Origin of the sequence: Nitrospirillum amazonense (assembly GCF_007828035.1) — a bacterium.
Taxonomy (GTDB): Bacteria; Pseudomonadota; Alphaproteobacteria; order Azospirillales; family Azospirillaceae; genus Nitrospirillum; species Nitrospirillum amazonense.
Map to the genome: position 1 here is coordinate 1 of NZ_VITV01000012.1, position 57,071 is coordinate 57,071.

Annotated in this window: 51 protein-coding genes, 2 tRNA genes and 1 riboswitch (1 of these 54 running past the window's edge); of the genes, 18 read left to right on the forward strand and 35 right to left on the reverse strand. The window is 66.5% G+C overall.

All coding sequences use genetic code 11. The annotated features are described in order from the left end of the window. Positions 1–108: 108 nt before the first annotated feature. From FBZ87_RS24525 to wrbA, 6 genes are all read right to left on the reverse strand, one after another. Complete coding sequence (locus tag FBZ87_RS24525) at positions 109–1,008, reverse strand: polyprenyl synthetase family protein (protein WP_145613230.1); 900 nt, start codon at positions 1,006–1,008, stop codon at positions 109–111. Positions 1,009–1,038: 30 nt separating this feature from the next. After that, a complete protein-coding gene (locus FBZ87_RS24530; RefSeq protein ID WP_145613231.1) occupies positions 1,039–1,290 on the reverse strand; it encodes an exodeoxyribonuclease VII small subunit in 252 nt (83 codons plus the stop codon). A 157-nt stretch (positions 1,291–1,447) separates the two neighbouring features. Continuing rightward, positions 1,448–2,377, reverse strand: a complete 930-nt coding sequence (locus FBZ87_RS24535) for a histone deacetylase family protein (RefSeq protein ID WP_145613232.1) — start codon at positions 2,375–2,377, stop codon at positions 1,448–1,450. Positions 2,378–2,486: 109 nt separating this feature from the next. Beyond that, positions 2,487–2,723 (reverse strand): sulfurtransferase TusA family protein, encoded by a 237-nt coding sequence (locus FBZ87_RS24540; RefSeq protein ID WP_145613233.1) that lies wholly within the window; start codon positions 2,721–2,723, stop codon positions 2,487–2,489. Further along, positions 2,720–3,106, reverse strand: coding sequence for a DUF423 domain-containing protein (locus FBZ87_RS24545; protein WP_145613234.1), 387 nt, complete (start codon positions 3,104–3,106; stop codon positions 2,720–2,722). Before FBZ87_RS24545 ends, FBZ87_RS24540 begins: the two co-directional genes overlap by 4 nt. 142 nt (positions 3,107–3,248) lie before the next feature. Further along, positions 3,249–3,851, reverse strand: a complete 603-nt coding sequence (gene wrbA, locus FBZ87_RS24550; RefSeq protein WP_145613235.1) for an NAD(P)H:quinone oxidoreductase — start codon at positions 3,849–3,851, stop codon at positions 3,249–3,251. A gap of 184 nt (positions 3,852–4,035) precedes the next feature. Between wrbA and FBZ87_RS24555 the strand changes: the two genes are divergently transcribed. From FBZ87_RS24555 to FBZ87_RS24605, 11 genes are all read left to right on the forward strand, one after another. Next, positions 4,036–4,998 (forward strand): LysR family transcriptional regulator, encoded by a 963-nt coding sequence (locus FBZ87_RS24555; RefSeq protein WP_145613236.1) that lies wholly within the window; start codon positions 4,036–4,038, stop codon positions 4,996–4,998. A gap of 663 nt (positions 4,999–5,661) precedes the next feature. Continuing rightward, the gene (locus FBZ87_RS24560) at positions 5,662–6,129 is read left to right on the forward strand and encodes an SUF system Fe-S cluster assembly regulator (RefSeq protein WP_145613237.1); all 468 of its coding nucleotides are present in this window, start codon (positions 5,662–5,664) and stop codon (positions 6,127–6,129) included. 20 nt (positions 6,130–6,149) lie between these two features. Continuing rightward, entirely contained in the window at positions 6,150–7,634 is a 1,485-nt protein-coding gene (gene sufB, locus FBZ87_RS24565) for a Fe-S cluster assembly protein SufB (protein WP_145613238.1), read from the forward strand. A gap of 66 nt (positions 7,635–7,700) precedes the next feature. Next, positions 7,701–8,453, forward strand: a complete 753-nt coding sequence (sufC, locus tag FBZ87_RS24570) for a Fe-S cluster assembly ATPase SufC (RefSeq protein ID WP_145613239.1) — start codon at positions 7,701–7,703, stop codon at positions 8,451–8,453. 14 nt (positions 8,454–8,467) lie between these two features. Then, positions 8,468–9,847, forward strand: coding sequence for a Fe-S cluster assembly protein SufD (gene sufD / locus FBZ87_RS24575; protein ID WP_145613240.1), 1,380 nt, complete (start codon positions 8,468–8,470; stop codon positions 9,845–9,847). Positions 9,848–9,851: 4 nt separating this feature from the next. Continuing rightward, positions 9,852–11,117, forward strand: coding sequence for a cysteine desulfurase (locus FBZ87_RS24580; RefSeq protein WP_145613241.1), 1,266 nt, complete (start codon positions 9,852–9,854; stop codon positions 11,115–11,117). Then, positions 11,117–11,587, forward strand: coding sequence for a Fe-S cluster assembly sulfur transfer protein SufU (gene sufU / locus FBZ87_RS24585; RefSeq protein WP_145613242.1), 471 nt, complete (start codon positions 11,117–11,119; stop codon positions 11,585–11,587). The genes FBZ87_RS24580 and sufU overlap by 1 nt, the downstream gene beginning before the upstream one ends. A 5-nt stretch (positions 11,588–11,592) precedes the next feature. Further along, the gene (locus tag FBZ87_RS24590) at positions 11,593–11,982 is read left to right on the forward strand and encodes an SUF system Fe-S cluster assembly protein (RefSeq protein ID WP_040846432.1); all 390 of its coding nucleotides are present in this window, start codon (positions 11,593–11,595) and stop codon (positions 11,980–11,982) included. Between the two features lie 15 nt (positions 11,983–11,997). Further along, positions 11,998–12,345: a HesB/IscA family protein gene (locus FBZ87_RS24595; RefSeq protein ID WP_044562655.1), complete on the forward strand. Its 348-nt coding sequence runs from the start codon at positions 11,998–12,000 to the stop codon at positions 12,343–12,345. A gap of 123 nt (positions 12,346–12,468) precedes the next feature. After that, entirely contained in the window at positions 12,469–12,927 is a 459-nt protein-coding gene (locus tag FBZ87_RS24600; protein ID WP_145613243.1) for a hypothetical protein, read from the forward strand. Next, on the forward strand, positions 12,924–15,605 hold the full coding sequence (locus FBZ87_RS24605) for a tyrosine-protein kinase family protein (protein WP_145613244.1): 2,682 nt from the start codon (positions 12,924–12,926) through the stop codon (positions 15,603–15,605). The genes FBZ87_RS24600 and FBZ87_RS24605 overlap by 4 nt, the downstream gene beginning before the upstream one ends. An 8-nt stretch (positions 15,606–15,613) precedes the next feature. On the opposite strand, the gene FBZ87_RS24610 is transcribed toward FBZ87_RS24605, so the two are convergent. From FBZ87_RS24610 to FBZ87_RS24630, 5 genes are all read right to left on the reverse strand, one after another. Then, on the reverse strand, positions 15,614–16,186 hold the full coding sequence (locus tag FBZ87_RS24610; protein ID WP_145613245.1) for a hypothetical protein: 573 nt from the start codon (positions 16,184–16,186) through the stop codon (positions 15,614–15,616). A 26-nt stretch (positions 16,187–16,212) separates the two neighbouring features. Beyond that, entirely contained in the window at positions 16,213–16,770 is a 558-nt protein-coding gene (locus FBZ87_RS24615; protein WP_145613246.1) for a hypothetical protein, read from the reverse strand. A gap of 169 nt (positions 16,771–16,939) precedes the next feature. Continuing rightward, complete coding sequence (locus FBZ87_RS24620) at positions 16,940–18,007, reverse strand: threonine aldolase family protein (protein WP_145613247.1); 1,068 nt, start codon at positions 18,005–18,007, stop codon at positions 16,940–16,942. Between the two features lie 58 nt (positions 18,008–18,065). Then, positions 18,066–18,176, reverse strand: a riboswitch (SAM-I-IV-variant riboswitch). A gap of 111 nt (positions 18,177–18,287) precedes the next feature. Next, positions 18,288–19,031: a hypothetical protein gene (locus FBZ87_RS24625; protein ID WP_145613248.1), complete on the reverse strand. Its 744-nt coding sequence runs from the start codon at positions 19,029–19,031 to the stop codon at positions 18,288–18,290. Then, on the reverse strand, positions 19,031–19,651 hold the full coding sequence (locus FBZ87_RS24630; protein WP_145613249.1) for a hypothetical protein: 621 nt from the start codon (positions 19,649–19,651) through the stop codon (positions 19,031–19,033). The genes FBZ87_RS24625 and FBZ87_RS24630 overlap by 1 nt, the downstream gene beginning before the upstream one ends. Positions 19,652–19,915: 264 nt before the next feature. On the opposite strand from FBZ87_RS24630, the gene pepN reads away from it, so the two are divergent. Together pepN and FBZ87_RS24640 are read left to right on the forward strand one after the other, a co-directional pair. Further along, positions 19,916–22,618, forward strand: a complete 2,703-nt coding sequence (gene pepN, locus FBZ87_RS24635) for an aminopeptidase N (RefSeq protein ID WP_145613250.1) — start codon at positions 19,916–19,918, stop codon at positions 22,616–22,618. 193 nt (positions 22,619–22,811) lie between these two features. Further along, complete coding sequence (locus tag FBZ87_RS24640; protein ID WP_145613251.1) at positions 22,812–23,264, forward strand: hypothetical protein; 453 nt, start codon at positions 22,812–22,814, stop codon at positions 23,262–23,264. A gap of 52 nt (positions 23,265–23,316) precedes the next feature. Here the strand turns inward: FBZ87_RS24640 and FBZ87_RS24645 are convergent, their stop codons facing one another. The 3 genes from FBZ87_RS24645 to FBZ87_RS24655 all read right to left on the reverse strand — a co-directional run bounded on the left by FBZ87_RS24645 (position 23,317) and on the right by FBZ87_RS24655 (position 26,942). Beyond that, the gene (locus FBZ87_RS24645) at positions 23,317–23,937 is read right to left on the reverse strand and encodes a YajG family lipoprotein (RefSeq protein WP_145613252.1); all 621 of its coding nucleotides are present in this window, start codon (positions 23,935–23,937) and stop codon (positions 23,317–23,319) included. Between the two features lie 275 nt (positions 23,938–24,212). After that, positions 24,213–25,118: a universal stress protein gene (locus tag FBZ87_RS24650; RefSeq protein ID WP_145613253.1), complete on the reverse strand. Its 906-nt coding sequence runs from the start codon at positions 25,116–25,118 to the stop codon at positions 24,213–24,215. Positions 25,119–25,259: 141 nt separating this feature from the next. Next, a complete protein-coding gene (locus FBZ87_RS24655; RefSeq protein ID WP_246134580.1) occupies positions 25,260–26,942 on the reverse strand; it encodes a bifunctional aminoglycoside phosphotransferase/ATP-binding protein in 1,683 nt (560 codons plus the stop codon). Positions 26,943–27,328: 386 nt separating this feature from the next. Between FBZ87_RS24655 and FBZ87_RS24660 the strand changes: the two genes are divergently transcribed. Next, positions 27,329–27,865 carry an acyloxyacyl hydrolase gene (locus tag FBZ87_RS24660; protein WP_186454962.1) on the forward strand — a complete coding sequence of 179 codons (537 nt, stop codon included), beginning with the start codon at positions 27,329–27,331 and terminating at the stop codon, positions 27,863–27,865. A gap of 181 nt (positions 27,866–28,046) precedes the next feature. On the opposite strand, the gene FBZ87_RS24665 is transcribed toward FBZ87_RS24660, so the two are convergent. From FBZ87_RS24665 to miaA, 12 genes are all read right to left on the reverse strand, one after another. After that, positions 28,047–28,122, reverse strand: a tRNA-Lys gene (locus tag FBZ87_RS24665). Positions 28,123–28,385: 263 nt separating this feature from the next. Further along, positions 28,386–28,461 (reverse strand) — tRNA-Lys (locus tag FBZ87_RS24670). Between the two features lie 180 nt (positions 28,462–28,641). Next, positions 28,642–29,796 carry a rod shape-determining protein RodA gene (gene rodA, locus FBZ87_RS24675; protein ID WP_145613255.1) on the reverse strand — a complete coding sequence of 385 codons (1,155 nt, stop codon included), beginning with the start codon at positions 29,794–29,796 and terminating at the stop codon, positions 28,642–28,644. Further along, positions 29,793–31,745: a penicillin-binding protein 2 gene (mrdA, locus tag FBZ87_RS24680; protein ID WP_246134581.1), complete on the reverse strand. Its 1,953-nt coding sequence runs from the start codon at positions 31,743–31,745 to the stop codon at positions 29,793–29,795. The genes rodA and mrdA overlap by 4 nt, the downstream gene beginning before the upstream one ends. 147 nt (positions 31,746–31,892) lie before the next feature. Then, the gene (gene mreD / locus FBZ87_RS24685; protein WP_145613256.1) at positions 31,893–32,402 is read right to left on the reverse strand and encodes a rod shape-determining protein MreD; all 510 of its coding nucleotides are present in this window, start codon (positions 32,400–32,402) and stop codon (positions 31,893–31,895) included. Positions 32,403–32,409: 7 nt separating this feature from the next. Next, entirely contained in the window at positions 32,410–33,282 is an 873-nt protein-coding gene (gene mreC / locus FBZ87_RS24690) for a rod shape-determining protein MreC (protein WP_277907875.1), read from the reverse strand. 121 nt (positions 33,283–33,403) lie between these two features. Beyond that, a complete protein-coding gene (locus tag FBZ87_RS24695; protein WP_040849683.1) occupies positions 33,404–34,432 on the reverse strand; it encodes a rod shape-determining protein in 1,029 nt (342 codons plus the stop codon). A gap of 337 nt (positions 34,433–34,769) precedes the next feature. Then, complete coding sequence (locus FBZ87_RS24700; protein WP_145613258.1) at positions 34,770–36,326, reverse strand: 2-isopropylmalate synthase; 1,557 nt, start codon at positions 36,324–36,326, stop codon at positions 34,770–34,772. Positions 36,327–36,630: 304 nt separating this feature from the next. Then, entirely contained in the window at positions 36,631–37,650 is a 1,020-nt protein-coding gene (gene ilvC / locus FBZ87_RS24705; RefSeq protein ID WP_145613259.1) for a ketol-acid reductoisomerase, read from the reverse strand. Between the two features lie 104 nt (positions 37,651–37,754). Next, on the reverse strand, positions 37,755–38,285 hold the full coding sequence (gene ilvN / locus FBZ87_RS24710; RefSeq protein ID WP_050898675.1) for an acetolactate synthase small subunit: 531 nt from the start codon (positions 38,283–38,285) through the stop codon (positions 37,755–37,757). Positions 38,286–38,340: 55 nt separating this feature from the next. Continuing rightward, entirely contained in the window at positions 38,341–40,116 is a 1,776-nt protein-coding gene (locus tag FBZ87_RS24715; RefSeq protein WP_145613260.1) for an acetolactate synthase 3 large subunit, read from the reverse strand. Positions 40,117–40,245: 129 nt separating this feature from the next. After that, entirely contained in the window at positions 40,246–41,175 is a 930-nt protein-coding gene (miaA, locus tag FBZ87_RS24720; RefSeq protein WP_342780932.1) for a tRNA (adenosine(37)-N6)-dimethylallyltransferase MiaA, read from the reverse strand. Positions 41,176–41,334: 159 nt separating this feature from the next. Here miaA and serB point away from each other — a divergent pair, with 159 nt between their 5' ends. After that, on the forward strand, positions 41,335–42,255 hold the full coding sequence (gene serB / locus FBZ87_RS24725; protein WP_145613262.1) for a phosphoserine phosphatase SerB: 921 nt from the start codon (positions 41,335–41,337) through the stop codon (positions 42,253–42,255). Positions 42,256–42,268: 13 nt separating this feature from the next. On the opposite strand, the gene FBZ87_RS24730 is transcribed toward serB, so the two are convergent. The 4 genes from FBZ87_RS24730 to hflK form a co-directional block, all read right to left on the reverse strand. Then, positions 42,269–43,825, reverse strand: coding sequence for a DegQ family serine endoprotease (locus FBZ87_RS24730; protein WP_145613263.1), 1,557 nt, complete (start codon positions 43,823–43,825; stop codon positions 42,269–42,271). Positions 43,826–43,993: 168 nt separating this feature from the next. Then, positions 43,994–44,179, reverse strand: a complete 186-nt coding sequence (locus tag FBZ87_RS24735) for a DUF2065 domain-containing protein (protein WP_145613264.1) — start codon at positions 44,177–44,179, stop codon at positions 43,994–43,996. A gap of 28 nt (positions 44,180–44,207) precedes the next feature. Beyond that, positions 44,208–45,098, reverse strand: coding sequence for a protease modulator HflC (hflC, locus tag FBZ87_RS24740; RefSeq protein WP_145613265.1), 891 nt, complete (start codon positions 45,096–45,098; stop codon positions 44,208–44,210). A gap of 13 nt (positions 45,099–45,111) precedes the next feature. Further along, a complete protein-coding gene (gene hflK / locus FBZ87_RS24745; protein WP_342780933.1) occupies positions 45,112–46,443 on the reverse strand; it encodes an FtsH protease activity modulator HflK in 1,332 nt (443 codons plus the stop codon). 238 nt (positions 46,444–46,681) lie between these two features. Here hflK and apbC point away from each other — a divergent pair, with 238 nt between their 5' ends. Beyond that, positions 46,682–47,803 (forward strand): iron-sulfur cluster carrier protein ApbC, encoded by a 1,122-nt coding sequence (gene apbC / locus FBZ87_RS24750; protein ID WP_145613352.1) that lies wholly within the window; start codon positions 46,682–46,684, stop codon positions 47,801–47,803. Between the two features lie 175 nt (positions 47,804–47,978). Then, positions 47,979–48,272: a hypothetical protein gene (locus tag FBZ87_RS24755; protein ID WP_145613266.1), complete on the forward strand. Its 294-nt coding sequence runs from the start codon at positions 47,979–47,981 to the stop codon at positions 48,270–48,272. Positions 48,273–48,461: 189 nt separating this feature from the next. On the opposite strand, the gene mutL is transcribed toward FBZ87_RS24755, so the two are convergent. From mutL to pgi, 3 genes are all read right to left on the reverse strand, one after another. Beyond that, positions 48,462–50,411, reverse strand: coding sequence for a DNA mismatch repair endonuclease MutL (mutL, locus tag FBZ87_RS24760; RefSeq protein WP_145613267.1), 1,950 nt, complete (start codon positions 50,409–50,411; stop codon positions 48,462–48,464). 80 nt (positions 50,412–50,491) lie between these two features. Continuing rightward, positions 50,492–51,847 carry a pentapeptide repeat-containing protein gene (locus FBZ87_RS24765; RefSeq protein WP_145613268.1) on the reverse strand — a complete coding sequence of 452 codons (1,356 nt, stop codon included), beginning with the start codon at positions 51,845–51,847 and terminating at the stop codon, positions 50,492–50,494. Positions 51,848–52,002: 155 nt separating this feature from the next. After that, the gene (gene pgi, locus FBZ87_RS24770; RefSeq protein WP_186454963.1) at positions 52,003–53,685 is read right to left on the reverse strand and encodes a glucose-6-phosphate isomerase; all 1,683 of its coding nucleotides are present in this window, start codon (positions 53,683–53,685) and stop codon (positions 52,003–52,005) included. A 299-nt stretch (positions 53,686–53,984) separates the two neighbouring features. On the opposite strand from pgi, the gene FBZ87_RS24775 reads away from it, so the two are divergent. After that, positions 53,985–55,031, forward strand: a complete 1,047-nt coding sequence (locus FBZ87_RS24775; protein ID WP_145613269.1) for a GIN domain-containing protein — start codon at positions 53,985–53,987, stop codon at positions 55,029–55,031. A 16-nt stretch (positions 55,032–55,047) separates the two neighbouring features. On the opposite strand, the gene FBZ87_RS24780 is transcribed toward FBZ87_RS24775, so the two are convergent. Together FBZ87_RS24780 and FBZ87_RS24785 are read right to left on the reverse strand one after the other, a co-directional pair. Beyond that, entirely contained in the window at positions 55,048–55,653 is a 606-nt protein-coding gene (locus FBZ87_RS24780) for a hypothetical protein (protein ID WP_145613270.1), read from the reverse strand. Between the two features lie 80 nt (positions 55,654–55,733). Further along, positions 55,734–57,071, reverse strand: the 3' portion of a protein-coding gene (locus FBZ87_RS24785) for a M16 family metallopeptidase (protein ID WP_145613271.1). Its footprint extends 51 nt past the window's final position; only the last 1,338 of its 1,389 coding nucleotides appear in the window; its start codon lies off the right edge, out of view; it ends in the stop codon at positions 55,734–55,736.

The following is a 57,071-nucleotide window of genomic DNA, read 5'->3' on the forward strand; positions in this document are numbered from 1 at the left end:
CTGCCGCAGCTGCTCAGGGCGCAGCGCGCGCAGGCGCTCAGGCGTCGGACACTGGTCCAACAACGGGGTCTTCGTCGCCATTCATCGGCTCCCAATCAAACTTTTCTTTTAAGACCGCCGATCCACAACGAAGCGCGCCACCGCCTGCAACATCGACGCCCGGCCCTCGAAAATCTCCAGATGCCGCGTGGCCTGGTCAGCCAGCCGGCCGGCCTGATCGCGGGCCCGTTCCAGCCCCAGGATGGACACGAAGGTCGCCTTGCCCGCCGGCTTGTCGCGGCCCACGGACTTGCCGGTCTCGGCCTCCGTCCCTTCCACGTCCAGCAGATCGTCGGCGATCTGGAAGGCCAGGCCCAGATCGTGGGCGTAAGCCTGCAGGGCATGGAACTGCGGCGGCGAGGCCCGGCCCAGGATGGCGCCGGCCGTGGCGGCGAAGGCGATCAGCTCGCCGGTCTTCATCCGCTGCAGCCGGGTGATAGCGCCGATGTCCAGGGTCTGGGTTTCCGCGATCAGGTCCAGCATCTGGCCGCCCACCATGCCCCGCGGGCCGGAGGCCTTGGCTAGGGCCGAGACCAGGGCGCAGCGCACTCGGGGATCCTCATGCGTCTCCGGGTCGGTCATGACCTCGAACGCGGCCGTCAGCAGGGCATCGCCCGCCAGGATGGCCGTGGCCTCGTCGAACTGGCGATGCACAGTGGGCCGGCCGCGCCGCAGGCTGGCGTCGTCCATGGCCGGCAGATCGTCGTGGATCAGGGAATAGCAGTGGACGAATTCCACCGCCGCCGCCACGCGCAGGGCGCAGGCCGGACTGACACCGAACAGGCGGGCGCTTTCCATCACCAGGAAGGGCCGCAGCCGCTTGCCCCCGCCCAGGCAGCCGTAGCGCATGGCCTCATACAGCTTGGCCTCCGCCATGCTGCTGCGGGGCAGCAGGATGTCGATGGCGGTCTCCACCTGTTCGACGGTGTCCGCCATGGCGGCGGTAAGGGTTTTGGGCAGGCTGGGCATCAGGGCATACTCGGGCGTAAGGGTACGGGCTTAATCGATGCGGGCCGGTTCCATGCCCACCGTTCCGTCACCGCCCAGGGTGATGCGGTCGACCTTTTCCTGGGCCTCTCGCAGCTTCCCTTCGCAATGGCGCTTCAGCAGGGTGCCGCGCTCATAAAAACCGATGGCGTCGTCCAGCTTGGCCTTGCCGTCCTCCAACTGGCGCACGATGCGCTCCAGCTCACCCAAGGCGTCCTCGAAACTCATGGCCTTGATATCGGCCGGCAGGGTCAGTTCAGTCATAGGGTGTCCACATCAACGCTTGGAACGGCAAAACGGCAACGGCGCCAGCGGCGCCGTAAATCACAGGCAGGCGACTGTAGGACCGGGCGGCACCCCGCCGCAAGCATCCTGGCCGGGAGGCTGCCCTATCATGGGCGGGGACTTGGCGTCCCGCCCCTCAAATCTCCATAAGCGTGCCCACATGGGCGGCGACGCAGGACGCCAACGCCGTCGGATCATAGCCCCCTTCCAGCGAGGAGACCAAGCGGCCCCGGCAATGACGGTCGGCGATGGCCCCGATTTCGGCCGTCGCCCAGGCGAAATCATCCTCGACCAAGGCGAGGTCGGCCAGCGGGTCGGCCCGGTGGGCGTCGAAACCGGCGGAAATGAAGATAAGTTCCGGAGCGAAAGCGTCCAGGGCCGGCAACAGCCGCGATGTCATTCCGGCGCGAAATTCCGCGCCGGTGGAACCCGCGCGCAACAGTACGTTCACCACCGTGCCGTAATCCCCCCGGTCGCCCAGGGCCCCAGTGCCGGGATAGAGGGGCCATTCATGGGTGGAGCCATAGAACAGGTCTGGGTCATGTTCCGCCAGGGTCTGGCTGCCGTTGCCGTGGTGCACGTCGAAATCGACGATGGCGACGCGGCGCAGGCCGTGGGCAAAGCGCGCATGCTCCGCCCCGATGCCGACATTGTTGAACAGGCAGAAGCCCATGGACTGCCCCGGCTCGGCATGGTGCCCCGGCGGGCGGATGGCGCAAAAGGCGTTGCGCACCTCCCCCGCCATCACGGCGTCCACGGCGGCGCAGACGGCCCCGGCCGCATGCAGCGCCGCCTCGAACGAGCCGGGGGACAGGACGGTGTCGCCGTCCAGCGACACGATGCCGGTGATGGGGGTCGCGGCCTGCAGGCGGGCCACCAGGTCGGGGGTGTGCACCCGTTCCACCTGGTCCAGCGTGGCGCGGGGCGCCTGGCGGCGGTCCAGGTATTGGAAACGCTCGGCATCCAGCGCGCGCAGCACGGCCGACAGGCGACCGGGGTTTTCCGGATGGCCCGGCCCCGTCTCATGTTCCAGGCAGGACCAGTGGGTGAACAACGCCGTCGCCATGGTGACCGTTTCCTCGCATGCCCGCTTATTATTAAGCCGGCATCATCACCGATGCGGCCGGCCGGCCGCCAGTGCCTTACCGGCGGCCGCTGCCGAAGAATGATCCAAATCAGGCCGGACCAGCCCGGCGTATCGTGAAGGTCAGCACCCCGTCCACCTCATCGGCGGACAGCAGGGCGTGGCCGGCCGACTGGCAGAAGGCGGGCACGTCGCGCCGGGCGGCCTGGTCGGTGGCCAGCAGGGTCAGGACATCCCCCGGCGCCATGGCCATCAGGGCCTTGCGCGCTCGCAGGACCGGCAGGGGGCAGACCAGACCCTTGGCGTCCAGGCTGCGATCCCCGCTCATCGCGGCGCCTTCACGGCGGCGGCGGCCAGGAACAGCCAGCCCAGGATGAAACTGAAGCCGCCCAGGGGCGCCACGGCCCCCAGCGCGCTGGGGCCCCACCACCCCAGACCATAGAGCGCGCCGCCGAAAAGGACCGCGCCCAGCAGGAACAGCCAGCCGGCCAGGGTCGCGAAAGATCGGTGGAGCAGATGCCCACCCAGCGTGGTGGCCACGGCGGCTGCGACATGCATCAGTTGATACTGGCTGGCGGTCTGCCACAGGCCCACGGCATGGGCGTCGCGCACGGCCGCCAGGCCGTGGACGGCATAGGCGCCGGCCGCCACCGCCAGCGCGCCGATGATACCCGCGATCGCCACCCGCAGCCGGGCATCCGCAGTGAGCATTCCCCTATCCCCTTCGCATTCAAGACGGTGGGCAGGATATGAGACGGCGGTGCCGGAACCGCAAGCGATCCTTGAAAAAGCGAACGGGCCGCCCCGGTAAGGGACGGCCCGCCGTTGAATTAAACAGTCTGAGCCAGACCGATCAACCGGCCAGCTTGGCGGCGATACCCGCCACGTGGGCGCCCTGGAAGCGGGCGCCGGCGAGCTCGTTCTCGCTGGGCTGGCGCGAGCCGTCGCCGTTGGCGATGGTGGTGGCGCCATAGGGGCTGCCGCCCGTCACCTGGGAATTGTCGGTCTGGCCCTGGAAGCTGTAGGGCAGGCCCACGACCACCATGCCCTGGTGCAGCAGCGTGGTGTGGAAGGACAGGATGGTGCTTTCCTGGCCGCCATGCTGGGTGGCGGAGGATACGAACACGCTGCCGACCTTGCCGATCAGGGCGCCCTTGAACCAGAGGCCGCCCGTCTGATCCAGGAAGTTGCGCATCTGCGAGGCCATCATACCGAAGCGGGTGGGCGTGCCGAAGATGATGGCGTCGTACTGCGGCAGCTCATCCACCGTGGCGATGGGGGCCTCCTGGTCCAGCTTGATGCCGGCCTTCTGCGCGACCTCGACCGGAACCAGTTCCGGCACGCGCTTCACCACCACCTCGGTGCCGGGCACGGACTTGGCGCCCTCGGCCACCGCCTTCGCCATCGTCTCGATATGGCCGTAGCTGCTGTAGTAGAGGACGAGAACCTTGGCCATTGCCATCTCCATCAATCGGTTGAACCGGGCTGTTTGGACCGGGGCGCCTGGTGCGTTTCGGACCGCGCGGCGTTGCGATGGACGAACCATAGCCGTGTTCCGCGTTGCGGATAATCCGGCGGCTAGGCATAAAATTGTTCCGCACCCTGCAACAATCCTGGCACCGGCTTTCAAGGACCGACGCATGGACCGCCTGGATGACATGGCCCTGTTCGCCCGCGTGGCGGAGACCCGCAGCTTCACCGTGGCGGCGGCCAAGCTGGGCCTGTCCCGTTCCGCGGCCAGCCGGCGCATGACGGAGCTGGAGGCACGGCTGGGCGCCCGGCTTCTGAACCGCACCACCCGGCGCATCAGCCTGACGGAAGCGGGGGAGACCTATCTGGTCCGGGTGCAACAGATCCTGGCCGATGTGGACGAGGCCGACCGCTCGGTCGCCAGTCTGCAGGCGGCGCCGCGGGGCGTCTTGAAGGTTGCCGCCCCCATGAGCTTCGGCATGCAGCACCTGGGGCCGGCCATCGCCGACTTCCTGTCCGCCTTCCCGGACATCGAGGTGGAGATGGACCTGAATGACCGCTTCGTCGACCTGGTGGACGAGGGTTACGACGTGGCGGTGCGCATCGGGCAGTTGAAGGACAGCTCGCTGGTAGCCAAACGCATCTGCCCCGCCCGGGTGGTGCACGCCGCCAGCCCGGCCTATCTCACCCGCCGGGGCGTGCCCCGCGCGCCGGAGGATCTGGCCCAACACGACTGCTTGATCTACACCAACCTGCCGCAGGGGGCGCTGTGGCCGTTCCGCGTCACGCCGCTGACCCCCGGGGCGCCGCGGGGCGGCAACCACGACCCCGATGCCGCCACCCGCCTGGTGAAGGTCAACGCCCGCCTGCGTGCCAACAACGGCGACGTGCTGTTGGAAGCCGCCTGCGCCGGCGTGGGCATCGTGGCCCTGCCCACCTTCATCTGCGGCAAGGCCCTGGCGGAGGGCCGGGTGGTGCCCATCCTGCAGGAATGGGCGGTGACGCGCAGCGCCATCAACGCCGTCTTCCCCGCCAACCGCCACCTGTCGTCCAAGGTCCGCGTCTTCGTCGATTTCCTGGCCGACCGCTTCGGCCCCAACCCCTATTGGGATGTGGGGTTGAAGCTGGGTTGAATAAAATTGAGAGCCGACGGAGCGAAGCGAAAAGCCGCGACCCGATTTAAACATAAGGGGGGGCGCCGGACCTTTTCGGGGAGCGTAGCGGACTGAAAAGGGAGGGGAAGCCAAGCGGGCGGATGCCCGCGCCCGGCGCCTGAGGGCGCACAAACAAACCCTCAGAATTAAAAACGGCGGATCAGGTTTGGGCCCCTGAGGGCATCCATCCTGGTCCGCCGTTTTTTCTCAGTCGGATGGGCAAAAGCCTCGAAACCGCATCCAGGGCGGCCGCTTTGCCGCGATAGATCCGACCGTGTTTCCGGACGTCCCACCATGCCGGGGGTTTCGTTCGGTTCAAGCGCGGGCTATGCCGCCCGCCTCCTGAAACGAAGCCTGCGCTTAAGGGCCCACGAGGTCAAACGCCCATCGCTCATGCCGCAGAGCAGCGGCCGCCCGCCCAGGACATACCGGGTTAACAGACGCCCCGCCGCGTCCTTGACCTTACGCCTCCGGGGTACTCCGCCAGCGAACCCGCTATTGCTGCAACCCGCCCATCCGGGCGGTTCATATGCCGCAAAACATCCTCGCTTGACATGGAAAGGGGAGTGGCTACTTAAAGGGTACTGATTTGGTCCGGATTGCCGGACCGGATTTTCACCCAGGCGCAGGACCTCAAACCACGTGATCCGGCTGAGCAAATTGACGGACTACGCAGTCGTGGTGATGACCGCGATGATCCAGGGCGACGGCGGCCCGCATACCGCCATCTCGCTCGCGGAGCGTACCGGCCTGCCGGCCCCCACCGTGTCCAAGATCCTGAAGCTGCTGGCCCGCGACGGCCTGATGGCCTCGCACCGGGGTGCCACCGGCGGATACCGCCTGGCGCGCGCACCGGAGGCCATCAACGTCGCCCAGATCATCGCCGCCATCGACGGCCCCATCGCCCTGACCGACTGTGTCGAGGGGGCGGCCGGGGCCTGCGGGGTGGAGAGCCTGTGCCCCCGCCGGGGCAACTGGGACCGGGTGAACCGCGCCGTTCGCGGCGCGCTGGAAAGCGTCAGCCTGGCCGACATGGCCCGGCCGTCGTTCCCCGACCCTGTCCTGCCCAAGGCGGCGCCGGCACTGTCGGCCACCGCCGACGCTATTTGATTTCGAGGAAGAGCGAAAACATGGCCGCCACCGAACAGACCGTCGAACAGGTCCGCGCCGTCACGGAGCAGAAGTACAAGTACGGCTTCACGACCGAGATCGAGTCCGACCTGGCGCCCAAGGGCCTGAACGAGGACATCGTCCGCTTCATCTCCGCCAAGAAGGGGGAGCCGGAGTGGCTGCTGGAATGGCGCCTGCAAGCCTACCGCCACTGGCTGACGATGGAGGAGCCGACCTGGGCCATGGTCGACTTCCCCAAGATCGACTACCAGGATAGCCATTATTACGCCGCCCCGAAGGCCGCCAAGGACAAGCCCAAGTCCCTGGACGAGGTCGATCCCGAGTTGCTGGCCACTTATGAGAAGCTGGGCATCCCGCTGAAGGAGCAGGCCATCCTGGCGGGAGTCGAGGGTGCGGGCGAGATGCCGGCCGTGGCCGTGGACGCCGTGTTCGACAGCGTGTCGGTCGCCACCACCTTCAAGAAAAAGCTGGAGGAGAAGGGCATCATCTTCTGCTCCATCTCCGAAGCCATCCGCGAGCATCCGGAGCTGGTGCGCAAGTACATGGGCTCGGTCGTGCCCTATTCCGACAACTACTACGCCACGCTGAACTCCGCCGTGTTCACCGACGGGTCCTTCGTCTACATCCCCAAGGGCGTACGCTGCCCCATGGAGCTGTCGACCTACTTCCGCATCAACGCGTCCAACACCGGGCAGTTCGAGCGAACGCTGATCATCGCCGATGAGGGCAGCTACGTCAGCTATCTGGAGGGCTGCACCGCCCCCATGCGCGACGAGAACCAGCTGCACGCCGCCGTGGTGGAGCTGGTGGCCATGGATGACGCCACCATCAAGTATTCCACCGTCCAGAACTGGTACCCCGGCGATGAGAACGGCAAGGGCGGCATCTATAACTTCGTGACCAAGCGCGGCGCCTGCCGCGGCAAGAACTCCAAGATCAGCTGGACGCAGGTGGAGACGGGGTCCGCCATCACCTGGAAGTACCCGAGCTGCATCCTGCAGGGCGACAATTCGGTGGGTGAGTTCTACTCCGTCGCCATCACCAACAACTACCAGCAGGCCGACACCGGCACGAAGATGATCCACATCGGGAAGAACACCCGGTCGACCATCGTGGCCAAGGGCATCTCCGCCGGCAAGGCGCAGAGCACCTACCGCGGCCTGGTTCGGATCCTGCCCAAGGCCGAGGGTGCACGGAACTACACCCAGTGCGACAGCCTGCTGATCGGCGACAAGTGCGGGGCCCACACGGTGCCCTACATCGAGAGTCGCAACCGCACCGCCCGGGTGGAGCACGAGGCCACCACCGCCAAGATTAGCGAAGACCAGCTGTTCTACTGCCGCGCCCGTGGCCTGTCCGAAGAGGACGCCGTGGGCCTGATCGTCAACGGCTTCTGCCGGGAGGTCCTGAAGGAGCTGCCCATGGAGTTCGCGGTCGAGGCGCAGAAGCTGGTCGCCATCAGCCTGGAAGGCAGCGTGGGCTAAGGGCGCCGCAACCGCCCCTGTCCACCCAAGCTGCACACGACATTCGGTTTCAAGGAACGTTTCAAGATGCTGGAAATCAAGAACCTGCACGCCACCGTCGACGGCAAGGAAATCCTGAAAGGGATCAACCTGACCATCAACCCGGGCGAAGTGCACGCCATCATGGGCCCCAACGGCTCCGGCAAGAGCACGCTGTCCTACGTGCTGTCCGGCCGTGACGGCTATGAGGTGACCGAGGGTTCCGTGACCTTCCAGGGCAAGGACCTGCTGGCCATGGAGGCTGAGGAGCGGGCGGCGGAAGGCGTGTTCCTGGCCTTCCAGTACCCGGTGGAAATCCCCGGCGTGTCCAACACCACCTTCCTGAAGACGGCGCTGAACGCCGTGCGCAAGCACAAGGGCCTGCCCGAGCTGGACGCCATGCAGTTCCTGAAGCTGATCCGCGCCAAGGCCAAGGCCTTGAACATGAACGACGACATGATCAAGCGCGCCGTCAACGTCGGCTTCTCGGGCGGTGAGAAGAAGCGCAACGACATCCTGCAGATGGCCATGCTGGAGCCCAGCTTCGCCATCCTGGACGAGACCGACAGCGGCCTGGACATCGACGCCCTGAAGCTGGTGGCCGACGGCGTGAACAGCCTGCGCAGCCCCGAGCGCTCCATGCTGGTCATCACCCATTACCAGCGCCTGCTGAGCTACATCGTGCCGGACCATGTGCACGTGCTGGCCTACGGCCGGATCGTGCGCAGCGGCGGCAAGGAGCTGGCGCTGGAGCTGGAAGCCAAGGGCTACGCCGAATTCGGCTCGCCCGAAGCCGCCTGAGGGGAACGCGCGCCATGGCCGCCATCGCCACCCTGAAAGATCTGTACGAAACCCTGAGCCCCGGCCTGCCCGGCGCCGGTGCCGCCGGCCTGGACCGGCTGCGCGCCGACGGCTATGCCCGCTTCCTGGCCGACGGCATTCCCACGCCCAAGGTCGAGGGCTGGAAGTACACCAACCTGCGCGACCTGGCCGGCGTCAGCCTGGCGCCCGCGCAACCGGCCGCCAACACCGACATCGATCTGCCCAGCGTGGCGCCGGGCGAGACGCATCGCCTGGTGTTCGTGGACGGCCGGTTCAACGCCGCCCTGTCCGCCGTCGGCACCCTGCCCCAGGGTGTGACCCTGGACAGCTTGCGCGGCCTGATCGAGGCCTCCCCGGCGTACGCGGCCGAAGTGCTGGACCGGTTCCCGGCGCCCAAGTCCGACACCGGCTTGCGCGTCGGCCCCAACCCCGGCCGTGGCCAGGCGCTGGGCCTTGTCGGCCTGAACGGCGCCTTCCTGGCCGAGGGTGCGGTGCTGACCGTGGGTGAGGGCGTGAAGCTGGCACAGCCGGTGGAGTTCGTCTTCATCGCCACCGCCACCGACGGCGCCTGGCACCCCCGCCTGCTGATCGACGTGGCGGCGGGCGGCGAGGTGACCGTGGCCGAGCACCATGTGGCACGGGGTGGCGGCGCCACCTTCGCCAACATCGTCAGCGGCGTGCGCGTCGGCGAAGGCGCCATCCTACGCCACGCCAAGTTCCAGGAAGAGGCGGAGACCGCCCTGCACCTTGCCAGCGTCACCGCCACGGTGGCGGCCTCGGCCACGTACGAGACCTTCGTGCTGACCACCGGTGGCCGCCTGGCCCGCACCGACGTCCAGGTCCGCCTGGAAGGCTCGGGCGCCCAGACCCGCGTCTCCGGCACCTATGGCGTGGATGGCAGCCGGCATGCCGACTTCACCAGCCTGATCGACCATGTCGCCGCCAACTGCACCAGCCGCGAGGTGGTGAAGGGCGTCATCGACGGGCGCGGCCGCGCGGTGTTCCAGGGCAAGATCATCGTGCGGCCGGACGCGCAGAAGACGGACGGCCACCAGCTGAACCGCGCCCTGCTGCTGTCCGACACCGCCGAGATCGACGCCAAGCCGGAGCTGGAGATCTACGCCGACGACGTGAAGTGCAGCCACGGCGCCACGGCGGGCGAGCTGGATGAGGAGGCGCTGTTCTACCTGCGCGCCCGCGGCATTCCCGCCGACACCGCGCGCGCCCTGCTGATCGCCGCCTTCCTGGACGAGGTGGCGGAGGAGATCGGCGACGAGCGCCTGCGCGGCCATGCCATGGCGCGCATCCAGGAGCGCATCGGCCGTCTGACGGGCATCACAGTCGACACCGACGCTACGGTGTTAGGGGAGTGACCTCATGGACACCCGGATTCTGACGAACGCCCCGTACGATGTGGAAAAGGTCCGCCAGGACTTCCCCATCCTGACGCGCTTGGTGCATGAGAAGCCGGGCCGTCCGGGCAAGCCGCTGGTCTACCTGGACAACGCCGCCAGCGCGCAAAAGCCACGAGCAGTCATCGACGCCATGGCCAATTTCATGGCGCACGATTACAGCAACGTCCATCGCGGCGTCCATTACCTGTCCCAGGTGGCGACCAACCTGTACGAGGCAACGCGCGTCAAGACGGCCACGTTCCTGAACGCGCCCTCGCCCGACACCATCGTTTTCACCCGCAGCGCCACCGAGGCCTTCAACCTGGTGGCCAGCAGCTGGGGTGGGACCCACCTGAAGGCGGGTGACGAGATCATCCTGAGCGTGATGGAGCATCACGCCAACATCGTGCCCTGGCAGCTGCTGCGCAGCCGCACCGGCATCGTCATCAAGGTGGCGCCGGTGCTGGACGACGGCACGCTGGACCTGGACGCGCTGGCCCGGCTGCTGGAAAGCCCCAAGGTCAAGCTGGTGTCCATCACCCACGGCAGCAACGTGCTGGGCACGGTGACGCCGGCGGCGGAGATCGCCCGCATGGCCCACGCGGCCGGCGCCAAGGTGCTATTCGACGGCAGCCAGGCGGCGGTGCACATGCCGGTGGACGTGCAGGCCATCGACGCCGACTTCTACATCATGACCGGGCACAAGCTGTACGGGCCTACCGGCTTCGGCGTGCTGTACGGCAAGGCCGAGCTGCTGGAGTCCATGCCCCCCTACCAGGGCGGCGGCGACATGATCCAGACGGTGACCTTCGAGGAGACCACCTTCCGCGAGGTGCCGCACCGGTTCGAGGCCGGCACGCCGCCCATCGTGGAGGGCATCGGCTTCGGTGCCGCCATCGACTATGTGACGGCCCTGGGCATGGGCGCCATCCACGCCCATGAGCAGCGCCTGCTGGCCTATGCCACGGAGAAGCTGCAGGCCATCCCGGGCCTGCGCATCATCGGCACCTCGCCCACCAAGGCGGCCATCCTGTCCTTCACCATCGAGGGCGTGCACCCGCACGACATCGGTACCCTGGTGGACCGGGCCGGCGTGGCGGTGCGGGTGGGCCGGCACTGCGCCGAGCCGCTGATGGACCGTTTCGGCGTGGGCGCCACGGCGCGCGCCAGCTTCGCCCTGTACAACACCGAGGCCGAGGCCGACGCCCTGGTGGACGCCGTGCGCGCGGTGAGGGAGTTCTTCAACTGATGTTCGACGATCTGCGCGACCTGTACCAGGAAGTGATCCTGGACCATGGCAAGCACCCCCGGAACTTCGGGAAGCCTGAAGCCTTCAATCGCATGGCCCGGGGCGAGAACCCGCTGTGCGGCGACAAGATCAACGTCTACCTGACCATCGGCCCCGACGGCCTGGTCAACGACGCGCATTTCGACGGCCGCGGCTGCGCCATCAGCCAGGCCAGCGCCTCGCTGATGACCGAGACGCTGAAGGGCAAGACGGAAGCGGAGGCCGAGGCGCTGTTTGGCCACTTCCATGACATGTGCACCAAGGACGACCATGAACACACCGACCACGGGCACCTGGACCCGGAGGCGGTGGAGAAGCTGGACGTGCTGTCGGGCGTGCGGGAATTCCCCATGCGTGTGAAGTGCGCGACCCTGGCCTGGCACACCATGCACGCCGCCCTCGAGGGCGATGAGAAGACGACGACGGAGTGAGCGAGATGTCTGGAGCCGAACGACCCATCGCGCCGGATGTTACGCTGCAGGCGCCGGCCACCATCCCGGATGAGGACAAGCTGCCCCCGGACGCCCCTCTGGCGGACCGCGTGACGGAGGCGCTGAAGACCGTCTACGACCCGGAAATCCCAGTAAACATCTATGAGCTGGGCCTGATCTACCGCTGCGACATCGACGCGGAAGGCCAGGTCGAGATCGACATGACCCTGACCGCCCCCGGCTGCCCCGTGGCGGGCGAGATGCCGGGCCAGGTGCAGGGCGTCGTCGGCAGCGTCGATGGGGTCAAGGACGTGACCGTGAACCTGGTGTGGGAACCTGCCTGGAACCCCAGCCTGATGTCCGACGAGGCGCGCGTCGCCCTCAATATGTTCTGACGTGTGGAGAGAATCATGAGCCGCATGGAACGCCCGAAAGCGATGAGCCTGACCGACGCCGCCGCGACCCGCGTCAAGGAGATCATGGCCCAGCGCGAGACGCCGGCCGTGGGACTGCGCGTCGGCGTGAAGGCGCGCGGCTGCTCCGGCCTCAGCTATTTCGTCGAATACGCCGACGCCAAGAAGCCCTTCGAGGAAGTGGTGGAGGAGAAGGGTGTCACCCTGCTGCTCGACCCTGCCTCCACCATGTTCCTGCTGGGCACGGAGATGGACTACAAGGAAGACAAGTTCCAGTCGGGCTTCGTCTTCACCAACCCGAATGAGAAGGGCCGCTGCGGCTGCGGCGAGAGCTTCACGGTTTAGGAGCAGCATTTGCCTGCTGTTATGCCTTCGTGGTAAAGATATTAACCTGGGCTTACGCATTGTGTAATATACACTCATAAATCGCCGTCTATTTGAAACGCACCCAAAAGGGAGTATTTTCATATGGAAGATTATGGTGGAGCGAGTAATGCACGATACAAAGACTTTAGGGTTTTAGTGGACGGCTCGGAAAAAAGGGCAATCGCAGCAGTTCATCTTGGCGGAATAGCAGTTGAGTGCCAAGTAAAGTCACTAATTCTACTGTACCACGGAATCAATAACTGGCATGAGCCAAGCAAAAAGAAAAAAGAGCCAGGGCACGGAACACCAGTTAAGAGACCATCTCATGATATAGTTAGTGCAATAGAGAAAATGCCAGATTTATACAATAAGGCAAAGTCAGATGCGAAATTCTTATCGCATCTAAGTAATATAAAATACCCCTTAGGTATTACAGGTGGGGATTTTATTGAACTAAGGTACTCAGAGCTAGAAGGTGAATGCATAAATCTTCCTGAGTGGGAGCATAGTCTTAATTATGTTAAAGCCTGGCTGGACAAGAACAAGGTGATAACGAAATGAGCGACGTAAAGCATTTCCGTGATTATCTCAATAATAATTTTCCCGGTGCCCACTATCTAGACGTCGGTACGGGGAATTTTGCCATTTTAACTATTATTGATGATCGGTTTTCTGGTCTGGACAGACCTTCCAGGCTTGCGAAAGTACAGCCAGAACTTGAAGCCGCCGGACTCAAGCCTGGAATTGTCGATTTGTATACAACCACAGAAGCTGCCGCTCGCTCTGTTACGTTGCCAAACGAGCCTATAGTTGCGCCTGCGGACTGGGAACAGGCTGTTGCTATGATTGAGGCCGGTAAAACATTTGAAAATATAACATTAAAAGCAAGAAAATTCAGGCGTATCGTTTTTTATTCTTACAAAGGCGGAGTTGGTCGCTCCACTTCGTTAGTACACACCGCATTTCATCTAGCTCGGTCAGGCCAACGGGTTGTTGTCATTGATATGGATGTTGAGGCTCCGGGCCTTCATGTTTTACTCCCTCCCCCCGAGGGAAGTACAATTAAGGTAGGCTTGGTCGATTATCTTTGGGAGCGTCAAATTAGGCCCCTCAACGAGGATGCCAGGGAAGACTTTGAGACGTGCCTTTCAGGCAGCAGCGAATATCAAGGAACTCCCATATCTTACGCCATTGAAGATAAAGAATTTCGCACTCAAATTCACGTTATTCCCGCAGGCGCGGTGGGAGCGAACTATGTCAAGCGACTACACGTCTTATCATACCAAGATGTATTGGCGAAGCCACACGACGCTTGGGCGCTATTCGAGGAAGAGTTGGCTAACGAGCTTGATCCCGATGTCGTACTCATTGACGCTAGAACGGGTTTAGGAGATTGGGGTGGTCTTTCCCTGCTTCGTTTAGCTGACGAAGCGTTCTTTGTTATGTATCCCAGCGAGCAAAATATCGATGGAATAAAATTCGCCAAGGAAGTCACGGAGCAAACTGTCGGGATTTCTATTCACATTTTGGTTTCTCCAGTACCAGAAGGAATTATAGGGAAAAATCTACTTTCTCGCATTCTGCCAAAACTTGAATTAGACGATGATGAAATAATTCCTATTTTGTATAATCCAAACCTAGCTGCGGCCGATCAATATCCAGTTGAATCTGCCATGGCTGGGTATGCTCGGATAGCAAATCTTATACGAGATACACAAGCCCAAGACAGAGTTGAGGAATCGCTCCAACAAGCAGACGCTCTGAAAATTATTGAATCTTTGAATTTTCCTGACCGCGACGCAAAAAGTATTGCCGCCAAGGATTTTGATCAATTCTTCCAGAAAACGCTCGATTTCGAGCGATTTTTAGATGATGCGAGATGGGTGGTGCGTGGCCGAAAAGGAACTGGTAAATCGACTTTATTTCATCTTTTTGCTGAGCATCAGGAGAATGCCGCCAAAAGGGCACGTGGGCGCCTTGATGGGATTGATATTCTTCCTGGCCATGGCCCAGTGAACTCAGCCCAATTTGGTCCTAAAACAGATGTTTTTGGCGATATCGCAAAGGAACTCCTGAAAGATGGTGGAGACTGGCTTTCCTTATGGAGAGCTTATGCCATTGTACGCATCTACACTCGCCGTGCTGCGACCATAGATACAATTTTAGCTAAGTCGGAAATGCGTATCCTTCGGGACTTCCTCCGGTCCCACTTCCCTAGGGAAGACAATGCCCAATGGCGCACTGCTCAAACGAGCGCACTTCTTGGTTTAGTAGGTAGAGAGAAAATTGGCCTTTGCCGTGACCTAATGCGTGATGTTAATAAAGGCCTCGAACAACAAGGCAGGAAGCTATGGCTTCTTTATGACGATCTCGATCAGGATATCCTAGAAAATGCCACTTGGCAAGGAGATGCCCTGGGCGGTCTTCTGCGACTAGCATATGACTCTAATAACCAAGGAATGCATAACATAAGATTCAAAATCTTTCTTCGGGAAGATATATGGAATGGTCTTGTATTTACTAATAAGAGTCACTTCGGTCCAGACAGAACACTTCTACTTGAATGGAGAATTTCCGATTTCCTTCGTCTTGCATATCGGATGGTAAGTGGAGGCTCCTCTCTCTACCGAACCTTGGCACATCGAGAGCTTCCCTTAACTGAGAATGAAATCGACAGCGCCCCGGATGAGGATTTGTATAAAGTATTAGCCCCACTGTGGGGCCTGCGGAAGGAAAGAAGCAAAAATCAGTCGACTGCTAGGTGGGTATACTCGCGGATGACTGACGCGGCTAACAATACATACCCTCGATCATTAGCTATCTTGCTGAAAAAGGCCAGAGAAACTGAACTTGAGACCAGACTTCAGAAAATGGGCACTAAGGCGGTCTCAACAGGTTCTGACCGTTTACTTGGCCCCCCAGCCATGCTTGCAGGATTAAAAGAGGCTTCGGATGAGCGCGTAAATGCGTTGAAAAACGAATCACCCCGTTTAAAGCCATTTTTGGATGCCGTTATCAGCGGGCAGCTCTTACGATCTCAGTTTGAACGCGCAGAGTTAGAGCAAGTATGGCAAAAGACATCTCAAGAATCTCATTCAGATTTCGGTAGGTTTGTCGATGAACTAAAGCAAGCCGGTCTACTCGTGGAAAAGAAAAGTAACTCTCAATATGATTATGGCATTGCAAGCCTATATATTGACGGATTAGGTGTACAGAGAGTCCAAGGGGAAAAGAAATAAGGTTATTCTCAGGGTTGGTTGGCGCTGCCCAGATTGCTGACGGCCATGTCCAGCTCGCCCAGGTCGACGGCCGCCATCTCGACCATGACATAGGAAGCGGGCGGGAAACGGGCCATCAGCTTGTTGCGGAAGTCGCGGGGACCGGCGGCGTAGCCGTGGACGACACGGGCGCCGCTCTTGCCGCCGCCCAGGCCCGTCACCAGGCTGATCCGCGCCTCGAACAGGGTGTCGCCCTGCGACCAGGCCTGGGAGAACAGGTTCAGGTGGCGCGGAATGACCTGCTGCAGCGTGCCGCGCCGGGCCTCGACATCGCGGGCGCGGACGGATATCTCCTCCAGCTCCCCATCCAGGTCCTGCAGGGCGGTGCGCAGTTCCCCTTCCTGCAGGCGGGCTTGGCGCAGGCTGGCGGCCGCCTTGTTGCGCTCCTCCACCGCGGCGCTGACCCGCCGCTCGGTCTTGCGCACCTCGGTGATCAGCCGCTTCAGCGACCAGGCCATGATGGCACCGCCCACCGCCAAGGCGCAGACGTGGCCGGGGCTGGGGTTGGCGTAGGCTTCCGCCAGGGCGTCAGACAGCATCATGGGACAGGGTTCCTCGAGGGGTCTCTTCAGCTCGGCCGCACAACCCCGCGCTGCGCGCCGGGGGGGCTCGAACCCTGGACTTGCCGCACGTTGGTGACGCTATAGCCGTCGGCCAGGGCGAATTCCTGCTGCAGGGCGGTGCGGGCCTCCATCTCCGTGCGGGCCCAGACGCGGGCGCGGTGCAGGTGACGCCACAGCGGGCAGATCGATTCCATGCCCGCGACCACGCCGTTGGTCAGCGCGCTGTTGCTGATGTCGGCCGAATAAAGCGCCAAGCCGCTGGCCGAGGGTCCGCCCAGGTCGTGCCAGACCTCCACCCGCCGCCGCTCGAACTCCTCACATTCCTTTTCCAGGCGCTGGAGGTTGCTGGTCTCGCGAAAGCGCAGGGCGATGCGCGCGTCGCGCACCCGGGCGGTGTCCCGGTTGGCCGCAGCCACCTTTTCCGCCGTGCGCCGGATCTGGTCGATTTCCTTTTTCACCTTGGCGTGGCGGGCGATCATCTCATAGACGTCGTTGATGACCAGGCGCAGCAGTTCCAGCAGCACTACCCCCGCCAGGATGGCGCCCAGGATGGTTATGATCACCAGATCCGGTTTCTCGATGTGCACCAGCGCCTCGGCTGTCGGGAGATGAACGGTCGCGCTATCGCATGGAAGTCCACTTCAAGGTTGTACGGTCAATTGACCGTTAACGGGCCCTAAATTTTAAATAAAATCTTCCGTATAGGGCCCGTCACACTTTGTCAGAAGCAACCTACGCGGCGGCGGCGTGGGCCACGTCGCGGATGTCGGCCACCAGCTGGTCCACGCGTTCCGGCTGGGTATCCCAGGCGAACATGAAGCGGGCGCCGCCGCCGATGAAGGTGTAGAAGCGCCAGCCGCGCGCCCGCAGGCCCTCCAGCACCGCCGCCGGGGCCGTCAGGAACACGGCGTTGGCCTGGACCGGAAACAGGGGCGCCACGCCCGGCACCCCCGCCAGGCCCGCCGCCAGACGCTGGGCCCCTGCGTTGGCATGGGCGGCGTTGCGCAGCCAGGCGCCATTTTCCAGCATGCGCACCCACGGGGCGGACAGGAAGCGCATCTTGGACGCCAACTGGCCCGCCTGCTTGCAGCGATAATCGAAATCCTCCGCCAGGGCCCTGTCGAAGAACAGGATGGCCTCACCCACCGCCATGCCGTTCTTGGTGCCGCCGAAGCACAGCACGTCCACCCCCGACTTCCAGGTCATCTCCGCCGGCGAACAGCCCAGGCTGGCGCAAGCGTTGGCGAAACGGGCGCCATCCATGTGCAAACGCAGGCCCAGGTCGCGGCAGACGGCGGAGATGGCGCGGATCTCATCCAGGCTGTAGACCTGCCCGGTCTCTGTCGGTTGGGTGATGGTGACGGCGCGGGGCTTGGGGAAATGAATGTCCGACCGGCCGGTGGCCAGCGCCCGGATGGCATCCGGCGTCAGCTTGCCGTCCGCCGTCTGCGCCACCAGCAGCTTGGACCCGTTGGAGAAGAACTCCGGCGCGCCGCATTCATCCGTCTCCACATGGGCGGAGGCCGAGCAGATGACGCTGTGATAGGACTGGCACAGCGAGGCCAGGGCCAGCGAGTTGGCCGCCGTGCCGTTGAAGGCGAAGAACACGTCGCAGGGGGTGCCGAACAGCTGGCGGAAGGCGTCGGCGGCCTTCGCCGTCCACACATCCTCGCCATAGGCGGCAGCGTGGCCGCTGTTGGCCTCCGCCATGGCGGCCCAGGCTTCCGGACAGACACCGGAATAATTGTCGCTGGCGAACTGCTGAGCGGCGAATTGGGCGGGTAGCGTGTCAGTGGTCATGGGGAACGCAGCCTTCATGGTCTCAAGTCTCGACCAAGAGCGAAACGGACTCACGTGGCTGCTTCCCGTTCATTGCCGGATCGGCCACATCCTTCCCCTCTGGGGGAAGCGCCACCTTGCCGGGTAAGCAGGTTGGCGTTGAGCGTCAGCCCAACTCTTGATGCACGGGGCAGAGGGATAACCGTTGGCGACGGCGGGCGCAAGCCCCCTGAGGCCGGTGCGGTGTCATGGGTGACCTTCGGCGCGGGACCGCCGGGACCGGCGGCCGGCGACGGCGGTCTCAGCCGCCAGCCGCAGCGGGGGTCATGCCCATGCCGCGTGGCACGCCCCGCGTGGCGGCGGGTGGGCGCACCGGCAGGGGCTTGGGCCCGGCGGGAACCGGCGGTTCCACCGCCGCCCCCTCATCCGCCACGTGGCTCCCCATCAGGTCACCAAGGGGCTCATCCTCCGCCGGCGGTTCCACCGGCGCGGCACCGTCAACGGCGGGCCCCTCGTCACCCAGCGAGATGGGCAGCACGCTGCTGATGATATAGCCGCCCTCACTGGCAAGGCGGTTGGTGACCAGCGCGCGGAAGTCGGCCTCCGTCGGGGCGTAGCCGTGCACCACCCCGGCCTCGGCCATGCCACCCACGGCGCGGCCCACATGGCGGGGCGCCACCACGTTGCGCAGGTGCGCCTCATACAGGTGGTCACCCTGCGCCCACTCAAGGGAGACCAGGTTCAGCGGCCGGGGCGTAGCCTGGCGCAGCACCGCCATGCGGTTCTGCACCTCATCCGTCCTGCGCGCGATCTCGCGCAGCGCCTCCTCCCCCTCCTCCAGGGCTTGAAGCAGCTGCTCCTCCTGCTGGCGGGCGACGCGCAGGTCGGCGGCGGCCTCGTTCTTTTCGTCCACCGTGGCGGCGATGCGCCTTTCCGTTTCCCGGATCTTGAACAGGATGCGGCGGACGGAGAAGGCCAGGAAGGCCCCGCCGATGGCCAGGATGATGAACACCATGAAGTTGAGGTTGCTGTAACCGCCCGTCATCAGCGCACCATGCGCCGGTGCGGTCGCACCAGGCGGGACTGCGCCGCCGACCGGCCGGCGGCCGCCGCCTCCGCCACCGCCTTGAAGCCCTGGGCGGCGCGCAGATTGTTGACGGTGAAACCATCCTTGGGACTGAAGGCCAGCAGCAGGCGGGATCGGGCCTGCCGCTCATTCCCCGCCCATACCCGGACACGGTGGGTGTAGCGCCAGAGGGGACAGATCTCCTCCATCCCCGCCGCCGCCCGTTCCATCAGGCTGCGGCTGTTCAGGTCCGCCAGGTAAAGCTGGTCGTCCAGGGTGGCGTCCCCCACCTCATGCCACACCTCCACCCGCCGCCGCTCCAGTTCCTCGCACTCCTGTTCCATGCGGTGCAGGATGGTGTTGAGGCGGAAGCGTTCGGCGTTGCGCCGGTCGCGCAGGGCGGCATTGGCCCGGTTGGTCGCCCACAGGTTTTCCGTGGTGCGGCGCGTCTGCTGGATCTCATACTTGATGCGACGGTATTTCGCCGCCCATTCGTAGATGTCCACGATCACCAGGCGCAGCACTTCCAGCAGCGCGATGGCGGCCACAACGGCGCCCGCGACCGACAATACCACCAGATCCGACTGGACGACCTGCACGGGGACCTACCCTGACTTACCTCTCCCGCTCATGTCCGAACGATACAGCCTAAGGCCGTAGTCGGCCTGCCCAAAATACCCGCCTAAGTCATCCGGACAGGCCCCCTGCCCAACCGGGGAGGGCAGATGCATGAGGTCCCCACCGGCACCCGCCGGATGCCCCGTCGCCCCCTTATCGCGCCCCGGGGCAAAGGGGGGGTTGGCGTGGCGCGGCGCCCTCCCCTATCCTGGCCGCCAACCATAATTCCAACGGAAACCCACCCCATGGACAGCCGCCTCGACACGGCCACGCCCCACGCCATCCACCTTCGCGATTACGCCCCGCCGGCGTGGCTGATCGACACCGTGGATCTGCATGTCGATTTGCGGGAGGAGGCGGCCACCATCCGCTCCACCCTGACCGTGCGGCGCAACCCGGCCTCGGGGCCGGCCTCGGGGCCCGCCTCGGGGAATGCCGCCGCCGCGCTGGACCTGGACGGCCAGGAACTGGAACTGCTGGCCGTGCGCATGGACAACCGCCTGCTGGGGCCCGACGATTACACCCTGACGCCGGAACGGCTGACCCTGGCCGGTCTCGCCGACCACGCCACGGTGGAGATCACCACCCGCACCCGGCCGCAGGACAACACGGCGCTGGAGGGGCTGTACAAGTCATCCGGCAACTACTGCACCCAGTGCGAGGCGGAAGGCTTCCGCAAGATCACCTATTTCCTGGACCGCCCGGACGTGATGGCGCGCTACACCACCACCATCGAGGCGGAGCGGGCGCGCTATCCCGTGCTGCTGTCCAACGGCAACCTGACGGCCAGCGGCGACAGCGCGACCGAGGCCGGGCGCCATTGGGCGCGGTGGGAGGATCCCTGGCCCAAGCCCTGCTACCTGTTCGCGCTGGTGGCCGGCACGCTGGTGCACATCGAGGACCGCTTCACCACCCGCTCCGGCCGCGAGGTGGCGCTGCGCATCTATGTCGAGCCGGGAAATGAGGCCAAGTGCGGCCACGCCATGGAGTCCCTGAAGAAATCCATGAAATGGGATGAGGACGTCTATGGCCTGGAGTACGACCTGGACATCTTCAACATCGTCGCCGTGTCCGACTTCAACATGGGGGCGATGGAGAACAAGAGCCTGAACGTCTTCAACACCAAGTACATCCTTGCCCAGCCGGAGACAGCCACCGACACCGACTTCCTCGGCATCGAGACGGTGGTGGCGCATGAGTACTTCCATAACTGGACGGGCAACCGCGTCACCTGCCGCGACTGGTTCCAGCTGAGCCTGAAGGAAGGCCTGACCGTCTTCCGCGACCAGGAATTCTCCGCCGACATGAACTCCGCGCCGGTGAAGCGCATCCAGGACGTGCAGCGCCTGCGCCAGGTGCAGTTCAACGAGGACGCCGGCCCCACCGCCCACTCTGTGCGGCCGGAAAGCTATATCGAGATCAGCAACTTCTACACGCCCACCGTCTACGAGAAGGGCGCGGAGGTGCTGCGCATGTACCGCACCCTGCTGGGCAACGCGGGATATCGCAAGGGTATCGACCTATATTTCGCCCGCCATGACGGCCAGGCGGTGACGACGGACGACTTTCTGGCCGCCATGGTGGAGGCCAATGGCCAAAAGCCCGCCGACCCCTTGTGGGCGCAATTCCAGCGCTGGTATTCCCAGGCCGGCACGCCGGTAGTGTCGGGCGAGGGCCGGCACGATGCCGCCGCCGGCACCTACACACTGACCTTGCGCCAGACGGTGCCGGCCACGCCGGGCCAGCCGGACAAGCTTCCCCAGGTCATCCCCGTCGCCCTGGGCCTGGTGGGCCCGGACGGCAGGGATATGCCCCTCACTCTCCAGGGCGAAACCGAAACCGGCGCCACCACCCGCACCCTGGCCCTGACGGAAGCAGAACAGAGCTTCACCTTCACCGGCGTGGCCAACGCGCCGGTACCGTCGCTGCTGCGCGGCTTCTCCGCCCCGGTGCGGTTGGACTTCAAGCAGGATGACGCGGCGCTGACCTTCCTCATGGCCCACGACAGCGACGCCTTCAACCGGTGGGAGGCCGGGCAGACCCTGGCCACCCGCCTGATCCTGGCCGATGTCGACGCGCGCGCCCAGGGCGCCGAAGCCACCGTGCCCCGGGCCTATATCGATGCCACGGCCCAGACCCTGGCGCGGGCGGGGGAGGACCGGGCATTCGCCGCTCTGGCCTTGGCCCTGCCGACGGAGGGCTATCTGGGCCAGCAGCGTGCCACCGTGGACGTGGATGGCATCCATGCCGCCCGCCTGGCCTTGCGCCGCACCCTGGCGCGCGAGCTGAACGGCGCCTTCCGCAAAGCCTATGATGGCAACCGCACCAATGGCGCCTTCACCATCACGCCCGACGCCATGGGCCGCCGCGCGCTCAAGAACGCGGCGCTGGCCTACCTGATGGCGCTGGACGACGCCCCGGCGCGCGCCCTGTGCCTGGCGCAATACCAGGGCGCCACCACCATGACGGATGCCATCGCGGCGCTGGCGCTGATCGCCGACAGCGCCATGGATGAGCGGGCGGGCTGCCTGGCGGACTTCGCCGACCGCTGGAAGCATGAGGCGCTGGTGATGGACAAGTGGTTCGCGGTGCAGGCGCTGAGCGATCGGCCGGACACGCTGGACCGGGTGCGGGGCCTGATGGACCATCCGTCCTTCTCCATCCGCAACCCCAACAAGGTCTACGCCCTGGTGGGCAGCTTCGCCGCCAACCCGTCCAAGTTCCACGCCGCCGACGGCAGCGGCTACGCCTTCCTGGCCGACACGGTGCTGACGCTGGACAAGCTGAATCCCCAGGTGGCCAGCCGCATGGTGAAGCCATTGGCCCGCTGGCGCCCCTATGACGCCGGCCGGCAGGAACACGCCAAGGCGGCGCTGGAGCGCATCGTGGGAACCGCCGGCCTGTCGCGTGATGTCTATGAGATTGCGTCGAAGAGTTTGGCTGGGTAAATAGACAAATAAAAACAGCGCCGCGCCACAATACTGGCGCGGCGTTTCTTCTCATTTCTGAATTCACAGACCCTTATATTGACTATATAAGGCTAATATTAATTTACCCCTCACGACGGTCATCATGACATTCCTGAAAATGAATAGGCCGACACGGCTCTCTTTTTTTATCCTGCCCCTGTTGGCTGGCTGCGTGCCTTTCAGCAGCAGCGAAGCGGTAAAGGCCCTGCCCGTCACGCTGGCGCATGACAGCTACGTCTCCGACATCGAGATCAAGGCCCTGCCCCCTGACGCCACGCCCGAGTTCAAGGCCAAGCTGGAGCTGGCTTTGCGTACGGAACTGACCAAGTGCGCCAAGGGCAGCCATCCCCTGCGCGTGGAGGCCCGTGTCGCCCGCTTCAATGGTGAGAACGCCGGACGGGCCCTGCTGCTAGGCGATTCCAACATCGTCCGTGGTTCCGTCCAGCTGTTCGATCCGGCCAACGGCGCCTTGGTGGGCGACTATGATGTCAACCGTTCGGTGGGCGGCGGTGGCGTGCTGGGGGCCATCGGCCTCAGCGGCGCTGAAGGTCAGATGGCCCAGGCCTTCGCCAACCAGGTCTGCGACCAGGCCTTCAAGGCCGAGACGAAGCCGCAGAGCCACTGAGCCAGGAAGGCGGTCGGGGCGGCGAACGCTCGTCCGCCGCCCTCCGCCGTCATCAGCTTGTTGGGCCACCGGCGGCAGCCGGCGCCGCTACCACTGGCGACTGCTTACCGGTCAGCGTGGCCACGAAGGCAGGGTCGGCGAACATCTTGGCCAGAGCGTCATTCAGCGCGCTGGCAACAGTTTCCGCCGCGTTGGAGCCATTGGCCATCAAGATGGTCTTCTTCGCCGTGCCAGCATAGGTCTGGGTGAAGACGGGCGCCCCCGCGCCGGTCCCCACCGAAACCGTCAGGTTGACGTCGCCGTTGGCCGTGCCGGAAAACACGCCGGCACCGTACTGGTTGTAGAATTGGTTGATGGAAACGGTGAGGGGACGACCGCCCGCCTGAACATGAAAGCCGCGCGCCTCCAACTCGACCTTCAGCGCGTCGGTCACGATGGTCGGCACGTCCTTGTCGGAACGGATGGCCGCCATTTCAGTGCCGAAGCCATTGATCTTGGCGGAGATGCGATTGCGGTCGGAGGTGCGCGCGTCCACCACGGTCAGGCCCACCGGCTTGGCATCGGCGACGACCTCAGCCTTGGTGGGAACGTACTTCACGGTCGCGACGTCTTCGGATAGCGCGCAACCGGCCAGCATGGAAACCGCCGCGAACGCGGCGACAATCCTGATCATCAACTTACCCCCATGTCTTATGTGTATCGTCTGCGACGATCCACTCTAGTTCTTCAGGGGTATGTCAAAGCGATGATCTCGAGCAATATTATGTTACATTAATGTATTAATATTCGCATCGCCGGCAAAGCGGCTACAAGGGTAGTGAAGCTCGGTAGGCCATTGTTCATACGGCTGAAAACGCTCGCTACTCGGAGTTGGCTCCGCCCGACACGTCCACATCTCGGCCAGACCGCGTCAGAATGACGCACCTCGAGGCTTTCTCCGCCCTGGCCCTAGTGAGCCAACAGCACCGGCAGGGTGGCGTTGTAAAGCACATGGCGGGTAACGCCACCCAGGATCATCTCCCGCAGGCGGCTGTGACCGTAGCCGCCCAGCACCATCAGATCGGCACCCGTGTCCGCCGCGGCCGCCAGCAGCAAGGCGCCTACCGACCGGCCCTCCGCCATAGGCTGGCGCACCTGGGCCTTGATGCCGTGCCACGCGAGATAACCGGCCAGGTCGCGACCAGCGGCGCCCTCGGTCTTGTCCGTCTCGACCGCGATGACGGTCACTGCCTCCGCCGCCTTCAGCAGGGGCAAGGACTGGGCCACGGCCTGGGTCGATTCGCGGCTGCCGTTCCAGGCGAGAAGGACGCGGCGGCCCAGGCCCGTTTCCGCCCGGAAGGCAGGCGGCACGATCAACAGGGGCCGGGCGCTGGCCAGCAGGATGGCCTCCAGCATCAGCAGGGCCTCACCCCCCACCGTCTCGCCCACCTGCGCCATGACGCTGATGTCCGCCAGGCGGGCCTCGGCCACGGCCACATCCTCCTGGCTGCCCACGACCTCGCGGAAGTCGCCGGTCAGGGAAGCATCGGGGGCCGCGTCCGGGGTGTCGGCGAGGGTGGCGCCGGCCTCGGCCAGGGCGGCATCGAAGGCCTGGCGGGCGCGGGTGCGGTGGTTGCGCGACTCCTGCTCCACCATGGTCATGATCTCCTCGACCAGGGCGCCCGACACCCCTTCGCCCAGGGCCGGCACCGCCTCGCGCGGGTCGGGGTTGGGCACCAGGCCCAGGACGTGGCCGCCGGCCGGCCGCGCCAGGGCGAAGGCCGCCGCCAGGGCGGCGCGGTCACCGGCGCCGCCGGTCAGCACGGACAGGATCTTGGCATAAGCCACGGGGGCAGCCACGGGGGCACTGGACATGGGGCCGTTCTCCTCTCGTCACCCGCGCCCGCGCGGGCCGGAACATCATGGAGAAGCTTCACCGTTCGGGCGGGCGCCCGCATTGACGTGCCTCAAGCGTGGACCCGCGGCCGCGTAGGCGCAAGGGCCGAAGGCGGCGGCTCAGGCGTCGGGCCGCCAGGGCTCCGGCCGGGCCAGCTGGCTCAACAGGCGGCGGGCCACGTCGGCTGCAGAACCCAGCACCGACAGGATGTCCCAACGCATCTCTCCCAGGCCGCGGCCGCCACGCTCCCCTTTGGGGCGGCCTTCATCGGCCGCCTGCTGCTGGTTCAGCACCAGCCACAGGCCCAGGAAGGGCACGGGCGCCGCATGGGCCACCGCCTCGATATCCGCCCGCTGGTCCGGCCGGGCATACACGGCATCCGCCACCACGGCATGGCCGGCCTCCAGCACCAGCCCGGCGCGCCCCGCCATTTCGCCATAAACACGGGTGGTCACCGCCTCGCTGTAGCCCGAAGCCGCCAGCGTCCCCTCCTCCGGCGCGTCCAGCAGGCGGCGGCGCAGCGCCTCGGACTGCAGGATGACGGCACCGGGGATGGGCCCGATCTCCGGCGCCAGCATGCGGGCCAGGGTGGACTTGCCCGTCCCCGGCAGGCCGCCGATGGCGATCAGGCGGGGTGCCCGGGGATTGAGGGCGGACAGGGCCAGGTCCAGGTAGGCCGCCGCCTCGCGCCGGAAGGAGGCGCCCGCCCCCACCGGCCGCCGGGCCGCCGCCGTGCTGGCCGTCATGTGGGCGCGGATGGCGGCGCATAGGCTGACGAACAGGGGTAGCAACGCCAAGCCGGCGAAATCGCCCGTCTGTTCCAGATAGCGGTTCAGCACCAGGTTGGCGAAAGGCCGCAGCCGGCGGTGCTCCAGATCCATCAGCAGGTAGGCGAGGTCGTGGAAAACGTCGATGACCGCCGGGCCCCCATCCACCCTGTCCCCATCCCGGGGGGCGCAGGCTTCCTCCAACAGGATGGCGGCGCCGAACAGGGTGGGCCGCCCACCCCATAGACAGATGTTGCCCAGTTGCAGGTCGCCATGGCAGGGCCGGACATAGCCGGAGCGGCGACGGCGTTCGATCAGCCATTCCTGACGGGCCACGGCCGCCATCAACCCACGCTCCAGCCGGTCCAGCGCCGGGGGATCGAACAGGTCGGGATGCTGGCGCAACGCGCCCAGGGCGCCGGCCACCGCCGCTCGCACCACTTCCACCCCACCGGGGGGTGGCCAACCGGCACGCCCGGCGCCCTCGTCATGAGCGCTTTCGTGCAGGGTGGCCACGGCGTCGGCCACGGCCCGCATGCCGTCGCGGGTCAGCAACCCGGCCTCCGCCTGGCGGTCGAACAGGCTGGATTCGGCGAAGCGGCGCATGACCACCACCCAGTCCACCGCCGCTGCCCAGCCCCCTGCCCTCCAGTCCGCCGCCGCCAAATCCGCCGCCCCCAAATCCGCCAGTGTCCCGCCGGCGCCGGAACCGGCGGGCGCTAGCACCAGGCGGCCATCGGCCCCCGGCACCACCGCCAGCACGCCCTCATACAGGCCCGGCGCCGTGCGCCGGTTAACGGCGACCTCGGCCAGGGCCACGCGGCGCCGGCGATCGGGCGTGGACAGGTCCAGGTGGGGGAAATGGACGGCGCGCCGTATCTTGTAGGCGCGATCCCCGGCCAGGAAGATGATGGCGCTGTCGGTATCGATTCGCTCCACCGCCAAACCCTGGTGGGTCGCCGGATCGCCCAACAGGGCGATCGTGGCGGCTTGGTCCATCAGGGTCGGGTTCGCGGTCGCCGGACACAGATCCATGTCCTGATTTTAAAGGCGTTTTATGACAGGCTATCGTGCGCCCCACGCCGATTTTTCCGGCCTGTGACGCCCGACATCGCCCCCACCCCCGCCTTGCGGCCTATACCCCTGATATTGTGCAGTCGCGAAACCATATACGATGAGCGCATTACGTCTATGGGGCGCGCTTTCATGAAATCGTAACTGGGACGCCCTATTAAGGCGACGCCCAGGGTGTGGGTATGGCCTTGCGCGTGTGTAGCCTGGGTGGCTGAACGCCTGTTTGTCGCATATGCGCAACAGTCGTCGGCTATGCGAGGCAAAAGGTAGCGGTCACTGCTTTGGTCGTTGAGTTGCCTGGCCTATTCGGGAATCATCCTGAAAACTTCTTAATAAGGATCGCGGTCGTGATACGGCGTCTTCTGAAGTCCACGGTATTGGCGTTGGGGCTGGTTACAGCCGCGGCGCCGGCGTTCGCCGAGGACACCCCCAGCTTCCTCAGCTTCGGCATCGGCGAGTACGACGTGCTGCGGACCGGGCCGAAGCACAACACGACCGACTACCGCGTCGAGTATCGCCCCAACACCTCGCTGTTCAGCAACAGCTGGATCCGCATCAGCCCCTGGGTGGGCGGCGAGTTCACCGGCCAGGGCGGCGCGTATGGCGTGGGCGGCGTCCTGTTCGACATTCCGCTGGGCAGCTCCTTCGACTTCACGCCCAACTTCGGCGTTGGCGTCTACGGCACCGGCAGCGGCAAGAACCTCGGCAGCTGGGTGGAATTCCGCTCCACCGCCGAAATCTCCTACAAGTTCGAGAACCAGAGCCGCGTGGGCCTGTCCTTCGGCCACATCTCCAACGCCGGCATCGGCGAAGTGAACCCCGGTTCCGAAATCGTGACCCTGTACTACCACATCCCCACCAGCTGGCTGTTCGGCGGCTGGTAAGCCGGTCGAGGCCATCAGGTCGCGATGGATCAGAAGGGCGCCTCCGGGCGCCCTTTTTCGTTTGGCGAATTCAGGTGTGCGGCCGTCCCCTTGGCAGGCGCGCTCAACGCATATGCGAAATAGCCCTCTATCCCGAGGGGATAGGGCGTCTCATGTCAGCAATGATGGAGTTTAAGAGGAGTGGTGGGTGTACAAGGACTCGAACCTTGGGCCCGCTGATTAAGAGTCAGCTGCTCTACCAACTGAGCTATACACCCGCCCCTCATGAGCCGCCGCCGTGGCGCCGGCCGCCGGGTCTTGCGTCCCGGTGAGGGCGGCTTTGTAGCGTCCTGGCGCGGGCTTGTCGACAGAAAAATGACAGGAAAAATGCGATGCCGCCCGGCGCGGGCGAATGGCACCCATGCGGGGTTCGACAGCTGGAAGTATAGGGAATCTTAAAGGCTTAGCGCGAGCCCAAACGCCAACAGCCCGGCCTTAGAGGCCCGGCGCGCAAAGACGGCGATGTCATGGGGAAGAGGAGTGGTGGGTGTACAAGGACTCGAACCTTGGGCCCGCTGATTAAGAGTCAGCTGCTCTACCAACTGAGCTATACACCCGCCCCCCGAAGGCCGCCACCGTGGCGCCGGCCTGCCGGGTCTTGCGTCCCGGTGAGGGCGGTTTCATACGGCGATAGGCGACGCTTGTCGATAGAAAAATGCATCGGCGCATCGACATGGCGCCCTTGCAGGAACAAAGGGGACGGCAAGCGGGTGCCGTGCCCCTCCCCGCCGGGATGGTCAGAAATCACTCATGCCGCGGCGGGACATGCGGACGTCCCGATGCACATGGACGCACAGCAGCAGGCCGAAGCCGATCATGACCGTCAGGGCCGACGATCCGCCGTAGGAGATCAGCGGCAGGGGCACGCCCACCACCGGGATCAGGCCCATGACCATGGCGATGTTGATGAACATGTACAGGAACAGGTTCACCGTCAGCCCCATGGCCACCAGGCGGCCGTACTGGTGCCGGCAACGCATGGCGATGACATAGCCGTAGACCAGCAGCAGGGCATACATCGCCAGGAACACCAGCGCGCCCACCATGCCCATCTCCTCCGCCAGCATGGTGAAGATGAAGTCGGTCTGCTTTTCCGGCAGGAAGTTCAGGTGGCTTTGCGACCCCATGAGAAAGCCCTTGCCGAACATGCCGCCGGAGCCCAGGGCGATCTTGGATTGCATGATGTGATAGCCATGCCCCAGGGGATCGTTCTCGGGGTTCAGGAAGGTGTTCACCCGGTTCTTCTGGTAGTCATGCATGAAGTGCCAGATGACCGGAATGGCGGCCAACACGCTGCCAATGACCAGGGCGAACTTCCACAGCCGCACGCCCACCAGCCAGAAGATGGCGCCCGATACCATCAGCAGCATGAGCGAGGTGCCCAAGTTGGGTTGCAGCAGCACCAGGCAAACGGGCGCCACGATCATGACCAAGGCCGGGATCAGGAAAGTGATGCGGCCGGTGTCCTCCAGCGAGGCGCCGTGGAAATAGCGCGCCAGCGCCATCACCAGCGTCACCTTCATCAACTCGGACGGCTGCAGCTGCATGAAGCCCAGGTCGATCCAGCGCTGCGCGCCCATGCCGACGTGGCCCATGACCTCGACCACGATCAGCAGGAAAAAGGCGATGCCGTAGAGGAAGTAGGAAAACTTCAGCCAGAGGCGGATGTCGATCAGCGCCACCACCAGCATCAGCACCAGGCCCACGGCAAAGCGCATGATCTGGCGCGTGGCCCAGGGGTCGAAGTTGCCGTTGGCGGCGGAATAGAGCATGGCGAAGCCGATGCAGGCCACGGCCGTGATCAGCAGCACCAGGCTCCAGCTGATCTGGCCCAGCTTCTCCCCCAGGCTCATGTTGGACTGGGGGTCCAGACCCATGTCGAGATTGATCATCGCGGCGTTCCTTCCCCCGGCATGGCGGGGGCGGCTGTGACTTGGGTCGATGCGGACGGAGTGGCGGCCGCCGCACCGTCGCCCGCGGGCGCGGTGGCGCCGGCATCGGCCTGCTGGGCCCGGGCCGCTTCCATCAGCTGGATTTCCAGCAGCAGATCGCGGGCGATGGGGGCGGCCACCGAGCTGCCGCCCACACCGTGCTCCACGATGATGGCGCAGGCGTAGCGCGGCGCCTGCACCGGGGCGAAGGCGATGAACAGGGCGTTGTCGCGGTCCTTCCAGGGCCGCTCGGCCTTCAGCAGGCCGGCGTTGCGCTCCGCCATGGTGATGCGCTTGACCTGGGCGGTGCCCGACTTGCCGCCCATCTCGAACCCCGGCTGGGTGATGCGGGCGGCATAGGCGGTGCCACCGGCGGAGGTGACGCCCGCCATGCCCGCCAGGACGCGCTGGATGAATTCCGGCTTCACCCCGATGTCGGGCCAGTTGGTCTGCTCGGTGTATTCCTGCTCCACCGCCTTGGTCAGGTGGGGCTTCACCGCCTTGCCGCCACTGGCCAGGCGGGCGCACATCACCGCCAGCTGGATGGGGGTGGCGGTGACGTAGCCCTGACCAATGGCCACGCTTAACGTTTCGCCATCGTACCAATTTTCCTTGTAGGTACGGCGCTTCCACTTGGTGTCGGGAATGATGCCGGTCTTTTCGCCCGGCAGGTCCAGGTCGGTGCGGTCGCCCAGGCCGAAGCGGCGGGCCATGTCGGCGATGCGGTCCACGCCGATGCGCCGCGCCAGGTCGTAGAAATAGACGTCGCAGGACATGCGGATGGCGTCGTGCATGTCGACGGAGCCGTGACCGCCCTTCTTGTAGCAGTGGAAGGTGTGGCCGCCGAAATCGTAGTGTCCGGGGCAGAAGACCCGGTGGGTGGGATCCACCCCCGCCTCCAGGCCCGCCAGCGCCGTCATGGGCTTGAAGGTGGAGCCCGGGGCGTAGTGGCCGGCCACCACCTTGTTGGTCAGGGGCGAGGCCTCGTTCTTGATCAGGCTGTCATAGAGGTCCTGCGGGATCCCCATGGCGAACTGGTTGGGGTCGAAGCTGGGGTGGGAGGCCAGCGCCAGGATGCCGCCCGTTTGCACGTCCAGCACCACGGCGGCGGCACTCTCATGCTCCGCCAGGCGCTGCTGGGCGTAGTACTGCAGCTTGGCGTCGATGGTCAGCGTCACCTGATGGCCCGGCTGGCCGTCGTTGCGCGCCAGCTCGCGCACCACCCGGCCCACGGCGTTGACCTCCAGCTGGCTGGTGCCGGCGGTGCCGCGCAAGGCCAGGTCGTGTTTGCGCTCGATGCCACTCTTGCCGATGCGGAAGCCCGGCAGGGACAGCAGCGGATCGCGGGCGTTCTGCAGTTCCTGCTCCGACACCACGCCGACATAGCCCAGGATATGGGCCGCCTGCTCCCCGAAGGGATAGGAGCGCACCTGCCCTACCTCGATGGAGACGCCGGGCAGGTCGGGCAGGTTGACCTCGATGGCCGAGACCTGGTCCCAGGTCAGGTTCTCCCGCAGGGTCACGGGCGCGAAGGAGCGCAGGCGGTCCACATCACGCAGGATGCGGCGGCGGTCGGCATCGGTCAGCGGCAGCAGCTTAACCACCTTGTCCAGCGTCTCATCCACGTCGTCCGTGCGCTCGGACACCAGCACGGCGCGGAAGTTCTGCTCGTTCACCGCCAGGGGCACGCCGCTGCGATCGACGATGATGCCGCGCGAGGGCGCCAACAGGCGCAGGGAGATGCGGTTGTCCTCGGCCAGCGTGGTGTAGTGGTCGCCCTCCAGGACCTGCAGGTAATAGAGCCGCGCCACCAGGGCGGACAGGGCGCCGGCCTTCAGCCCGCCCAGCACCAGCGTGCGGCGGTTCATGACGCGCTGGCGCTCGGCGTCCCTATCGATCGCATTGAACATAAGTGGGTACCGTTCCCTAAAACGCCGGGCGCCCGCTTCCGCGGGCTTGGCTTCCTCAGTTCAAGAGCAGCATCGCCGCCCTAAAACTTCCGGCGGCCCTTTCACCTAAATGACGGGTCGCGTCCTAAAAATACCAAGGCCGCCAGCTCAGCTCAGCAGGCTGCGGTGCAGCTTGCTAAAGCACCAGGCCGGCAGCGGGAACAGCACGATGGCCAGCAGCGCCTGGGCGACCACGTTCCCCGGGGCCACCAAGTGCGCGGTCATCAGGCTGTAGGCCACCCATTGCACGGCCCCCGCCCCCACCGCCACCAGGGCGAAGCCCAGCCACAGGAACCAGAAGGAGTTCCCCAGGAAATAGCGCCGCTGGGTCAGCACCAGCCAGTAGGCCAGCACATAGACCAGCGCGCTCATGCCCAGGGGCGACCCGCCCAGAAGATCCTGCAGCACCCCGATGCCGAAGGCCATATAAGGCTTCAGCAGGTCGGGGCGGTAGATCGCCCAGTAGTAGATGGCCATCAAGGTGAGGGGCGGCGCCACGAAGGAATAGTCGGGCAGCTGCAAGGGCATCATCCCCACCAGCATGGCCGCGACCGTGGTGCTGAACGGCACCGAGTTCCGCCCGGCCTGGTCCAGCCGCTGCCAAATGCCAACCGCCATGGCGGCGTTACTGCATGGCGCCGGGCTGGGCCGCCTCGGCCGCCAGTCCGCCGGGAATGCCGAAATCGACCAGCTGCACATATTCGATGCGCGACAGGTCGACGATGGGGGTCACCCGCGTTTCCCCATCATGGGTGGCGGCGACGATGCCCACCGGCAGGCCGGCGGGGAACAGGCCGCCATGGCCGGAGGTGAACACCCGCTCACCCACCGTGGGCTCCACGCCGCGCGGAATGTACATCAGGCGCGGCTGGTCGGAGTTGTCGCCCGACAGCATGGCGCGCTGACGGGTGGTTTCCAGCACCACGGGAATGCGGGCGTTCAGGTCGGTGACCAGCAGGATGCGGGACGACCATTCCCCCACCTGCACCACGCGGCCGATGACGCCCTGGCCAGCCATGGCGGCCTGGCCCCGGCGCACGCCGTCGCGCTGCCCCGCCATCACCACCAGGGTGCGGACGAAGGCGCCGCCGGGATCGGCGATGACGCGGGCGGTGATGTAGGAGGCGGCCGGATCGGGCTTGTAGGCCAGCAGGCCGCGCAGGGAGTTGTTCTCCGCCTCAAGCCGCAAGGCCGTCTGCTGCCACTGGCGCAGGCGCTCATTATCCTCGCGCAGGCGCTGGTTCTCGGCATAGAGCGCCGTCAGCTGGCGGCCGGACTCCAGCACACTGGCCACGGCGCCTGCAGGGCGGGCGATGAAACCCAGGATGGGGGCGAAGGCGTCGGTGACACGGGCGCGGGCGGCATCGATGAACACAGGGTCGACGCGAGTCATCATCATCAGCCCGATGGCGGCCAGCACCATCAGCAGAAATGAGAATCGCTGCAGCAGCGCCCGCATGGGTGCTGCGATCCTGAGCGCGGTGCCACCGCTGCGCATCTTCACAGGCAGTCCCCGTCCCGCTACAGGGGGCCCGGCAATGCATCCGGTTTGGATACGATGCCGGCCCCGTCCCAAAAAAACGTCCCAGGCGCCCATGTGGGCGCCCGAAGGCCCTTGGTCAATACATGCTGATCAGCACGTTGCGCAGGGTCTTCATCTCCTCCAGCGCCCGGCCCGTGCCCAGCGCCACGCAGGACAGGGGATCGTCGGCGATCGACACCGGCAGCCCCGTGGCATGGCGCAGGACGAAGTCCAGGTTGGACAGCAGCGCACCACCACCGGTCAGCACGATGCCCTTGTCCACGATGTCGGCCGCCAATTCGGGGGCCGTGTGTTCCAGCGCGACCTTGACGGCCTCGATGATCTGGCTCACCGGCTCCGCCAGGCTTTCGGCGATCTGCCGCTCGCTGATGATGAGTTCCTTGGGAACCCCGTTCATCAGGTCGCGGCCCTTTATCTCCATCACCCGGCCCTCGCCGTCCTCCGGCGGGCAGGCGGAACCGATTTCCTTCTTGATGCGCTCGGCCGAGCCTTCGCCCACCAGAAGGTTATGGTTGCGGCGGATGTAGCCGATGATGGCCTCATCCATCTTGTCGCCGCCCACGCGGACCGAGCGGGAATAGACGATGCCGCCCAGCGACAGGACGGCCACCTCGGTGGTGCCGCCACCGATGTCCACCACCATGCTGCCCGTCGGCTCGGTCACCGGCAGGCCGGCGCCGATGGCGGCGGCCATAGGCTCCTCGATCAGGAAAACGCGGCGGGCGCCGGCGGCTTCGGCCGATTCCTGGATGGCCCGGCGCTCGACGGCGGTGGAACCCGACGGCACGCAGATGATGACCTGCGGGCTGGCGAAGCTGCGGCGGTTGTGCACCTTGCGAATGAAATGCTTGATCATTTCTTCCGCAACTTCGAAGTCGGCGATGACGCCATCGCGCAACGGACGGATGGCCTGAATGTTGCCCGGCGTGCGGCCCAGCATCAGCTTGGCCTCGTCACCGACGGCCAAGACCTGCTTTTTGCCGCGGACGTTCGCAATCGCGACCACGGACGGTTCGTTCAGGACAATACCGCGACCCTTGACGTAGACCAGCGTATTGGCCGTGCCGAGGTCGATCGCCATATCGGCGGAGAAAATGCCAAGCAAGTTCGTAGGACATCGGTTAGTGGGTTGCGGGAAAGTGGCCCTGCGCACCGCAGTTTCCGCATGGGAAACGAGCATCGCACCGCCATAGGGGTTGCATAGAACAGAATCGCTAGGCCGCTCAAGCCCTGATGACAGCCCATCCGTGATTTTATCGCCGCGGCGCGGAATGCCTGCGGATCAAGGGACGCCCGGGGGGCGGTTCCGGTGCACCCGGGCACCTTCACCGCTCACCGCACCCGCCCCGGCAACCTGCGGGCGCACTAACAAGCCACCTGCACTGCCCGCCCCCCCGATCCCACGCGGGACTCGGGATTAAGCGGTTAACGTCTGTATCGCCTCAGGCGCTGATCGCCGCCGGCGCCGTCTTCTGTCGCTTGACCAGCAGCTTGTTCAAAGCGTGCAGGTAGGCGCGGCAGGAGGAGACCAGGGTGTCGGCGTCCGCCCCCTGGCCGTTCACCGTCTTGCCGCCCTCTTCCAGGCGCACGGTCACCTCGGCCTGGGCGTCGGTGCCGGCCGTCACGGCATGGACCTGGTAAAGTTGCAGCCGGGCCTCGTGCGGGAACACCTGCTTGATGGCGTTGAACACGGCGTCCACCGGGCCGTTGCCGAAGCTGACCACCGGGGGCACGGCCTCACCCCCCACCGTCACCTCCAGCACCGCGTGCTGCGGCCCGCGCGACCCCGCCACCACCTGCAGCGAGACGAACTGGATGTGGTCGTGCTGGCGGCCCACCTCGTCATCGATCAGCGCGATGATGTCCTCGTCGAACACATCCTTCTTGCGGTCGGCCAAATCCTTGAAGCGGCGGAATGCCTCGTTCACGGCGTTGTCGCCCATGTCCTCGTAGCCCAGTTCCTTCAGCTTGGCGCGGAAGGCGGCGCGGCCGGAATGCTTGCCCATCACCAGGGTGGAGCGGTTCAGGCCCACCGATTCCGGGGTCATGATCTCATAGGTGCCGGCGTGCTTCAGCATGCCGTCCTGGTGGATGCCGGATTCATGGGCGAAGGCGTTGGCGCCGACGATGGCCTTGTTGGGCTGCACCACGAAGCCGGTAATGGTGGACACCAGGCGCGAGGCGCGGGTGATGGCCTCGGTCTTGATGCCGGTCTTGTACGGCAGATAGTCGGCGCGGGTGCGCAGCGCCATGACAATCTCTTCCAGGGCGGCGTTGCCCGCGCGTTCCCCCAGGCCATTGATGGTGCATTCCACCTGCCGCGCACCGCCGGCGACACCAGCCAGGGAGTTGGCCACGGCCAGACCCAGGTCGTTGTGGCAATGGACGGAGAAGATGGCCTGGTCGCTGTTGGGCGTCTTTTCCCGCACGGCGCGGATCAGCGCGCCGTATTCCTCCGGCACGGCATAGCCCACGGTGTCGGGAATGTTGATGGTGGTGGCGCCGGCCTTGATGGCGGTTTCCACGCAGCGGCAGAGGAAGTCCAGCTCGGTGCGGGAGCCATCCTCGGCCGACCATTCCACGTCCTCGACATGGTTGCGGGCCAGGGTCACGCTGTCCCAGATGGCCTGGACCACGGCGTCCGGCTCCATCTGCAGCTTGTACTTCATGTGCAGCGGGCTGGTGGAGATGAAGGTGTGGATGCGCTGGCGCGCCGCGCCCTTCAGCGCTTCGGCCGCGCGCTCGATATCGTTGCGGTGGGCGCGGGCCAGGCCGGCGATGGTGGCGTTGCGCACCACCCGGCCCACCTCCCGCACCGCCTCGAAGTCGCCATTGGACGCGGCGGGGAAGCCCGCCTCGATCACGTCCACGCCCATCTCCTCCAGCGTCTGGGCGATGCGGATCTTCTCTTCCAGGTTCATGGAGGCGCCGGGCGACTGCTCGCCGTCGCGCAAGGTGGTGTCGAAGATGATGACGCGGTCGGAAGACGGGTGGGTCATGGCGAAAAATCCTGCGCTGCCGCCGCCGGGTGCGGACGGTACGGATAGGGGGACTGACAACAGGCCAAGCCGGATTCGTCTGATCTACGCCGCAATCCGGCCGGTGGCAACGGCGGACAGGCGTTTTGTTGCCGCAGGACAGATCTTGCGGAAACGAATGCGCAAAAATTTGCTGCACCAGCGAAACGAAAAAGCCGGCGCCCCGCAGGCACCGGCTTAATCTTCTGGCTTAATCTTCTGGAAGGTCCCCTCAGCAGCCGGGCACGGCCACCCGGCCGCCTGGCTGCCGGGTGGTAAGACCCGCTTAGTTGCGGCTCTTGTCCACCAGCTTGTTGCTGGCGATCCAGGGCATCATGGCGCGCAGCTTGCCGCCCACTTCCTCGATCGGGTGCTCGGCCTCACGGCGGCGAGTGGCCTTGAAGCTGGGCAGGCCGGCCTTGTTCTCCAGCATCCAGTCGCGGGTGAAGCGGCCGGACTGGATGTCGTCCAGCACGCGCTTCATCTCGGCCTTGGTCTCACTGGTGACGATGCGCGGGCCGGTGACGTAGTCGCCATACTCGGCGGTGTTGGAGATGGAGTAGCGCATGTTGGCGATGCCGCCCTCGTAGATCAGGTCCACGATCAGCTTCACCTCGTGCAGGCACTCGAAGTAGGCCATCTCCGGGGCGTAGCCCGCCTCGACCAGGGTCTCGAAGCCGGCCTGGATCAGCTTGGTCAGGCCACCGCACAGCACGGCCTGCTCACCGAACAGGTCGGTCTCGCACTCTTCCTTGAAGGTGGTCTCGATGATGCCCGAGCGGCCGCCGCCCACGGCGGAAGCGTAGGACAGCGCCACTTCCAGGGCGTTGCCCGAGGCGTTCTGGTGCACGGCCACCAGGCAGGGGACGCCGCCGCCCTTCTGGTATTCGCCGCGCACGGTGTGGCCGGGGCCCTTCGGGGCGATCATGAACACGTCCAGGTCCGGCCGCGGCTCAATCAGGCGGAAGTGCACGTTCAGGCCGTGGCCGAAAGCGATGGCGGCACCCTGGCGCAGGTTGGCGGCCAGCTCGTCGCGGTACAGGTCGGCCTGCAGCTCGTCCGGCGTCAGGATCATGACGACGTCGGCCCAGGCGGCGGCCTCGGCCGGGGTGACCACCTTGAAGCCCGCGCCTTCGGCCTTCTTGGTCGTGGCCGAGCCGGCGCGCAGCGCCACCACGATCTCCTTCACCCCGCTGTCGCGCAGGTTCTGGGCGTGGGCGTGGCCCTGGCTGCCGTAACCGATGATGGCAACCTTCTTGCCCTTGATCAGGTTAACGTCGGCGTCACGATCATAATAAACGCGCATGGGTCTCAGCCTTTTGTTGGTTGCGCCCGCCAACCCTTGGGGGCGCGCTCTCATGGATTGTCGCCATTCCGGTCACCCGGGGAAAGCGGTTTGGAAAAAACCGGTCAGATGCCGCCGGGGCCGCGGGACATGGCCACCACGCCGGTGCGCGACACGCCCACCAGGCCCAGTTCCGCCATCAGGCCGATGAAGCGGTCCAGCTCCTCGCCCTGCCCCGTGATCTCGAAGACGAAGCTGGTGATGGTGGCGTCGACCACCCGCGCCTTGAACACGTCGGCCAGGCGCAGGGCCTCCACCCGCTTCTCGCCCGTGCCGGCCACCTTGACCAGCGCCGTCTCGCGCTCGACGAAGGGGCCTTCCAGGGTCAGGTCGTGTACCCGGTGCACCGGCACCAGGCGGCCCAGCTGCGCCTTGATCTGCTCGATGATCATGGGTGTGCCGCTGGTGACGATGGTGACGCGCGACAGGGTGGCGTCGCGGTCGACCTCCGCCACCGTCAGGCTTTCGATGTTGTAGCCACGGCCCGAGAACAGGCCGATGACGCGGGCCAGCACGCCCGGCTCGTTATCCACCAGGATGGAGATGGTGTGGCGCTCGATGGCGGTGCTGGCGAAGGGCGAAGGACGGGCGGTCAAGATGGGCTCCGGTCAGGCGAGGCGATGAAAGTGGCGGCGAAGGGAGGAACGGCGCTCATACCAGCACCATGCCGTCCTCCGGCGTCGCGTTCTCCACCTTCTCGTCCGGGCCCAGCAGCATCTCGTTGTGGGCGCGGCCGCCGGGGATCATGGGGAAGCAGTTTTCCTTCTGGTCCACGCACATGTCGACGATGACCGGGCGCTTCACCTTGATCATCTCGGCGATGACGTCGTCCACCTGGCTGACCTCGGTCGCCCGCAGGCCCACGCCGCCGAAGGCGTCGGCCAACTTCACGAAGTCGGGCAGCGCCTCGGAATAGCTTTCCGAGTAGCGGCCGCCGTGCAGCAGTTCCTGCCACTGGCGGACCATGCCCATGTACTGGTTGTTCAGGATGAAGACCTTGACCGGCAGGCGGTACTGCAGGGCGGTCGCCATTTCCTGGATGTTCATCAGGATGCTGGCCTCGCCCGCCACGTCGATGCACAGGGCGTCGGGATGGGCCACCTGGGCGCCGATGGCCGCCGGCAGGCCATAGCCCATGGTGCCGAGACCGCCGGAGGTCATCCAGTGGTTGGGCTTGTCGAAGGGCAGGAACTGCGCCGCCCACATCTGGTGCTGCCCGACCTCGGTCGTGATGTAGACGTCGTCCCGGCCGGAGATGGCGGCGCGCAGGCGTTCCAGCGCGTACTGCGGCTTGATGATCTTGGGCGTCTTGTCGTAGCGCAGGCAGTCGCGCGCCCGCCAGAACTCGATCTGCTCCCACCACTCGGCCAGGGCCGCCTTGTCCGGCTGCTTGCCGCGCGCCTTCCAGATGCGGATCATGTCCTCCAGCACATGGGCGGCATCGCCGATGATAGGCACGTCCACCCGGACGTTCTTGTTGATGCTGGACGGGTCGATGTCGACGTGGATCTTGACCGAATTGGGCGAGAATTCCGAAACCTTGCCGGTGACGCGGTCGTCGAAGCGGGCACCGATGCAGACCATGACGTCGCAGCCGTGCATGGCGAGGTTCGCCTCGTACGTGCCGTGCATGCCCAGCATGCCCAGCCACTGCCGGTCGGACGCGGGATAGGCACCCAGCCCCATCAGGGTGGTGGTGCAGGGATAGCCCGTCATGCGCACGAACTGGGTCAGCAACTGGCTAGCCACGGGGCCGGCGTTGATGACGCCGCCGCCAACGTAGAATATGGGCCGCTTGGCCTTGGCCAGCAGGTCGATGGCCTCTTCCACCCGGTTCAGGTCCGGCTTCACCTGCGGGCGATAGCTCTTGGGCATGCTGTCGGCCGGGGAGCGGTAAGCCCCTTCCGCGAACTGCACGTCCTTGGGGATGTCGATGACGACGGGACCCGGGCGGCCGTTCTTGGCCACGTAGAAGGCCTCGTGCAGCGTACGCGCCAGGTTGTTGACATCCTTCACCAGGTAGTTGTGCTTGGTGCAGGGGCGGGTGATGCCCGTGGTGTCGCATTCCTGGAAGGCGTCGTTGCCGATCAGGTGCGTGGCGACCTGGCCCGACAGGCAGACGATGGGAATGCTGTCCATCAGCGCATCGGCCAAGCCGGTGACGGCGTTGGTGGCGCCGGGGCCGCTGGTGACCAGCACGACGCCGACCTTGCCCGTGGACCGGGCATAGCCCTCGGCCGCGTGCAAGGCCGCCTGTTCATGGCGGACCAGGATGTGGCGGATATCGTTCTGCTGGAAAAGCGCGTCATAGATGGGAAGTACCGCACCGCCCGGATAACCGAAAATGACCTCTACGCCCTGGTCCCGCAACGCCTTCAGGACGATGTCGGCACCGGTCAGACTGGTCTCGTTCGTGGCAGCACTCATTTCCCAAAAATCCTGGTTTCCAGTCACCCCGTCAGGCCCGCTCACCGGACCCGCTCGGGAATACCCCAGCCCCCTTCGCAAACGCGAAAGCCGGGCGGATCGGGACCGTAGACGGAACTGTACCTAGGGTCAACCGGTTTTGCGAATTATCGCAAAGATTTCACTCAACAGACTTTCGATTAATTTCTCATAACCGGTATGCGTCTGACTGAAACCGGGATCAACCCGGCGGGCTTCCGCCATTTGGTGACGGAACCACGTGGTCTGTCGCTTGGCGTAATTGCGCGTGTGGCGCTGCGCCAAGGCCACCGCCTCATCCAACGACAGCGCACCGGAAAGATGGGCCGCCAGCTCCGGCACGCCCAGCGCCTTCATGGCCGGCAGGTCGGGATCGAGGCCCAGATCCAGCAGGGCCCGCACCTCGTCCAACGCCCCCCGCTCCATCATGCCCAGGAAGCGCGCGTCGCCATTGGCGTAGAGCCGGTCGCGCGGTGGGTCGACGACGATGGTGTGGAAGGCCAGGTCGGCCGGCGCCGTGGCTTCCGCCGCGCGCTGCCACTCCCCCAGGGTGCGGCCCGTGCCCACCACCACCTCCCACGCCCGTACCAGGCGCTGGGTGTCGCCGGGGGCCAGCCGGGCCGCCCCCTCCGGATCCCTGGTCGCCAAATCCTGGTGGAAGGCGGGGCCGCCCAGTTCCGCATGCAGGGCCTTGGCCCGGTCCCGCACCGCGCCGTCGATGGCGGGGATGTCGGCGATGCCGCTCATGAGGGTGCGCAGGTAGAGGCCGGTGCCGCCCACCAGGATGGGCCGCTCGGCCGCCCGCACCTCCGCCAGCGCCAGGTCGCGCCAATGCGCGGCGGACATGCGCAGCGACGGCGGCACGGCGCCATAGAGGCGGTGGGGCGCCTGGGCCAGGTCGTCCGGGCCGGGCTGGGCGGTCAGCAGGGCGAGACCCCGGTACACCTGCATGCTGTCGGCGTTGATGACGGTGCCGCCCAGGCGCACCGCCAGGTCCAGGGCCAGGCGCGACTTGCCCGAAGCTGTCGGCCCACCGATCACCACAACGAGTTTGGGCGCCCCCTCGGGTTCATTTGTTACAAGATCCGGGCCCGCAACAGCACTGATCGCAGGGGCCGGATGCCCCACTGCGTCTTGCCTGCCGCCTCCGCCCCCCGTATCAAGACCGGCGGAAGCCCCCTCAAACCCTTCGGACATGCCATGACCCATGTGGTGACCCTGATCGCCGGCGCCCCCCTGACAGAGGCGGAGGCCGCGGCGGCGACGCTGGACGATAGCATGGTCCGGGCGGCGCGCGCCGCCCTGCAGGCGCTGGGGGCGGAGACCAGCACGCCCGATTGGCTGGCCCCGGGCCGCGCCTGCGACATCGCCTTCGCCGGCTTGCATCCCGACCAGGCACAGGCGGCCTGCGCCCAGGCCCTGTTGGGTCAGCCGGTGGACGCCATCACGCAGGAGTCGGCCGGCCGGCGCAAGGCCGTGCTGGTGGCCGACATGGAATCGACCATCATCCACCAGGAGATGCTGGACGAGCTGGGCGCCCTGATCGGGCGGCGCGACACCATCGCCGAGATCACCCGCCGCGCCATGAACGGCGAGATCGACTTCAAGGGCGCGTTGCGTGAGCGCGTGGCACTGCTGGCCGGCATGGACGCGGCGGTGATCGAGGACCTGAAGGGCATCGTCACCCTGATGCCGGGGGCCAAGTCCCTGGTCGCCACCATGCGCAAGCACGGCGCCCATTGCGCCCTGGTGTCCGGCGGCTTCAAGCCGTTTACCGCGTATGTGCGCGGCATCCTGGGCTTTGACGAGGACCAGGCCAACGACCTGGTGATCCAGGAGGGCAAGCTGACCGGCCAGCCGGTGGAACCCATCCTGGACAAGGATTCCAAGGCCGCGGCCCTGACCCGCATCTGCGCCCAGCGGCGCGTGCCCTTGACCGCCGCCGTCACCGTGGGTGACGGCGCCAACGACCTGCCCATGCTGCTGGCCGCCGGCCTCGGCATCGCCTTCCACGCCAAGCCGGCGGTGGCGGCGGCCGCGCGGGCCAAGGTGGACCACGGCGACCTGACGGCCCTGCTCTACGCCCAGGGCTATCGCGAGAGCGAGATCGTGGCCGGCTGACGTCCGGCGCGGCTTATTCCAGCGGCAGGGCCACGAACAGCAGGTCGCCGGCGCGTTCCACCAGCAGCAGCACCGCCTTCTGGCCGTTGTCCTTGGCCTTGGCCACGCGGGTCGCAACGTCGTTGGGGGTGCTGACCTCCTCCTGGCCGACCTCGACGATCAGGTCGCCGGCCTTGATCTCGCGCTTGGCGGCCGGGCTGTTGGGGGCGACGCGCACCACGGCCACGCCCTGGGCATCGTCGCGCACGCTGAACTTCTGCCGGACCTTGGGGCTGAGCGCGTCCAGGGTCAGGCCCACGCTGTCGATGGTGCCCTCGGCCTCGGCCGGCCCGTTGCCGGTGGCCGCGGTCGCCGCCCCGCCCTCGGTATCCTCCTTCAGCTCACCCAGCGACACGGTCACGTTGGTCTTGCCGCCCTTGCGCAGCACCACCAGGGCCGCCTTATGGCCCACCGGCTCCTCCGCCACGATGCGGGGCAGCATGCGGCCGTTGGTGACGTCCTTGCCGTCGATGCTGATGATGACGTCGCCCTGTTTCAGGCCGGCCTGCTCGCCCGGCCCGCCGGGGCTGACCACGGCCACCAGGGCCCCGCGCTGCTGCTTCAGGTTCAGGGTGTCGGCGATGTCGGGCGTCACGTCCTGGATCTGCACGCCCAGCCAGCCGCGCCGCACCTTGCCGGTCTCGCGCAGCTGCTGCACCACGTTCTTGATCACCACCGCCGGGATGGCGAAGCCGATACCGACCGACCCGGCCTCCCCCTCGTTGGAACCCGGGGAGAAGATGGCGGTGTTCATGCCGATGACCTCGCCGTTGAGGTTGATCAGCGGGCCGCCCGAATTGCCGAGATTGATGGAGGCGTCGGTCTGCAGGAAGTCGTCGTACTTGCCGGCGCCGATGTCGCGGCCGCGGGCGGAAATGATGCCCGCGGTCACCGTGCCGCCCAGGCCGAAGGGGTTGCCGATGGCCACCACCCAGTCGCCCACCTTCAGCGCGTCGCTGTTGCCCCACACCATGGCGGGCAGCTTGGACGACGGTTCCACCTTCAGCAGGGCGATGTCGGTGGCCTTGTCGGTGCCCACCAGCGTCGCCTTCATCTGGGTGTCGTCCTGCAGACGCACCGTGATCTCGTCGGCGCCCTCGATGACGTGGTTGTTGGTCACCACATAGCCGGAAGCGTCGATGATGAAGCCGGAGCCCAGCGAGGTGGCGCCGCCCTTGTCGTCACCGCTGCCCTGGTCATTCTCCTTCTGCCGCTGCTGATAGTCGCGGAAGAAGTCGCCGAAGGGCGAGCCGGGCGGGAACTCAGGCATGGGCAACTGCCCCTGCTTCTTGTTCTTCACCGTCTGGGTGGTGGAGATGTTCACCACCGCCGGCAGCATCTTTTCCACCAGGGGCGCGAAGCTGTGGGGGGGCGGCTCCGCCCGGGCGGGGGCGGGGTCACCGCAGGCCGTGGGCAGCAGCAGGACGCCCAGCACCATCAATGACCGGCGCAGGGCCGGGAACCGGCGGAGCCCTTCCTTCTTGGCAGAGGAAGCCGTCGGCGAAGATGCTGTGAAGGCGGGGGACGTCACTGTGGGGCCACTCCTGGCAGGGGGACGCCTTAAAAATGGCATCCGCCCGTCATCATTCCATGTTCCCGTTTCGGGGCCCCCACTATAGGGGGGTGAAGTCGCGCCTGTTAAGGGGAATGGCTCGTGTTATCGCAAGGGGATAGGGCATTGGGCCGCCGATTTGTCCCCTTAGCGGCGCGCCAGCCACACCAGGCCGACGCCGATGCAGGCCCCCGCCAACCCCGCCCAGCGCAGGCGCTCCGCCGATGTCTCGGCCATACGCGCCGCCAGCCGGCGCATGGTCCCGGGCATGAGGGCATAGCACACGCCCTCCAGCACCAGGGCCAGCGCGGCCCCCGTCCATAAATCATTCAAAAGCTTAGGTTCCCTGCCATCGCGCGTCTTATTTGTCCGGCCGGCGGCGATCACCGGCTCCCCCATTGGCGCCCAGGTACTTGAAGAAGTCGGCGCCGGGCGACAGCACCAGGGTGGTGTCGTCGGGTTTCAGCGTGTCGCGGTAAGCCTGGAGGCTGCGATAGAAGCTGTAGAATTCGGGGTTGCGGCCGATCGCCTCATTCATGATGCGAATCGCCTGGTTGTCGCCTTCGCCCCGGGTGATCTGGGCCTGGCGCTGCGCCTCGGCCAGCAGCACGGTGCGGTCGCGGTCGGCGCGGCTCTTGATCTGCTGCGACAGTTCCTGGCCCTGGGCGCGGGCCTCCGCCGCCTCGCGCTCGCGTTCGGAGCGCATGCGGGCGAACACCGCCTGGCTGGTCTGCTCCGGCAGATCGGCCCGGCGCAGGCGCACGTCCACGATCTCGATGCCCAGGCGCTGCGCTTCCTGGTTCACCTGGCCCTTGATGTCGGCCATGACCTTCTCACGCTCCTGCGACAGCACGGCCGGCAGGGCGACGTTACCCAGGACACGGCGCATGGCGGAGTTCACGATGACCGACAGGCGCAGGCGGGCCTGCTGCTCATTGCCCAGGGTCTGGAAGAACATCAGCGGGTCGGCGATGCGGTAGCGGGCGTAGGCGTCCACCTCCAGCCGCTTCTGGTCGGCCAGGATGGCGCTTTCCACCGGCGGGTCGATGTCCAGCACCCGGCGGTCCAGCACCACGACGTTCTGCACGAAGGGGATTTTCGCCCACAGGCCGGGCTCGCGGATCACGCGCTTGGGCTCGCCGAACTGCAGCACCAGGGCCTGCTGTGTCTGGTTGAGGGTGAAGAAGCTGCCCTGCAGCAGGATGGCGGCCAGCACCAGCAGGCCCAGGGGAAGGATCCAGCGTTTTTCCATGATGCCGTCCCCCTCACTTGGCCGACGCGGCCGGGGCGGCCGGCGGGGTGGCGGGATGCGTGGGCGTCTTCAGCATGTCGTTCAGGGGCAGATAGGGCACGGCGCCGCCGCCGGCCTTGTCGTCCAGCAGGATCTTGTGGGTGCCCTTCAGGATCTGCTCCATGGTCTCGATGTATAGGCGCCGGCTGGCGGCGTCGGGGGCCTGGGCATAGGCCTCCAGCACCTGCTGGAAGCGCTTGGCGTCGCCCTGGGCCAGGTCCACCACCTGGTCGCGGTAGGCCTGCGCCTCCTGGTTCAGGCGCTCCGCCTCGCCGCGGGCGCGGGGGATGATGTCGTTGCGGTAGGTTTCCGCCTCGTTGCGCAGGCGTTCACGGTCCTGGCGGGCGCGCTGCACGTCGTTGAAGGCCTCCACCACCGCCGGCGGCGGCTCCACCCTTTGCAACTGCACCTGGGTGATCTCGATACCCGCCTGGTACTGGTCCAGAATGGTCTGCAGCAACTGGCGGCTGTCGTTCTCGATACGCTGGCGGGCATCGGTCAGGGCCGGCTGGATCTCGGTGCGCCCGATGATCTCGCGCATGGCGCTTTCCGCCACCTTCTTCACCGTCTCTTCCGGTTCGCGGATGTTGAACAGGAACTTGGCCGGATCCTTGATGACCCAGAAGACGGCGAAGTCGATGTCGACGATGTTCTCGTCGCCGGTCAGCATGGTGCTTTCGTCGGCCACGTCGCGGTCGCTGACGCTGCGCCGGCCGTCGCCCTGGCTGCGGTAGCCAATCTCGATGCGGTTCACGCGCGTGACCTGGGGCAGCAGCACCTGCTCGATGGGGGCCGGCAGGTGATAGCGCAGGCCCGGCTGTTCCACCCGCACCGGCTTGCCGAAGCGCAGGACCACGCCCTGCTCATCCGCCGCCACGCGGTAGACACCTGTGGCCAGCCACAGCGCCGCCACCGCCGCCACACCCACGCCGATGACGCGGCCGGTGCTCCAACCGTTCAAGGTGAAGGGACTGCCCGAGGGAGCGCCGCCTCGCGGCCGGCCATTCCCGCCTGGGCCACCGGCGCCGTTCCGCCCCCCGCCACCGCCCAGCAGGACGCGCAGGCGCTCTCCGCTCTGGCGCACGGCGTCCTCCAGCCCCGGTTGGGGGCGGGAGCCGGGCTTGCCGGCGGATGATTTGGACGACGACGAGCCGCCGGCGATGCCCTCGCTCTGGCCCCAGGGGTTGTGGGGGGCGGATCCGCCCGAGGCGGGCTTATCCGAGGATTTGTCCTTGGGGGCGTCCTTGCCGGGACCATCCCCCGATCCGTTGTTGCCGCCGTTCGACCCTTGATTGGACCAGGGCATGTTCGCCTTTCCCGCTTCCCACAAGATCTGTTTGGAAGATCTGATTATTCGGAAACCGATACCCTATATGAAGGGCACCCTAGACAGAGGGCGGCGGCCTCATGGCCGCCATGGCGGCCATCTCTCCCCCGGGCTTCCCCCCATTTCGGCGGCACCGTATATAGTCGGGCGTTCGCAGGGAAGCCCGACACGGGCGATATGACCCCCCGCCCCCCACTTTACAAGATGAAGGCGTTTGATCATGGCGGTTACCGAGTCCCAGGTGTTGGAGGCCCTCCGGCAGGTGGCGGACCCCGATCGCGGGTCTGACATCGTCAGCCTCAAGATGGTTTCCGGCGTCGCGGTGAAGGACGGCCATGTCCACTTCACCCTGGAGGTCGACCCGGCACGGGGTGCCGCGCTGGAGCCGCTGCGCCAGGCCGCGGAGAAGGCGGTGGACCGCCTGCCCGGCGTGCTGTCGGTGACGGCGGTACTGACCGCCCACCGCCCCGCCCCCAAGGCCGTTTCCGGCGGCGGCGCCCCGGGAACGGGTGCGCCGGGTGCCGGCAAGCAGCCCAAGGCCGGGGTTCCCGGCGTAGCCGCCATCATCGCCGTCGCCTCAGGAAAAGGTGGGGTGGGCAAGTCCACCACCTCCACCAACCTGGCGCTGGCCATGGCCGCCAATGGCCTGAAGGTGGGCCTGCTGGACGCCGACATCTACGGCCCCTCCATGCCGCGCATGATGGGCCTCAGCGGCAAGCCGGACAGCGCCGACGGCAAGCGCCTGGACCCGCTGGTCAACTACGGCATCAAGGTCATGTCCATGGGCTTCCTGGTGGCCGAGGACACGCCCATGATCTGGCGCGGCCCGATGGTGATGAGCGCCCTGACCCAGATGCTGCGCGACGTCAACTGGGGCGAGCTGGACGTGCTGGTGGTCGATATGCCGCCGGGCACGGGCGACGCCCAGCTGACCATGGCGCAGAGCGTGCCGCTGGCCGGCGCCGTCATCGTCTCCACCCCGCAGGACATCGCCCTGCTGGATGCCCGCAAGGGCCTGAACATGTTCCGCCGCGTTGACGTGCCCGTCCTGGGCATCATCGAGAACATGAGCTATTTCTGCTGCCCCAACTGCGGCCACCGCAGCGACATCTTCAGCCACGGCGGTGCCAGGGCCGAGGCCGACAAGCTGGGCATCGACTTCCTGGGCGAGGTGCCGCTGGACATCGCCATCCGCGAGACCAGCGATGCCGGCACGCCCATCACCATCCACCAGCCGGACGGCGTGCACGCCCGCACATATCGCGCCATCGCCGCCCGCGTGGCGGAGAAGATCAAGGCCGGCGGCGGCCGGGCAGCCCCCCGCTTCGTGATCGAATAACTCTATCGCCTCATAGGTAAACCCTTGGAAAAACAGCGGGACGCGGGTGCCGCAGGGCGAACGGAATGCGAAAACGACGTTCTGTTGCGTCATTTCTGTGTCCGCTGTTTTTTCCTTTCCAATGTCACGCCCCCATGATACATAAAGTTCCGTTTTGCGAAGCCGAGTGGAAATCATGCGTCGGGTTGACACGGTTCAGGTTGCCTATGCGTTCCGGAACGGGGCCCATTCCTTCCAGGTGGAGGATCCGGCCACGGGTGCCATCGCGGTATCCCACGGCGTCCCGGAAGTGGCGTACGAGCAGGTGACCCGTACCCTTTCCGAACGCGCGACCGGCCTGTCCGGCCGCCGGGTGGTGGCGCGTCCCGCCCTACCCTTCGATGATTTCTTCAACTGGCTGCGCCAGAACCCCATCGCCAGCGTCGCCGGCGCCCCGGTGAAGGTTGAATTCGCCTGGGAACTGCGCTGACCCGTCTTAGAATTCGAACGGCCCCACCGGCCGTTCCAGTGAGAGTGCCGCCCGCAAATCCGGGAAAACACCGGACGGGCGAACAGGGATAGAGGAAACACCAAGCAGTGCTCGGCCGCCAACCGGCCGATGCGAAACGCCCGGAAGGTCCGCCTTCCGGGCGTTTTCGTTTGGAATGAGGCAGGTCCCTCACCGCCGGCCGAACAGCCTTTCGATGTCCGCCAGCTTCAGCTCAACATAGGTGGGGCGGCCGTGGTTGCATTGGCCGCTGTGGGGCGTGGCCTCCATCTCGCGCAGCAGCGCGTCCATCTCCCCCACCGTCAGCACGCGGCCGGCGCGGACGGAGCCGTGGCAGGCCATGGAGGAACACACCTCCTCCAGCCTTTCCTTCAGCGCGTGCTGGTCACCCAGTTCCGCCAGCTCATCGGCGATGTCGGTGACCAGGGCCTTGATGTCGGCCTTGGCCCCCAGCAAGGCCGGAATCTCGCGCACCACCACGGCGCCGGTGCCGAAGGATTCCAGGCACAGGCCCAGTTCCGCCAGCTCGTCCGAGCGTTCGGCCAGGCGGGCGGCCGCGGCCTCCTCCAGCTCCACCACCTCGGGAATCAGCAGCATCTGCCGCTTCACGCCCTGGGCCACCATGGACTGCTTGATGCGCTCATACACCAGGCGCTCATGCGCCGCGTGCTGGTCGACGATGACCATACCGTCCCGGGTTTGGGAGACGATATAGGTCTGGTGCACCTGGGCACGGGCGATGCCCAGGGGAAAATCGGGCACGTCGTCGGCATCGGTCTGCGCCAGGGCCGCCACCGCCGTGGCCAAGCCGGGGCTAAGGGGGCCTGGACTGATGGCGCCGGGGGCCGCGTCGGCGTAAGCCGGCGCCTCCGCCAGGACCGACGACGGATAAGCGGGCGCTGCCGGCGCTGGGCCCTCCCACGCGGTGACAGGCGCCTGGAAGGCGCGCGCGGCCTCCACCTGCCCGGCGATGGGACGGGTGATGCCGGGCCAGCTACCGCCACCGCCGGCATGGGGTTGCGGCTGCCACTGGAAGGCGGTCTGGGGGATGGGCTTGGCGCCGCCGGCGCGGAAGCTGGCCAGGGCCGCCTGGCCCACGGTGGTGGAGGCGCGATGGCCGGCGCCGGCGAGCGCATGCTTCAGCGCCCCCACGATCAGGCCGCGCACCAGACCCTGGTCGCGGAAGCGCACCTCCGTCTTGGCCGGGTGGACGTTGACGTCCACGTCCTCGCACGGGATGTCCAGGAACAGGGCCAGCAGAGGATGGCGGTCGCGGGCCAGGAAGTCGGCATAGGCGCCGCGCACGGCACCCAGCAGCAGCTTGTCGCGCACCGGCCGGCCGTTCACGAACAGGTACTGGCCGGCGGCGGTGTTCTTATTCAGGGTGGGCAGGCCGATGTGGCCGTACAGCCGCACGCCCTCGCGCCGGGCGTCGATGGGCAGGGCGTTCTCCTGGAATTCCCGCCCCATGATGGCGCCTAGGCGGGCCAGCAGCGGATCCTCACCGTTGAGCGTCGCGGTTTGGGCCGGCAGGCGCAGGGGCGTGCGCCCCTCGTCCGCCACGGTGAAGGCGACGTCGGGATGGGCCATGGCCAGGCGCTGCACCACGTCGACGGCGTGGTCCGTCTCCGTCCGCGTGGTCTTCAGGAACTTCAGCCGCGCCGGGGTGGCGTAGAACAGGTCACGCACCTCGATGCGGGTGCCCACCGGATGGGCCGCCGGCACCGGCCGGCCCTTGGCCCCACCCTCCACCGTCAGGGCCCAGGCGCTGTCGCTGCCCGGCTGGCGGCTGGTGATGGTCAGGCGGCTGACGGCGCCGATGGAGGGCAGCGCCTCCCCCCGGAAGCCCAGGGTATGGATGTTCAGCAGGTCGTCGCCCGGCAGCTTGGAGGTGGCGTGGCGTTCCACCGCCAGCGACAGTTCCTCGGCCGTCATGCCGCCGCCGTCGTCCACCACCTGGATCAGGGCCTTGCCGCCATCGCGCAGGGTGACGTCGATGCGGCGGGCGCCGGCGTCCAGCGCGTTCTCCACCAACTCCTTCACGGCGGCGGCAGGACGCTCCACCACCTCGCCGGCGGCGATGCGGTTGACCAGGGTTTCAGGAAGCAGGCGGATAGGCATGATGGTCGCATTGTAGCGGGGGGCTGGGCCGGCGGGCAATGCGCGCGGTCACTTGCTCCGTCCCTCAATCGCCGGTGCGCTCACTCATCCGCCACATAGCGCACGTGCCAGGTGCGGGGCAGGCCGCGGGCGCCGGTGAAGTCCACGGCCCGCATCTGTTCCTCCTGCACCAGGGCACCGCTGAGGTTGGCGCCGCGCAAGTCCGCCTCGCGGAGGTCGGCGCCCCGCAAGTCGGCGTGGCTGAGGTCGGCCTGGGCCAGGCGGATGCGGCGCAGGCGGGCGCCGCCGAGGTCGGCGTTGCGCAGGATGGCACCGGTCAGGTTGGTGCGCACATGCCGCTCGGCATCGATCTGCAGGTAATCCAAGGTGGCGTGGCGCAGGTTGGCGGCGTTGAAGTTGGCGCCCTGGAAGCTGCCGCCGCGCAAGTCCGCCTCCGCCAGGATGGCGGTGCGGAAGTCGGCGTTGTCGAACTGGCCCACCTGCATCTGGATACCGGTGAGGTCCATGCCGTAAAATACGGCGCCGCGACCCACGCCCCGGGTCAGCATGGCCCGCGACAGGATGCCGGACCCGCGCAGGTCGACGCCGCTGAGGTCCAGGGCCATGCCCTCCTTGGCCGCTGTGCACACCCAGGTGGCGTGCAGGTTCAGCAGCTCGGCCATGGAGCGGCCCAGCTCCGCCGCCGGGCGGCCCTGCGGCTTTTCCGTCAGCACGCCGGTCATGTCGGCGCCGCCCAGCTCCGTCAGGTTCATGACGGTGCCGATCAGCACCGCACCGCGCAGGCTGGCGCCGCGCACGTCGGCGCCCGACAGATCCGCCCCCTCCAGATTGGTCCCGTCCAGCTTGGCGTGGCGCAGGTTGGCGCGCACCAGCTTGGCATTGCGCATGATGGCGTCGGTGAAGTCGGTATGCATGGCGACCGAGCCCGACAGCTTGGCATTGGTCAGGTTGGACCCGCGCAGATTGGCCTCGGCCAGGTCGGCATTGGTGGGGTCCACGCTCATGATCTGCAGGCTGCCGTCGCGGGCGCGGGCGGCCAGGGTGCCGTCGCGCAGGTCGGCGTCGAACAGGTCCGCACCCGACAGGTCGGCCCCGCGCAGGCAGGCGCCGCGCAGATCGGCCTTCACCAGCCGCGCGTTGCGCAGGTTGGCGCCGCGCAGGTCGGTGACGAACAGCGTGGCGCATTCCAGCAAGGCACCGCTGAGGTCGACATCGCGCAGGATGGCGTGGGTGAAGTCGGCATGGCTGAGGTCGCGGCCGGCCATGGTGAGGCCCGACAGGTCCATGCGGGCCAGCACGGCACGGGCCCCACCCACCTTGGCGTTACGGAACATGGCGTGGCGCTTCAGCACCAGGTCCAGCTGTTCCTGGGTCAGGCGCACCGCCCCCGGTCGGTCGGAGGCGGTTCCACCAAGGCCACGCGTGCCGCTTTCCATGTCATCAACCTTGCCGGCGGACGATACCAGGGAGTCTGGATACGCCGCCGTTCCTCGGCAAGCTTACGCCTGTAGGAAAAAAGTGGTTACGGGAAAGCCCGGACGCCCCCGGGCACCTCCAGGGGGACGTCCGGCCTTCCCTTCCCGCACGGCGGTCAGCGCAGACCCTCGCGCACTACGCGGATGAGACCGGCAGTGGAGCAGTCATGGCCCCGGCGGGCGCCCCCCTCCAGCTCCGGCAGGATGGCCTTGGCCAGCTGCTTGCCCAGCTCCACCCCCCACTGGTCGAAGGAGTTCAGGTTCCACAGGATGCCCTGCACGAAGATCTTGTGCTCATAAAGGGCGATCAGCATGCCCAGGGTGTGCGGATCCAGCTTCTGGAACAGCAGGGTGTTGGTTGGGCGGTTGCCCGTGAACACCTTGTGCGGCACCAGGGCCTCAAGCTCCTCACCATCCAGGCCCTGGCCGGCCAGCTCGGCCCGCGCCTCATCCTCGGTCTTGCCCAGCAGCAGGGCCTCGGTCTGGGCCAGGAAGTTGGCCAGCAGCAGGGTGTGATGGCGGCCCACCGGGTTCTGCGTCTCGACGGGTGCCAGGAAATCCGCCGGGATCAGCGGCGTGCCCTGGTGGATCAGCTGGTAGAAGGCGTGCTGGCCATTGGTGCCGGGCTCGCCGAACAGCGCCGGCCCGGTGGAATAGTCCACCGGCCGGCCGTCGCGGTCCACGCCCTTGCCGTTGCTTTCCATGTCGGCCTGCTGCAGATAGGCCGGCAGCCGGGCCAGGTACTGGTCATAGGGCAGCACGGCGTAGGACTGGGCGTCCCAGAAGTTCACGTACCACAGGCCGATCAGACCCATCAGCACGGGCATGTTGGCGGCCAGGGGCGCGGTGCGGAAATGCTCGTCCATCGCGTGGGCGCCAGCCAGCAGCTCGGCGAAGCGGCCGGGGCCGACCATCAGCATGATGGGCAGGCCGATGGCCGACCACAGGCTGTAGCGGCCGCCCACCCAGTCCCAGAAGCCGAACATGTTGTCGGTATCGATGCCGAAGGCCGCCACCTCCTTGGCGTTAGTCGACACGGCCACGAAGTGCTTGGCCACCGCCTCCGCCGGCGCCCCTTGGGCCAACAGCCAGTCGCGCGCCGTGTGGGCGTTGGCCAGCGTCTCCTGCGTGGTGAAGGTCTTGGAGGCGATGATGAACAGCGTCGTCTCCGCGTCTACCTTCTTCAGCACCTCTGCGATGTGGGTGCCGTCGACGTTGGAGACGAAATGGGCCTGCAGATGCGGGTGGTGGTACGGGGTCAGCGCCTGGGTCACCATGACGGGGCCCAGGTCGGACCCGCCGATGCCGATGTTGACGATGTCGGTGATGGGCTGGCCGGTCCAGCCGCGCCATTCCCCGTCCCGCACGGCGGTGGCGAAGGCGCCCATGCGGTCTAGCACGGCGTGCACGTCCGGCACCACGTTATGGCCATCGACCAGCACGGTGGCGCCCTTGGGCTGGCGCAGGGCCGTGTGCAGCACGGCGCGGCCTTCCGTCAGGTTGATGGGCGATCCTGCAAACATACGGTCGCGCCAGCCTTCCAGGTCGCGGGCGCGGGCAAAGTCCAGCAGCAGGGGCAGGGTCTCGTCGGTCAGCCGGTTCTTGGAATAGTCCAGCAGCAGGGTGCCCAGCTTCAGGGAGTATTTGTCGAACCGCTCCGGATCGGCGGCGAACAGGTCGCGCATGTGCACGCCGTCCATCGCCTGGCGGTGCCGGGCCAGCGCCTGCCAAGCGGGCGTCTCAACCAGAGGAGTGTCCACGGGGGTCGCGTCCTGTGTGGGGGTCTGCGTGGCGGACATCGTTCTCTCCTGACCTGTGACCAGGGGCGCCTGGATCCCATTATCCCGCCCCTGGAAAGCCCCAGGGGTGTAACACGGCTGAGGATGGTTAAGCAGCGTTTCGGATGGGGATTTCGTCCATTTGACGCGAATTTGTCTTCGTTTTTGACGTCTGGCGCGGCGGGCCCGGCCGGACCGCATGGGGCCACTTGGCGCGCGGCGGCCGCCCGGACCGGTTCCATCGCCCGCTACGTCCTTGATCGCCACAGCGGCGCGGTGACAATGGGGACAATGCCGCAACCATAGACGAGTCCGGTCCCATGTCCCGTTCCCACCGCATCGCCCTCGCCCTGCCCCTATCGCTCGCGGCATTCGCTGCCGCGGGCGCCGCCTCAGGTACCGCCTGGGCGGGGGAGCGCAGCTGGGCCTTGGAGGGGCAGGCACTGCGGATAACCACGCCCTGCGCCCGCACTGTGGACATCACCGCGTCGTCCAGCGCGCGCGATGTGCACATCCAGGCCACGGCGGATGATCCCAATGAACTGGACCAGCTGACGGCCAGTGGTGGCCAGACGGCCCAGTTGGGCATCAGCGGCCGCCGCTGCTACCGCGAGGGGGACGATTGGAAGCGCTGGCAGCCGACGCTGCGCATCGCCATCACCGTGCCGGCCGGCGTGCCCCTGGAGGTGCAGGAGGGTGGATCGACCGATTACCAGGCCAGCGGCGGCTTCGGCGCCCTGGCGCTGACGATCGACGGTTCCGGCAATTTCAAGGCCGACCGGGTGGCCGGCGGCGCCCAGGTCCGCATCCACGGGTCGGGCGACACCCAGCTGGACCGTCTGGAGGGCGCGCTGAAGGTGCGGGTCGCCGGATCGGGCAACGTCGGCATCATCCAGATGACAGGCCCGTCCATCGATCTGGACAGCAGCGGCAGCGGCACCATCACCATCGGTGGGGGCAGCGGCGGCAGCACCCAGGCCAAGCTCAGCGGGTCGGGCAACGTCACCCTGCCGACCGTGCAGGACCTGCGTCTGACCATCGACGGGTCGGGTGACCTGGTGGTGGCCAAGGCCCAAGGGGCGCTGTCGGCCCACCTGGGCGGCTCGGGCGCGTTGACCATCCACGCGGTGTCGGCCACCACCGCCCAGCTGAAGCAGTCGGGCAACGGCGACATCACCATCGATGGCGGGGAGATCGGTACCCTGTCGTCCGCCATCAGCGGCAGCGGCGACCAGATGCTGCGCGTCAAGGTCACCGACGCCACCCTCTCGCTGAGCGGCAGCGGCGACGTGAAGATCGACCAGGTGACCGGCCGGCTGGACCAGTCGCACAGCGGCAGCGGCAGCGTCCACGTGGGCGGACGCTGACCCGCTGGGCCCCTTCCTACCGCGCCTGACGACGGGCGGGACGCACCATGGTCCGGGACCGGGGCAGGCGCACCGGTTCCGCCTTGGCGGCCGGTTCATCCTCATCCACGTCGAACAGGCTGTCCTTGGCCCCCACCGCCGCTATCTCGGGAGCCGGCACGGGCGCCCGCAGGGCGTTGGGCATGACGGTCAGGGGCAGGCCGATGGCGCTGCCCAGGGCCTCCGCCATCTCCTTGGGCAGAGGACCGCCCGCCATGGTCTTGGCCGCCAGGGAGGGAGTAACGCCCTGGGGCAGGATGGCGTCGTCACTGAGGGCGCGGTATTCCCGCACCAGTTCCTGCAGCGTGGCCCATATGGAACGGATTTCCCCCTCGAGCACCTCGCGGCGGCGGTGCAGGGCGGCAGGATCCGCCTTGATGGCGGCAAGGATTGCCGCGATGGGAATGCCGTCGATGTGATCGGGCACGGGGGCGGCGCGGGAACCGCCACGGCGCCGGTCTAGGCCGTTGGGCACCGGGTTGTCCTGCAAAGCCACAGGCGCGGGGCTTTCCGAAGCGGCGCGGCCCGTGAGGGCGGCGGCCGGGAAGAAGCGTGCCTTGAAATCCTCGAACGTGAACGTCATCGGAAACCCCCAGCTGCCAAGATCGCGGACGGGGATACCTCAGCAACTCCTATGCCAAAGGTTAGCCGGCGAACCGTTGCTCAACGCAGCGGGCCGGTGGCCCCGCCGACCACCACCGTGGCCATGGCATCGGGACGCAACAGCCGCGCCGCCACTCGCCGGATATCGGCCAGTGTCACCCGGCGCAGCAGCGCGTCGCGATGGTCGAGGAAGCCGGCGGGGTAGCCATCGCGGCGAATATCCAGCAAAAGCGCGGCGATGGCGCGGTCGTTGGTGAATTGCAAGGGAAAGGAGCCGGTCAAATAGGTCTGGGCGTCGCGCAGTTCCCGCGCGGTCACCCCGTGGGCGGCCACCTCCGCCAGGGTGTGGCGCACCAGGCCCAAAGCCTGCCCCACCGTGGCGTTGGCGGTGGAGCCGGTGACGATGAACAAGTCGGCACGGGCGTAGGATTGCAAATTGCATTGCACATCGTAAGACAACCCCCGCCGAGTCCGCACCGCCTCCGCCAGACGCGATTCCAGACCCTCTCCGCCCAGGATATGGCTCAGGAGCAGGGCGGCGGGCCAGTCGGGGTCGCCGGGGGGAATGCCCGCGCCCGCCTGCACAAACAGGCTCTGCGGCCCCGGCCAGGGCACGGCGACCGGCCGCAGGTCAGCAGAGGGAAGCGCGTTGGGGAGCGCGTCAGGATAGGCGGCGGGCGCGGGCTCGGCCGGCAGGGCGCCGAAGATCCAATCCACCGCCGCCGCCAGCTCCGCCGGGTCGATGTCGCCCGCCGCCGTCACCAGCAGGCCATTGCGCGCCAGACGCCGGGCGGCGAAGCCCCGCAAGTCGCCGATGGTGATGGCGGCCAGCGTGTCGGTCGTGCCGCGCAGGGGGCGGCCATAGGGGTGGTCCGGGAACAGCTGGCGGGCCAGGGCGTGATAGGCGACCGTAACGGGATCCGCCTCCTCCCGCCGCACCGCCACCTGCAACTGCCCCCGGATGCGCGCGACCGCGTCGGCGTCGAAGCGCGGCGCGGTCAGGGCCAGCCGGGCCAGGGTGAACGCCTCCTGGCGATTCTCCCGCAGGGTCAGCAGCGCGCCGGAGAACCAGTCGCGGCTGGCGTTGAAGGCCAGGCCGACGGAGTGGTCGGCCAAGCGATCCTGGAAGGCGGCGGAGTCCAGCTCGGCCGCCCCCTCGTCCAGCAAGCCCGCCGCCATGGCGGCCAGACCCAGCCGATCGATGGGATCGGTGGCGGCCCCGCCGCGAAAGGACCAGTCCAGCGCGATGATGGGGTTCTTGGCATCGCGCACCAGCCAGACCTCGATGCCGCCGGGGCTGACCACGCGCTCCACCAAAGAGGCCTTGGCCGTGGATGCCTTGGCCACCGCGGCGGCCCGCGCCGGCTGGCCGAGCACCACCAGCGCCAACAACAGCGC

Coding starts and splice junctions, on each gene's coding strand:
- FBZ87_RS24525 (WP_145613230.1), bottom strand. CDS start 1,008: ATGCCCAGCCTGCCCAAAACCCTTACCGCCGCCATGGCGGACACCGTC.
- FBZ87_RS24530 (WP_145613231.1), bottom strand. CDS start 1,290: ATGACTGAACTGACCCTGCCGGCCGATATCAAGGCCATGAGTTTCGAG.
- FBZ87_RS24535 (WP_145613232.1), bottom strand. CDS start 2,377: ATGGCGACGGCGTTGTTCACCCACTGGTCCTGCCTGGAACATGAGACG.
- FBZ87_RS24540 (WP_145613233.1), bottom strand. CDS start 2,723: ATGAGCGGGGATCGCAGCCTGGACGCCAAGGGTCTGGTCTGCCCCCTG.
- FBZ87_RS24545 (WP_145613234.1), bottom strand. CDS start 3,106: ATGCTCACTGCGGATGCCCGGCTGCGGGTGGCGATCGCGGGTATCATC.
- wrbA (WP_145613235.1), bottom strand. CDS start 3,851: ATGGCCAAGGTTCTCGTCCTCTACTACAGCAGCTACGGCCATATCGAG.
- FBZ87_RS24555 (WP_145613236.1), top strand. CDS start 4,036: ATGGACCGCCTGGATGACATGGCCCTGTTCGCCCGCGTGGCGGAGACC.
- sufB (WP_145613238.1), top strand. CDS start 6,150: ATGGCCGCCACCGAACAGACCGTCGAACAGGTCCGCGCCGTCACGGAG.
- sufC (WP_145613239.1), top strand. CDS start 7,701: ATGCTGGAAATCAAGAACCTGCACGCCACCGTCGACGGCAAGGAAATC.
- sufD (WP_145613240.1), top strand. CDS start 8,468: ATGGCCGCCATCGCCACCCTGAAAGATCTGTACGAAACCCTGAGCCCC.
- FBZ87_RS24580 (WP_145613241.1), top strand. CDS start 9,852: ATGGACACCCGGATTCTGACGAACGCCCCGTACGATGTGGAAAAGGTC.
- sufU (WP_145613242.1), top strand. CDS start 11,117: ATGTTCGACGATCTGCGCGACCTGTACCAGGAAGTGATCCTGGACCAT.
- FBZ87_RS24590 (WP_040846432.1), top strand. CDS start 11,593: ATGTCTGGAGCCGAACGACCCATCGCGCCGGATGTTACGCTGCAGGCG.
- FBZ87_RS24595 (WP_044562655.1), top strand. CDS start 11,998: ATGAGCCGCATGGAACGCCCGAAAGCGATGAGCCTGACCGACGCCGCC.
- FBZ87_RS24600 (WP_145613243.1), top strand. CDS start 12,469: ATGGAAGATTATGGTGGAGCGAGTAATGCACGATACAAAGACTTTAGG.
- FBZ87_RS24605 (WP_145613244.1), top strand. CDS start 12,924: ATGAGCGACGTAAAGCATTTCCGTGATTATCTCAATAATAATTTTCCC.
- FBZ87_RS24610 (WP_145613245.1), bottom strand. CDS start 16,186: ATGATGCTGTCTGACGCCCTGGCGGAAGCCTACGCCAACCCCAGCCCC.
- FBZ87_RS24620 (WP_145613247.1), bottom strand. CDS start 18,007: ATGACCACTGACACGCTACCCGCCCAATTCGCCGCTCAGCAGTTCGCC.
- FBZ87_RS24625 (WP_145613248.1), bottom strand. CDS start 19,031: ATGACGGGCGGTTACAGCAACCTCAACTTCATGGTGTTCATCATCCTG.
- pepN (WP_145613250.1), top strand. CDS start 19,916: ATGGACAGCCGCCTCGACACGGCCACGCCCCACGCCATCCACCTTCGC.
- FBZ87_RS24645 (WP_145613252.1), bottom strand. CDS start 23,937: ATGATCAGGATTGTCGCCGCGTTCGCGGCGGTTTCCATGCTGGCCGGT.
- FBZ87_RS24650 (WP_145613253.1), bottom strand. CDS start 25,118: ATGTCCAGTGCCCCCGTGGCTGCCCCCGTGGCTTATGCCAAGATCCTG.
- FBZ87_RS24655 (WP_246134580.1), bottom strand. CDS start 26,942: ATGGATCTGTGTCCGGCGACCGCGAACCCGACCCTGATGGACCAAGCC.
- rodA (WP_145613255.1), bottom strand. CDS start 29,796: ATGATCAATCTCGACATGGGTCTGGACCCCCAGTCCAACATGAGCCTG.
- mrdA (WP_246134581.1), bottom strand. CDS start 31,745: ATGTTCAATGCGATCGATAGGGACGCCGAGCGCCAGCGCGTCATGAAC.
- mreD (WP_145613256.1), bottom strand. CDS start 32,402: ATGGCGGTTGGCATTTGGCAGCGGCTGGACCAGGCCGGGCGGAACTCG.
- mreC (WP_277907875.1), bottom strand. CDS start 33,282: ATGCGCAGCGGTGGCACCGCGCTCAGGATCGCAGCACCCATGCGGGCG.
- FBZ87_RS24700 (WP_145613258.1), bottom strand. CDS start 36,326: ATGACCCACCCGTCTTCCGACCGCGTCATCATCTTCGACACCACCTTG.
- ilvC (WP_145613259.1), bottom strand. CDS start 37,650: ATGCGCGTTTATTATGATCGTGACGCCGACGTTAACCTGATCAAGGGC.
- FBZ87_RS24715 (WP_145613260.1), bottom strand. CDS start 40,116: ATGAGTGCTGCCACGAACGAGACCAGTCTGACCGGTGCCGACATCGTC.
- serB (WP_145613262.1), top strand. CDS start 41,335: ATGACCCATGTGGTGACCCTGATCGCCGGCGCCCCCCTGACAGAGGCG.
- hflC (WP_145613265.1), bottom strand. CDS start 45,098: ATGGAAAAACGCTGGATCCTTCCCCTGGGCCTGCTGGTGCTGGCCGCC.
- hflK (WP_342780933.1), bottom strand. CDS start 46,443: ATGCCCTGGTCCAATCAAGGGTCGAACGGCGGCAACAACGGATCGGGG.
- FBZ87_RS24755 (WP_145613266.1), top strand. CDS start 47,979: ATGCGTCGGGTTGACACGGTTCAGGTTGCCTATGCGTTCCGGAACGGG.
- mutL (WP_145613267.1), bottom strand. CDS start 50,411: ATGCCTATCCGCCTGCTTCCTGAAACCCTGGTCAACCGCATCGCCGCC.
- FBZ87_RS24765 (WP_145613268.1), bottom strand. CDS start 51,847: ATGGAAAGCGGCACGCGTGGCCTTGGTGGAACCGCCTCCGACCGACCG.
- pgi (WP_186454963.1), bottom strand. CDS start 53,685: ATGTCCGCCACGCAGACCCCCACACAGGACGCGACCCCCGTGGACACT.
- FBZ87_RS24775 (WP_145613269.1), top strand. CDS start 53,985: ATGTCCCGTTCCCACCGCATCGCCCTCGCCCTGCCCCTATCGCTCGCG.
- FBZ87_RS24780 (WP_145613270.1), bottom strand. CDS start 55,653: ATGACGTTCACGTTCGAGGATTTCAAGGCACGCTTCTTCCCGGCCGCC.